Annotated in this window: 50 protein-coding genes and 3 rRNA genes (2 of these 53 cut by a window edge); 42 read left to right on the top strand and 11 right to left on the bottom strand. The window is 36.9% G+C overall.

All coding sequences use genetic code 11. The annotated features are described in order from the left end of the window. Together pgmB and ACVWNY_RS08955 are read right to left on the bottom strand one after the other, a co-directional pair. Positions 1 to 78, bottom strand: the start of a protein-coding gene (gene pgmB, locus ACVWNY_RS08960; protein WP_454071264.1) for a beta-phosphoglucomutase. 573 nt of this gene lie to the left of the window's left edge; only the first 78 of its 651 coding nucleotides appear in the window; its start codon is at positions 76 to 78; its stop codon lies beyond the left edge, outside the window. 9 nt (positions 79 to 87) lie between these two features. Beyond that, the gene (locus ACVWNY_RS08955; RefSeq protein ID WP_454071263.1) at positions 88 to 2,355 is read right to left on the bottom strand and encodes a glycoside hydrolase family 65 protein; all 2,268 of its coding nucleotides are present in this window, start codon (positions 2,353 to 2,355) and stop codon (positions 88 to 90) included. Positions 2,356 to 2,583: 228 nt separating this feature from the next. Between ACVWNY_RS08955 and ACVWNY_RS08950 the strand changes: the two genes are divergently transcribed. From ACVWNY_RS08950 to rrf, 5 genes are all read left to right on the top strand, one after another. Further along, positions 2,584 to 4,773 carry a PTS transporter subunit IIBC gene (locus ACVWNY_RS08950; protein WP_454071262.1) on the top strand — a complete coding sequence of 730 codons (2,190 nt, stop codon included), beginning with the start codon at positions 2,584 to 2,586 and terminating at the stop codon, positions 4,771 to 4,773. A 3-nt stretch (positions 4,774 to 4,776) separates the two neighbouring features. Further along, entirely contained in the window at positions 4,777 to 5,601 is an 825-nt protein-coding gene (locus ACVWNY_RS08945) for an endonuclease/exonuclease/phosphatase family protein (RefSeq protein WP_454071261.1), read from the top strand. A gap of 331 nt (positions 5,602 to 5,932) precedes the next feature. After that, positions 5,933 to 7,492, top strand: a 16S ribosomal RNA gene (locus tag ACVWNY_RS08940). 229 nt (positions 7,493 to 7,721) lie between these two features. Continuing rightward, positions 7,722 to 10,634: ribosomal RNA gene (locus tag ACVWNY_RS08935) — 23S ribosomal RNA — on the top strand. Positions 10,635 to 10,717: 83 nt separating this feature from the next. Beyond that, a 5S ribosomal RNA gene (rrf, locus tag ACVWNY_RS08930) occupies positions 10,718 to 10,833 on the top strand. The 16S, 23S and 5S rRNA genes sit together here, the layout of an rRNA operon. A 98-nt stretch (positions 10,834 to 10,931) precedes the next feature. On the opposite strand, the gene ACVWNY_RS08925 is transcribed toward rrf, so the two are convergent. From ACVWNY_RS08925 to ACVWNY_RS08915, 3 genes are all read right to left on the bottom strand, one after another. After that, entirely contained in the window at positions 10,932 to 11,846 is a 915-nt protein-coding gene (locus ACVWNY_RS08925) for a lactate/malate family dehydrogenase (protein ID WP_454071260.1), read from the bottom strand. 65 nt (positions 11,847 to 11,911) lie between these two features. Continuing rightward, positions 11,912 to 12,364, bottom strand: coding sequence for a class Ib ribonucleoside-diphosphate reductase assembly flavoprotein NrdI (gene nrdI, locus ACVWNY_RS08920; RefSeq protein ID WP_454071259.1), 453 nt, complete (start codon positions 12,362 to 12,364; stop codon positions 11,912 to 11,914). Between the two features lie 455 nt (positions 12,365 to 12,819). Further along, entirely contained in the window at positions 12,820 to 13,971 is a 1,152-nt protein-coding gene (locus tag ACVWNY_RS08915; protein WP_218324834.1) for a hydroxymethylglutaryl-CoA synthase, read from the bottom strand. A 157-nt stretch (positions 13,972 to 14,128) separates the two neighbouring features. Here ACVWNY_RS08915 and ACVWNY_RS08910 point away from each other — a divergent pair, with 157 nt between their 5' ends. Beyond that, positions 14,129 to 16,531: a hydroxymethylglutaryl-CoA reductase, degradative gene (locus tag ACVWNY_RS08910; protein WP_454071258.1), complete on the top strand. Its 2,403-nt coding sequence runs from the start codon at positions 14,129 to 14,131 to the stop codon at positions 16,529 to 16,531. Positions 16,532 to 16,583: 52 nt separating this feature from the next. Further along, positions 16,584 to 17,330, top strand: coding sequence for a DeoR/GlpR family DNA-binding transcription regulator (locus ACVWNY_RS08905; protein WP_454071257.1), 747 nt, complete (start codon positions 16,584 to 16,586; stop codon positions 17,328 to 17,330). A 44-nt stretch (positions 17,331 to 17,374) separates the two neighbouring features. Here the strand turns inward: ACVWNY_RS08905 and ACVWNY_RS08900 are convergent, their stop codons facing one another. The 3 genes from ACVWNY_RS08900 to ACVWNY_RS08890 are packed head-to-tail and all read right to left on the bottom strand — an operon-like array spanning position 17,375 to position 19,581. Then, a complete protein-coding gene (locus tag ACVWNY_RS08900; protein ID WP_218324837.1) occupies positions 17,375 to 18,778 on the bottom strand; it encodes a PTS galactitol transporter subunit IIC in 1,404 nt (467 codons plus the stop codon). Positions 18,779 to 18,797: 19 nt separating this feature from the next. Further along, positions 18,798 to 19,097 carry a PTS sugar transporter subunit IIB gene (locus ACVWNY_RS08895; protein WP_218324838.1) on the bottom strand — a complete coding sequence of 100 codons (300 nt, stop codon included), beginning with the start codon at positions 19,095 to 19,097 and terminating at the stop codon, positions 18,798 to 18,800. Continuing rightward, positions 19,090 to 19,581 (bottom strand): PTS sugar transporter subunit IIA, encoded by a 492-nt coding sequence (locus tag ACVWNY_RS08890; RefSeq protein WP_454071256.1) that lies wholly within the window; start codon positions 19,579 to 19,581, stop codon positions 19,090 to 19,092. Before ACVWNY_RS08890 ends, ACVWNY_RS08895 begins: the two co-directional genes overlap by 8 nt. Before the next feature lie 186 nt (positions 19,582 to 19,767). Between ACVWNY_RS08890 and ACVWNY_RS08885 the strand changes: the two genes are divergently transcribed. Genes ACVWNY_RS08885 through lacD form a run of 5 tightly spaced genes read left to right on the top strand, consistent with a single transcriptional unit; the run spans position 19,768 to position 23,477 of the window. Beyond that, on the top strand, positions 19,768 to 20,559 hold the full coding sequence (locus ACVWNY_RS08885) for a DeoR/GlpR family DNA-binding transcription regulator (protein ID WP_454071255.1): 792 nt from the start codon (positions 19,768 to 19,770) through the stop codon (positions 20,557 to 20,559). A gap of 14 nt (positions 20,560 to 20,573) precedes the next feature. Then, entirely contained in the window at positions 20,574 to 21,002 is a 429-nt protein-coding gene (lacA, locus tag ACVWNY_RS08880) for a galactose-6-phosphate isomerase subunit LacA (RefSeq protein WP_454071254.1), read from the top strand. 23 nt (positions 21,003 to 21,025) lie between these two features. Further along, positions 21,026 to 21,541 (top strand): galactose-6-phosphate isomerase subunit LacB, encoded by a 516-nt coding sequence (gene lacB / locus ACVWNY_RS08875; protein WP_218324842.1) that lies wholly within the window; start codon positions 21,026 to 21,028, stop codon positions 21,539 to 21,541. A gap of 12 nt (positions 21,542 to 21,553) precedes the next feature. Further along, positions 21,554 to 22,480, top strand: a complete 927-nt coding sequence (gene lacC / locus ACVWNY_RS08870) for a tagatose-6-phosphate kinase (RefSeq protein ID WP_454071253.1) — start codon at positions 21,554 to 21,556, stop codon at positions 22,478 to 22,480. A gap of 22 nt (positions 22,481 to 22,502) precedes the next feature. Further along, positions 22,503 to 23,477, top strand: coding sequence for a tagatose-bisphosphate aldolase (gene lacD, locus ACVWNY_RS08865; RefSeq protein ID WP_454071252.1), 975 nt, complete (start codon positions 22,503 to 22,505; stop codon positions 23,475 to 23,477). Positions 23,478 to 23,749: 272 nt separating this feature from the next. Here lacD and ACVWNY_RS08860 read toward each other — a convergent pair whose 3' ends face one another. Beyond that, complete coding sequence (locus ACVWNY_RS08860) at positions 23,750 to 24,844, bottom strand: tyrosine-type recombinase/integrase (RefSeq protein ID WP_454071251.1); 1,095 nt, start codon at positions 24,842 to 24,844, stop codon at positions 23,750 to 23,752. 329 nt (positions 24,845 to 25,173) lie between these two features. On the opposite strand from ACVWNY_RS08860, the gene ACVWNY_RS08855 reads away from it, so the two are divergent. The 4 genes from ACVWNY_RS08855 to ACVWNY_RS08840 all read left to right on the top strand — a co-directional run bounded on the left by ACVWNY_RS08855 (position 25,174) and on the right by ACVWNY_RS08840 (position 30,466). Continuing rightward, positions 25,174 to 25,884 (top strand): helix-turn-helix domain-containing protein, encoded by a 711-nt coding sequence (locus tag ACVWNY_RS08855; protein ID WP_461211728.1) that lies wholly within the window; start codon positions 25,174 to 25,176, stop codon positions 25,882 to 25,884. A 310-nt stretch (positions 25,885 to 26,194) separates the two neighbouring features. Continuing rightward, positions 26,195 to 27,685: an allantoin permease gene (gene allW, locus ACVWNY_RS08850; RefSeq protein ID WP_454071250.1), complete on the top strand. Its 1,491-nt coding sequence runs from the start codon at positions 26,195 to 26,197 to the stop codon at positions 27,683 to 27,685. Next, positions 27,686 to 29,050, top strand: coding sequence for an allantoinase AllB (allB, locus tag ACVWNY_RS08845; RefSeq protein ID WP_438719733.1), 1,365 nt, complete (start codon positions 27,686 to 27,688; stop codon positions 29,048 to 29,050). It abuts the gene before it with no gap. A gap of 153 nt (positions 29,051 to 29,203) precedes the next feature. Beyond that, complete coding sequence (locus ACVWNY_RS08840; protein WP_454071249.1) at positions 29,204 to 30,466, top strand: MFS transporter; 1,263 nt, start codon at positions 29,204 to 29,206, stop codon at positions 30,464 to 30,466. Positions 30,467 to 30,498: 32 nt separating this feature from the next. Here ACVWNY_RS08840 and ACVWNY_RS08835 read toward each other — a convergent pair whose 3' ends face one another. Further along, on the bottom strand, positions 30,499 to 31,296 hold the full coding sequence (locus ACVWNY_RS08835) for an alpha/beta hydrolase (RefSeq protein ID WP_454071248.1): 798 nt from the start codon (positions 31,294 to 31,296) through the stop codon (positions 30,499 to 30,501). A gap of 163 nt (positions 31,297 to 31,459) precedes the next feature. Between ACVWNY_RS08835 and allC the strand changes: the two genes are divergently transcribed. From allC to arcC, 7 genes are read left to right on the top strand one after another with little or no spacing between them, the layout of a single operon-like run. After that, a complete protein-coding gene (allC, locus tag ACVWNY_RS08830; RefSeq protein ID WP_218324851.1) occupies positions 31,460 to 32,683 on the top strand; it encodes an allantoate deiminase in 1,224 nt (407 codons plus the stop codon). Between the two features lie 21 nt (positions 32,684 to 32,704). Next, positions 32,705 to 33,490 (top strand): (S)-ureidoglycine aminohydrolase, encoded by a 786-nt coding sequence (gene allE / locus ACVWNY_RS08825; RefSeq protein ID WP_438719735.1) that lies wholly within the window; start codon positions 32,705 to 32,707, stop codon positions 33,488 to 33,490. A gap of 11 nt (positions 33,491 to 33,501) precedes the next feature. After that, positions 33,502 to 34,563: an ureidoglycolate dehydrogenase gene (gene allD / locus ACVWNY_RS08820; protein WP_454071247.1), complete on the top strand. Its 1,062-nt coding sequence runs from the start codon at positions 33,502 to 33,504 to the stop codon at positions 34,561 to 34,563. A gap of 25 nt (positions 34,564 to 34,588) precedes the next feature. Then, positions 34,589 to 36,349 (top strand): acyl-CoA synthetase FdrA, encoded by a 1,761-nt coding sequence (fdrA, locus tag ACVWNY_RS08815; RefSeq protein WP_438719736.1) that lies wholly within the window; start codon positions 34,589 to 34,591, stop codon positions 36,347 to 36,349. 2 nt (positions 36,350 to 36,351) lie between these two features. Then, the gene (locus tag ACVWNY_RS08810) at positions 36,352 to 37,617 is read left to right on the top strand and encodes a YlbE family protein (RefSeq protein WP_218324855.1); all 1,266 of its coding nucleotides are present in this window, start codon (positions 36,352 to 36,354) and stop codon (positions 37,615 to 37,617) included. 3 nt (positions 37,618 to 37,620) lie between these two features. After that, positions 37,621 to 38,454: an oxamate carbamoyltransferase subunit AllH family protein gene (locus tag ACVWNY_RS08805; RefSeq protein WP_454071246.1), complete on the top strand. Its 834-nt coding sequence runs from the start codon at positions 37,621 to 37,623 to the stop codon at positions 38,452 to 38,454. Next, entirely contained in the window at positions 38,454 to 39,419 is a 966-nt protein-coding gene (gene arcC, locus ACVWNY_RS08800) for a carbamate kinase (protein ID WP_438719739.1), read from the top strand. Before ACVWNY_RS08805 ends, arcC begins: the two co-directional genes overlap by 1 nt. Positions 39,420 to 39,453: 34 nt before the next feature. Here the strand turns inward: arcC and ACVWNY_RS08795 are convergent, their stop codons facing one another. Further along, a complete protein-coding gene (locus ACVWNY_RS08795; protein ID WP_218324858.1) occupies positions 39,454 to 41,079 on the bottom strand; it encodes a PucR family transcriptional regulator in 1,626 nt (541 codons plus the stop codon). A gap of 170 nt (positions 41,080 to 41,249) precedes the next feature. On the opposite strand from ACVWNY_RS08795, the gene ACVWNY_RS08790 reads away from it, so the two are divergent. The 19 genes from ACVWNY_RS08790 to recN all read left to right on the top strand — a co-directional run. Then, positions 41,250 to 42,458 carry a pyridoxal-phosphate-dependent aminotransferase family protein gene (locus ACVWNY_RS08790; RefSeq protein WP_218324859.1) on the top strand — a complete coding sequence of 403 codons (1,209 nt, stop codon included), beginning with the start codon at positions 41,250 to 41,252 and terminating at the stop codon, positions 42,456 to 42,458. A 132-nt stretch (positions 42,459 to 42,590) separates the two neighbouring features. Then, positions 42,591 to 43,862, top strand: coding sequence for an MFS transporter (locus tag ACVWNY_RS08785; protein ID WP_218324860.1), 1,272 nt, complete (start codon positions 42,591 to 42,593; stop codon positions 43,860 to 43,862). 198 nt (positions 43,863 to 44,060) lie between these two features. Further along, positions 44,061 to 44,429: a cupin domain-containing protein gene (locus ACVWNY_RS08780; protein WP_454071245.1), complete on the top strand. Its 369-nt coding sequence runs from the start codon at positions 44,061 to 44,063 to the stop codon at positions 44,427 to 44,429. A 22-nt stretch (positions 44,430 to 44,451) separates the two neighbouring features. Then, on the top strand, positions 44,452 to 45,612 hold the full coding sequence (locus tag ACVWNY_RS08775; protein ID WP_454071244.1) for a pyridoxal-phosphate-dependent aminotransferase family protein: 1,161 nt from the start codon (positions 44,452 to 44,454) through the stop codon (positions 45,610 to 45,612). 107 nt (positions 45,613 to 45,719) lie between these two features. Then, on the top strand, positions 45,720 to 46,916 hold the full coding sequence (locus ACVWNY_RS08770) for an amidohydrolase (protein WP_218324863.1): 1,197 nt from the start codon (positions 45,720 to 45,722) through the stop codon (positions 46,914 to 46,916). 23 nt (positions 46,917 to 46,939) lie between these two features. Further along, positions 46,940 to 48,430: a glycerol kinase GlpK gene (gene glpK / locus ACVWNY_RS08765; protein WP_343214702.1), complete on the top strand. Its 1,491-nt coding sequence runs from the start codon at positions 46,940 to 46,942 to the stop codon at positions 48,428 to 48,430. Positions 48,431 to 48,507: 77 nt separating this feature from the next. Beyond that, entirely contained in the window at positions 48,508 to 48,936 is a 429-nt protein-coding gene (locus ACVWNY_RS08760) for a phosphate-starvation-inducible PsiE family protein (protein ID WP_218324864.1), read from the top strand. Between the two features lie 17 nt (positions 48,937 to 48,953). Continuing rightward, positions 48,954 to 49,190, top strand: a complete 237-nt coding sequence (locus ACVWNY_RS08755) for a GlsB/YeaQ/YmgE family stress response membrane protein (RefSeq protein WP_218324865.1) — start codon at positions 48,954 to 48,956, stop codon at positions 49,188 to 49,190. A gap of 82 nt (positions 49,191 to 49,272) precedes the next feature. Then, positions 49,273 to 50,337, top strand: coding sequence for a M24 family metallopeptidase (locus ACVWNY_RS08750; RefSeq protein ID WP_454071243.1), 1,065 nt, complete (start codon positions 49,273 to 49,275; stop codon positions 50,335 to 50,337). Positions 50,338 to 50,403: 66 nt separating this feature from the next. Continuing rightward, entirely contained in the window at positions 50,404 to 50,961 is a 558-nt protein-coding gene (gene efp, locus ACVWNY_RS08745) for an elongation factor P (RefSeq protein ID WP_218324867.1), read from the top strand. Positions 50,962 to 50,991: 30 nt separating this feature from the next. Then, the gene (locus ACVWNY_RS08740) at positions 50,992 to 51,417 is read left to right on the top strand and encodes an Asp23/Gls24 family envelope stress response protein (RefSeq protein WP_218324868.1); all 426 of its coding nucleotides are present in this window, start codon (positions 50,992 to 50,994) and stop codon (positions 51,415 to 51,417) included. Further along, positions 51,410 to 51,853 (top strand): transcription antitermination factor NusB, encoded by a 444-nt coding sequence (gene nusB / locus ACVWNY_RS08735; protein ID WP_218324869.1) that lies wholly within the window; start codon positions 51,410 to 51,412, stop codon positions 51,851 to 51,853. Before ACVWNY_RS08740 ends, nusB begins: the two co-directional genes overlap by 8 nt. Positions 51,854 to 51,931: 78 nt before the next feature. Beyond that, positions 51,932 to 52,786 (top strand): bifunctional methylenetetrahydrofolate dehydrogenase/methenyltetrahydrofolate cyclohydrolase FolD, encoded by an 855-nt coding sequence (gene folD, locus ACVWNY_RS08730; RefSeq protein WP_218324870.1) that lies wholly within the window; start codon positions 51,932 to 51,934, stop codon positions 52,784 to 52,786. After that, a complete protein-coding gene (xseA, locus tag ACVWNY_RS08725) occupies positions 52,787 to 54,121 on the top strand; it encodes an exodeoxyribonuclease VII large subunit (protein ID WP_454071242.1) in 1,335 nt (444 codons plus the stop codon). Then, positions 54,121 to 54,357 (top strand): exodeoxyribonuclease VII small subunit, encoded by a 237-nt coding sequence (locus ACVWNY_RS08720; protein WP_218324872.1) that lies wholly within the window; start codon positions 54,121 to 54,123, stop codon positions 54,355 to 54,357. Before xseA ends, ACVWNY_RS08720 begins: the two co-directional genes overlap by 1 nt. Next, positions 54,358 to 55,245 carry a polyprenyl synthetase family protein gene (locus ACVWNY_RS08715; RefSeq protein ID WP_454071241.1) on the top strand — a complete coding sequence of 296 codons (888 nt, stop codon included), beginning with the start codon at positions 54,358 to 54,360 and terminating at the stop codon, positions 55,243 to 55,245. It begins immediately after the preceding gene. Continuing rightward, entirely contained in the window at positions 55,246 to 56,058 is an 813-nt protein-coding gene (locus tag ACVWNY_RS08710; RefSeq protein WP_454071240.1) for a TlyA family RNA methyltransferase, read from the top strand. A gap of 10 nt (positions 56,059 to 56,068) precedes the next feature. Next, on the top strand, positions 56,069 to 56,527 hold the full coding sequence (locus ACVWNY_RS08705; RefSeq protein ID WP_218324875.1) for an arginine repressor: 459 nt from the start codon (positions 56,069 to 56,071) through the stop codon (positions 56,525 to 56,527). 8 nt (positions 56,528 to 56,535) lie between these two features. Then, positions 56,536 to 57,671, top strand: partial view of a DNA repair protein RecN gene (gene recN / locus ACVWNY_RS08700; protein WP_454071239.1) — the 5' portion only. It continues 535 nt past the right edge of the window; the window shows 1,136 of its 1,671 coding nt (coding positions 1-1,136); it begins with the start codon at positions 56,536 to 56,538; the stop codon falls past the right edge of the window.

Below are 57,671 nucleotides of genomic sequence, written 5' to 3'. Positions count from 1 at the left end.
TTTCTTCCAAGCCAGATAATGATACTCTGCTGTATCAGTAATCACACCATCTAGATCAAATAATACTCCTTTAAACATCTCATCCTCCTAGTGAATCTGTTTTTTTAAAATATCTGTTAAAGTAAAAGTTTCATTATATAAAGTAATAGATAATGGTTCGCCAGATTCTAGTTTGAAGATTACTTCATTCGCGTTTACAGTAACGGCAATCAAACGACCTCGGTAATTAATATGAAAAGCATAGCTCTGCCAGTTTTTAGGTAAGAATGGGGCAAAACTTAATTGTTCTTGAGAAGTTTTCATTTGCGCAAAACCTTGTACAATTACTAACCAGCTTCCAGTCATTGAGGTAATATGCAATCCATCTTCAGTATCATTATTGTAATTATCTAAATCTAAACGGGCAGTACGCTGGTACATTTCCATCGATTTTTTTTCCATGCCTAATTCGGCTGCTAAAACAGCGTGAACTGATGCAGAAAGTGAACTTTCATGGACTGTCATTGGCTCATAAAAATCAAAGTTTCGTTGCTTTTCTTCTTTAGAGAATTGGTCATTAAAGAAATAAATTCCTTGTAAAACATCTGCTTGCTTAATAAAACAAGAACGTAAAATTTTATCCCAGGACCAATTTTGATTTAATGGTAAATCTTCAGGAGATAAATCCTTTGCAGGCATTAAATCTTTGTCTAAGAAAGTGTCATGTTGAACAAAAATACCTAATTCTTGCTCTTCAGGTAAATACATTAAATCAATAATTTCCTGCCAATGAGCCAGTTCTTCATTTGAAATAGTCACAGTGGTACTTGTTTGATATTTTTGATAAGTCTTTAGCGTATAGTTTAAAATCCAGCGAGCCAAATAATTAGTATACCAGTTATTATTGATGTTATTTTCGTATTCATTTGGACCCGTGACACCGTGAATCATATATTTTCCTTGACGTTTAGAAAAATGGACCCGATCAGCCCAAAAACGGGAAATTTCAGTTAATACTTCTAAACCTTCTTTTTTCAAATAAGCTTCGTCACCAGTATAATTAGCATAGTTATAGATAGCATGGGCAACTGCACCATTTCGATGGATTTCTTCAAAAGTTATTTCCCATTCGTTATGGCATTCGATGCCAGTAAAAGTTACCATTGGATATAATGCGCCTTTTAATCCTTGTTGACGGGCATTATGATGTGCTTGCGGCAATTGATTATGGCGATATTTCAATAAGTTTTTAGTGACTTCTGGTTTAGCCAAAGCCAAATACATCGGTACTGCATAAGCTTCTGTATCCCAATAAGTTGCACCACCATATTTTTCGCCGGTAAAGCCTTTTGGACCAATATTTAGACGTTCATCCTCACCATAATAAGTTGAGAATAGCTGGAAAAGATTAAATCGAATGCCTTGTTGCGCTTCATCATCACCTTCGATTTTTACATCGGCTAATTGCCAACGTTTTTCCCATGCAGCTGTTTGTTCAGCTAATAAGTCTTCAAAGGATAAGTCGTATGCTTCCACTAACTTAACAGCTGTTGGTACTTGCTGATCTTCTGGAATATCACGACTCGTCACAATCACGACTCGTTTTTCCAAACTAGCCGTTTGATTTTCTTTCAAATGGTAATTAAAAGTTTCGCTAACTTCCATCGGTGCTTCAGCAAATGTCCCAGAAACATTGGTATGATGTTTCATTGTTGCTGTAATTGAAAATTGATCAACACCAAATGGATTAGGGATAGTTTCCGCTGTTAGATAACTGATATTTTCTTCACTGCCACGATTTTTTTCTAGCCAAAACATTTCGTCATAATTACTGTCTTCATTATGAACTTGATTATCTAGTTTTGAGATAATTTTCACTTCTGCTTCTCCAGCCAAAATTTCAAAATCTACTTTAATAACAGCCAATTCTAATTTTGTAATACTTAGGAAGCGTTTGAAATTAAAACGAACGGTTGCACCAGCTATCTCAGCAACAAAACTTCTAGTTAGCAGACCATTTCTCATATCCAATGACAAGTCAAATTCAGAAAAATCGATCTTAGCTAAATCCACTTCTATTTGATTCACAAAGATTTTCATCTGTAAAAAGTCAACAGCATTAATGACTTTCCCAAAGTATTCAGGATAGCCGTTTTTCCACCAGCCAACTCGCGTTTTATCTGGGAACCATATACCAGCTAAATAAGTGCCTTGATGATGATCATCACTATAAGTTTCTTCAAAATTTCCTCGCATACCCATATAACCATTTCCAATACTAGTTAAAGATTCTTGCAAGCGGCGATTCTCACGGTTTAATTCATTTGTTTTTATTTTCCAAGGATCGATTGCGAAAAGTCGTTGTATTTTTTGCATGATAAGCCTCCTATTAAATTTCTATAAATTGATAATAGCGCAATCGATTGCGTAAGTCAAACTGAATTACTGAAAAGAATTTAAATCAACATAATTGATATTAAAATCAATGAATAAACGATTTTATCTTTTTTGATTGAAAGAGTTTACAAATAATATTTTTGCGTATATAATGCAATACATCGAAACCGATTGCGTAAATTGGTCGTAAAAAGGAGCGAGCTTTTAATGGAGAAAATCAAACAGGTATTTAGTTTTGCTTTCTGGCAAAAATTTGGGAAAGCGCTGATGGTCGTTATTGCTGTAATGCCGGCAGCTGGATTGATGATTAGTATTGGTACGTCGATTCCGATGATTTCACCAGACTTAGGGTGGTTAGCAACAGTTGGTGGTGTTATTGAAAATGTTGGTTGGGCAATTATTGGGAATCTACACGTCCTATTTGCTTTAGCGATTGGCGGAAGTTGGGCGAAAGAAAAAGCGGGTGGTGCATTTGCTGCAGGGCTATCATTTATTTTAATTAATCGTATCACCGGAGCAATCTTTGGAGTAACTAGTGAGATGCTGGCAAATCCGGAAGCAGTAACTCATACCTTATTTGGTCAAGAAATTGCGGTCAATGGCTATTTTATTAGTGTTTTAGAAGCCCCTGCTTTAAATATGGGGGTTTTCGTGGGGATTATTGCTGGTTTTGTTGGAGCAACTGCTTACAATAAATACTACAACTTCAGAAAATTACCAGAAGTGTTAACTTTTTTTAATGGAAAACGTTTTGTTCCTTTTGTTGTCATTTTCCGGTCAGTTTTAGTTTCATTGATTTTGGCATTAATTTGGCCTGTTGTGCAAACAGGGATCAATAATTTTGGTATCTGGATTGCAAATTCTCAAGATACAGCACCGATTTTGGCTCCGTTCTTATATGGAACGTTAGAACGATTGTTGCTGCCATTTGGCTTGCATCATATGTTGACAATTCCGATGAATTATACACAATTAGGTGGCGTCTATGAGATTATGACAGGGGTTAATGCGGGTCAGCAAGTGTTTGGTCAAGATCCATTATGGTTAGCTTGGGCAACTGATTTAGTTAATTTAAGAAATGCTGGTGATATGGGTCAATATAATGACTTGTTAGCAGGTCTGACGCCGGCCCGTTTTAAGGTTGGACAAATGATCGGTGCCTCAGGAATATTGATGGGATTAACTTTTGCAATGTATCGCAATGTAGATCCTGGCATTCGGAAAAAATATAAATCAATGTATTTATCAGCAGCAGTGGCTGTTTTCCTAACTGGTGTAACTGAACCTTTAGAGTATATGTTTATGTTTGTAGCGGCACCGTTGTATGCTTGTTATGCAGTCATTCAAGGTTTAGCCTTCGCAATGGCGGATATTATAAATTTACGGGTTCATTCATTTGGAAATATTGAATTGTTAACAAGAACGCCGATGGCCATCAGAGCAGGTTTAGGATCTGATTTATTCAATTTTGTATGGGTAACAATCCTATTCGGCATATTTACGTATTTCTTTGCTAGCTTCATGATTAAGAAATTTAATTACGCAACTCCTGGTCGTGCCGGAAATTATGAAATTGACAATGATGATGAAACGACTGGTAAAAATAGTGGTAACGGTTCAGCTGTTGCCGATGATCAAATTGTTAAAATTATTAATCTTTTAGGTGGGAAAGAAAATATTAGCGATGTAGATGCTTGCATGACACGTCTGCGAGTTTCAGTTAAAGATCATGATCAAGTAGGTAGTGAAGAACAATGGAAAAAAGCTGGTGCCATGGGGCTGTTAGTCAAAGACAATGGTGTACAAGCAGTCTATGGTCCGAAAGCCGATATTTTGAAATCAGATATTCAGGATTTATTAGATGCCAATATCGAAATACCTAAAATTGATTTAACTGATCGTAAGGTTGAAACAACAGAAGAAAATAAAAATTTTAAAGGACTAACTGAAAAAATATCGTCCCCAGCAGATGGGCAATTCATTCCTATTGATAAAGTTGAAGATGAAGTTTTCTCGAAAAAAATGATGGGCGAAGGTTTTGCTGTTATTCCGACTGACGGGAATATTGTTAGTCCGGTATCAGGCAAAGTAGTGTCGATTTTCCCAACAAAACACGCCATTGGTTTAGAAACGTCAGAAGGAATTGAAGTATTGGTTCACATGGGTATTGATACTGTGGATTTAAATGGAAAAGGTTTTGAATTATTTGTAACAAGCGAACAAATGGTTCAAGCAGGAGATTTAATTGCTAAAGTTGACCTTGACGTACTGGAGTCGGCCGACAAATTAACAACTATGATTGTTATATTCACTAATGGTGATAAAATTAAAGATTATCGTTACGAGGCAATAGACAATGTTGAAAAAGGACAAGAAATTGGCACGCTAGAAATTTAAGAGGTGAGAGAAATTAATTTTTTAACCTTTAATACCCATAGTTGGCTAGAAAATAACGACCAACAACAAGTAGAAGTTTTAGCACAAAAAATATTAAAAGAAGATATCTCGATAATCGCATTACAGGAAGTCAATCAAAAAACTACCTCTAAAGAGATTCAAGTAGATCATTATTTTCAATTAAATAATGAACAGCAATCTATTCATGAGGACAATTTTGCTTATTGTGTAGTGAATAGATTGCGAGACTTAGGAACAAATTATTACTGGAGTTGGGCATTCAATCATATCGGTTATGACAAATATCATGAAGGTGTGGCAATTTTGTCGAAAACTCCATTTCAAGCTGAAGTGATAAAAATTTCGCTAGAAGATGATCCGGCAGATTATCACACACGAAAAGCGTTGTTGGGGAAAAGTGAATCTTTGTGTTTTTTATCTGGTCATTTTTCCTGGTGGAGTCAGTCTAGTGGATTTGCATATGAATGGAGAAAAGTTGAGGGTCGATTATGGGATGAAAAGTTGCCTCTAATTATAATGGGTGATTTTAATAATCCGGCGAACCAAAGAGACCAAGGCCGAGATTTAGTTTTAGCGAGTCAGCTAAACTTACAAGACAGTTTTGAAGTAGCGACTGAAAAGGTTGGTGAAGGAACAATCCCAGGGGGGATAGACGGTTGGGAAAAAAACGCTCAGTCCCTCAGGATTGACTACATCTTTTTGGCACAAGAATTTCTAGTTGAAAAATATCAAATTGTTTTTGACAATATTAGTGATTTACAAATTAGTGATCATTATGGGGTGCTTATAAAAACTAGTCTGAAATAGGCTAGTTTTTTTCTTTTAAAAAATACTTGACGAAGTCTTAAGAGAATGATAATCTAACTAAGCTGTCAAATGACGAAGGCAAACAATTTGAAATGATTTAAAAAGTTTCGAAAAAAATATTTCAAAAAGTTGTTGACATTCATTCGGTCAGCTGTTATGATATAAAAGTTGCTGATGCAACAGAAATAGACCTTTGAAAACTGAACGAATAAGACGAACCAAATGTGTAGGGCGTTCCTATTAATAGGAACAAACAATACAAAGCAAGCAATATGCTAGCAACAAGTCAATTAATACAATTGAGCTAACAGTCGCAAGACTGTGCAAACTTTTTAATGAGAGTTTGATCCTGGCTCAGGACGAACGCTGGCGGCGTGCCTAATACATGCAAGTCGAACGCTTTTTCTTTCACCGGAGCTTGCTCCACCGAAAGAAAAGGAGTGGCGAACGGGTGAGTAACACGTGGGTAACCTACCCTCCAGCGGGGGATAACACTTGGAAACAGGTGCTAATACCGCATAACAGAGAAAACCGCCTGGTTTTCTTTTGAAAGGCGCAATTGCGTCACTGGAGGATGGACCCGCGGTGCATTAGCTAGTTGGTGAGGTAACGGCTCACCAAGGCAACGATGCATAGCCGACCTGAGAGGGTGATCGGCCACATTGGGACTGAGACACGGCCCAAACTCCTACGGGAGGCAGCAGTAGGGAATCTTCGGCAATGGACGAAAGTCTGACCGAGCAACGCCGCGTGAGTGAAGAAGGTTTTCGGATCGTAAAACTCTGTTGTCAGAGAAGAACAAGGATAAGAGTGGAAAGTTTATCCCTTGACGGTATCTGACCAGAAAGCCACGGCTAACTACGTGCCAGCAGCCGCGGTAATACGTAGGTGGCAAGCGTTGTCCGGATTTATTGGGCGTAAAGCGAGCGCAGGCGGTCTCTTAAGTCTGATGTGAAAGCCCCCGGCTCAACCGGGGAGGGTCATTGGAAACTGGGAGACTTGAGTGCAGAAGAGGAGAGTGGAATTCCATGTGTAGCGGTGAAATGCGTAGATATATGGAGGAACACCAGTGGCGAAGGCGGCTCTCTGGTCTGTAACTGACGCTGAGGCTCGAAAGCGTGGGGAGCAAACAGGATTAGATACCCTGGTAGTCCACGCCGTAAACGATGAGTGCTAAGTGTTGGAGGGTTTCCGCCCTTCAGTGCTGCAGCTAACGCATTAAGCACTCCGCCTGGGGAGTACGACCGCAAGGTTGAAACTCAAAGGAATTGACGGGGGCCCGCACAAGCGGTGGAGCATGTGGTTTAATTCGAAGCAACGCGAAGAACCTTACCAGGTCTTGACATCCTTTGACCACTCTAGAGATAGAGCTTCCCCTTCGGGGGCAAAGTGACAGGTGGTGCATGGTTGTCGTCAGCTCGTGTCGTGAGATGTTGGGTTAAGTCCCGCAACGAGCGCAACCCTTATTGTTAGTTGCCATCATTTAGTTGGGCACTCTAGCGAGACTGCCGGTGACAAACCGGAGGAAGGTGGGGATGACGTCAAATCATCATGCCCCTTATGACCTGGGCTACACACGTGCTACAATGGGAAGTACAACGAGTCGCGAAGTCGCAAGGCTAAGCTAATCTCTTAAAGCTTCTCTCAGTTCGGATTGTAGGCTGCAACTCGCCTACATGAAGCCGGAATCGCTAGTAATCGCGGATCAGCACGCCGCGGTGAATACGTTCCCGGGCCTTGTACACACCGCCCGTCACACCACGAGAGTTTGTAACACCCGAAGTCGGTGAGGTAACCTTTATGGAGCCAGCCGCCTAAGGTGGGATAGATGATTGGGGTGAAGTCGTAACAAGGTAGCCGTATCGGAAGGTGCGGCTGGATCACCTCCTTTCTAAGGAAAATTACGGAGACTACACAAGTTTATCTTTATTCGTTCAGTTTTGAGAGGTCTACTCTCAAATCGTTCATTGAAAACTGGATACAAAAAACAAACCAAAAATTTTTAAAACAAACCGAGAACACCGCGTTGAATGAGTTTTTTAATAGTTCAATTGCTTATTTTTATTTATTGGAACTCTATCGCTAGAGGGAAGATAAAGACCCAACCGTAAGGTTGATAAGGTTAAGTGAATAAGGGCGCACGGTGGATGCCTTGGCACTAGGAGCCGATGAAGGACGGGACTAACACCGATATGCTTCGGGGAGCTGTAAGTAAGCTTTGATCCGGAGATTTCCGAATGGGGAAACCCAGCATCTTTAACAGGATGTTACTGTTCAGTGAATACATAGCTGAATGGAGGTAGACGCAGAGAACTGAAACATCTAAGTACCTGCAGGAAGAGAAAGAAAAATCGATTCCCTGAGTAGCGGCGAGCGAAACGGGAAAAGCCCAAACCAAGAGGCTTGCCTCTTGGGGTTGTAGGACTCCGATATGGTAGTTGATTGAAATAATCGAAGGACCTGGAAAGGTCTGCGAGACAGGGTAAAAGCCCCGTAGATGAAATTTGAATCACACCTAGGAGGATCCTGAGTACGGCGGAACACGAGGAATTCCGTCGGAATCCGGGAGGACCATCTCCCAAGGCTAAATACTCCCTAGTGACCGATAGTGAACCAGTACCGTGAGGGAAAGGTGAAAAGCACCCCGGAAGGGGAGTGAAATAGATCCTGAAACCGTGTGCCTACAACAAGTCAAAGCCCGTTAATGGGTGATGGCGTGCCTTTTGTAGAATGAACCGGCGAGTTACGATCCCATGCGAGGTTAAGTCGAAGAGACGGAGCCGTAGCGAAAGCGAGTCTGAATAGGGCGAATGAGTATGTGGTCGTAGACCCGAAACCATGTGATCTACCCATGTCCAGGTTGAAGGTGCGGTAAAACGCACTGGAGGACCGAACCCACGTACGTTGAAAAGTGCGGGGATGAGGTGTGGGTAGCGGAGAAATTCCAAACGAACTTGGAGATAGCTGGTTCTCTCCGAAATAGCTTTAGGGCTAGCCTCAGAGTAAGAATGATGGAGGTAGAGCACTGTTTGGACTAGGGGCCCATCTCGGGTTACCGAATTCAGATAAACTCCGAATGCCATACATTTATCTCTGGGAGTCAGACTGTGAGTGATAAGATCCATAGTCGAAAGGGAAACAGCCCAGACCACCAGCTAAGGTCCCAAAATATATGTTAAGTGGAAAAGGATGTGGGGTTGCACAGACAACTAGGATGTTGGCTTAGAAGCAGCCACCATTTAAAGAGTGCGTAATAGCTCACTAGTCGAGTGACCCTGCGCCGAAAATGTACCGGGGCTAAACATATTACCGAAGCTGTGGATTACACCTTAGGGTGTAATGGTAGGAGAGCGTTCTAAGGGCGTTGAAGGTAGACCGTGAGGACTGCTGGAGCGCTTAGAAGTGAGAATGCCGGTATGAGTAGCGAAAGACAGGTGAGAATCCTGTCCACCGTATGACTAAGGTTTCCTGGGGAAGGCTCGTCCGCCCAGGGTTAGTCGGGACCTAAGCCGAGGCCGAAAGGCGTAGGCGATGGATAACAGGTTGATATTCCTGTACTCGTTGTTTTTGTTTGAGCAATGGAGGGACGCAGTAGGCTAAGAAATCAGACGATTGGAAATGTCTGTCTAAGCAATGAGTCTTAAGATGAGTCAAATGCTTATCTTTCTAAGGACAAGTTGTGATGGGGAGGGAAATACAAGTACCGAAGTTTCTGATGTCACACTGCCAAGAAAAGCTTCTAGTGAGAAAACAATGACCCGTACCGTAAACCGACACAGGTAGTCGAGGAGAGTATCCTAAGGTGAGCGAGCGAACTCTCGTTAAGGAACTCGGCAAAATGACCCCGTAACTTCGGGAGAAGGGGTGCTGATCTAACGATCAGCCGCAGTGAATAGGCCCAAGCGACTGTTTATCAAAAACACAGGTCTCTGCAAAATCGAAAGATGAAGTATAGGGGCTGACGCCTGCCCGGTGCTGGAAGGTTAAGAGGAGTGCTTAGCGTAAGCGAAGGTACGAATTGAAGCCCCAGTAAACGGCGGCCGTAACTATAACGGTCCTAAGGTAGCGAAATTCCTTGTCGGGTAAGTTCCGACCCGCACGAAAGGCGTAACGATTTGGGCACTGTCTCAACGAGAGACTCGGTGAAATTTTAGTACCTGTGAAGATGCAGGTTACCCGCGACAGGACGGAAAGACCCCATGGAGCTTTACTGCAGTTTGATATTGAGTGTCTGTACCACATGTACAGGATAGGTAGGAGCCGTAGAAGTCGGGACGCTAGTTTCGACGGAGGCAATGGTGGGATACTACCCTTGTGTTATGGCCACTCTAACCCGCATCACTAATCGTGATGGGAGACAGTGTCAGATGGGCAGTTTGACTGGGGCGGTCGCCTCCTAAAGAGTAACGGAGGCGCCCAAAGGTTCCCTCAGAATGGTTGGAAATCATTCGCAGAGTGTAAAGGCACAAGGGAGCTTGACTGCGAGACCTACAAGTCGAGCAGGGACGAAAGTCGGGCTTAGTGATCCGGTGGTTCCGCATGGAAGGGCCATCGCTCAACGGATAAAAGCTACCCTGGGGATAACAGGCTTATCTCCCCCAAGAGTCCACATCGACGGGGAGGTTTGGCACCTCGATGTCGGCTCGTCGCATCCTGGGGCTGTAGTCGGTCCCAAGGGTTGGGCTGTTCGCCCATTAAAGCGGCACGCGAGCTGGGTTCAGAACGTCGTGAGACAGTTCGGTCCCTATCCGTCGCGGGCGTTGGAAATTTGAGAGGATCTGTCCTTAGTACGAGAGGACCGGGATGGACTTACCGCTGGTGTACCAGTTGTCTTGCCAAAGGCATCGCTGGGTAGCTATGTAGGGAAGGGATAAACGCTGAAAGCATCTAAGTGTGAAGCCCACCTCAAGATGAGATTTCCCATTTCTTAAAGAAAGTAAGATCCCTGAGAGAAGATCAGGTAGATAGGTCAGAAGTGGAAGTGCAGTGATGTACGGAGCGGACTGATACTAATCGATCGAGGACTTAACCAAGATAAAATGGACTCGGAAGTTAAAAAAAGATGGAATGTTTTTTGATCCAGTTTTGAGTGAGCGAAGTTTACTCAACTAAATAGTGTGGTGGCGATAGCAAGAAGGATACACCTGTTCCCATGTCGAACACAGAAGTTAAGCTTTTTAGCGCCGATCGTAGTGAGGGGTTGCCCCTTGTGAGAGTAGGACGTCGCCACGCAACTGACCATCTATTTATAGGTGGTTTTTTTATTTTCTAAAGTGTATATAAAAAATCGTCAAGTTTGTAGCTATTACACTATAGACTTGACGATTTTTTTAAATTGAGTTGTACATAAAATGAATTGTTTCAATTGTTTTTTGCCATTTCTGTTTTTCTAATGTATTTAAAGAAAGATCAAAGTCTTTTACAATACCACTACTTGAAATTTGTGCTGGATGGCCAACGTAAGCTTGATTAGTGTCATTATAGTTGCTAACTGGTGCAATCAATTGGCTATCATTTAAGATAGCTTCTACAATAGTTGAGGCAGCGTTCGCAATACCAAACGATGTGTAGCCTTTTCCACTGAAAGTAATCCAACCGCCTTTACGGGCCGCTACTTCTAATTCATCTAATTCTGTTTGGGAAAAACTTTCTTCAATTGGAATACCAGCTATTCGCACACTTGACCAGGCAACAAATTGCGATTCTCCATGTTCGCCGAGAACATACCCTTCGATTGAGGAAGGATGTACATTTAATTTTTGACTGACCGCATGACGCATTCTTGAAGTATCTAAAGTAGTTCCAGTGCCGAAGACTTGATTTTTAGGTAAACCAGTTATTTGTTGAAGATATTGAGTAATCACATCACAAGGATTAGTGATATTGACTAAGATACCTTTGAATCCTGATTCCTTAATTTTTTGTCCCCATTCTTTTGCTACTTTTTTGGTAAAATTAAGTTCGATAAAACGATCTGAGGTACCTTGTAATAAACTAATATCGCCAGCTGAAAAAATAATTATATCGCAATCAGTTAATTCTGCTAACGAGGGTTCTATTAGTTTTGTTTGACTGGAGCGACCGATTTGCCCGTCAATTAAATCATTTATTTCTGCAAAAACAATTTTTTTATGTTGATCGAATAAAACCAACTCATCTACTAAATTTCTTTCAATTAAAGTATGTGCAGTAGTACTGCCAACATTTCCCACACCGATAATAGCTATTTTTCTCAAAAAAATCACTCCTCTATTAACTATTAAGGATGCCTTTTTTATGAGAAAATGTCAATAATATTATGAGGGAAAATCTAATTTTTGCTTTTGTTATTTAGTATAGTGTAGATTCTGGCTAAATCATCATTTGTACCGCGTAATTCGAAATCAGCTATAAATGGAAAATTAAATGCTTCACTATACTGTTTAGCAGTTAAACAATATTGATAGTTAAAGTTTTTATTGCCGCTACCGACTATTCCTAAGCAATAGCGACAATTATCACTATATTCTAAGTAGTCTCTTAAGTTTTCTGTCAGAATTTCTTGATCACCATTATCGAGACCGTTACCTCCCTCAAGGTAAGTTGGTACAAAGGCGAAAAATTCTGTATTTTCACTTTCATAAGGAGTGTTATCTGAGATTTCTTTTATTTCTTCAATTAAGAGATTGTCCTGTGAAATTTTGTTTTGTTCGCGGCTATAAGCCATTAATCTTTTTACAAATGAGCGTGTGTTACCAGATATTGATATATATATAATGCGCATAATTGCTTATCCTCCTTTATGTTGATAAGTATAACATTGTTTAAAAAAAAGATCTGTCAACTTTTATGATAGCGCTTGCAAAAACTTCGTAAATATGGTATAAAATAAGTGTAAGGGGTAGCATCCCTAAGAATTGCGAAGTTGGCAATTGTACAGTGTAACGTCTAAGATTTTGACAAATGCCGAGGGGCAGAAAGGACGTAGGGATATTTTGAGAACTCCTTACTCAAGAGTCAAAGTCTAACGAGGAAAGAGACAAGTGGACAATAAAGAACCAACGACCTCTCACCAAATGGCTAAACTTAAACAAGAGACGGCAGAAAGATGGTTTAAGTTTGTAGAAAATGATTTCGTAAAGAAGGAATCGAAAGTTATCAGCCGTTTAACTCGTTAGACTATTTTTGTGTCTAAAATTAGTAAAGAGGAGTAATCGTTAACTACGATTACTCCTCTTTTTAGTTATTGTAAATTCTAATATCGTGATCAATTCCACGAATTGCAAAGTGTGACTTATCATCAAAAAGATATTGTTTTCCATCAGTTGGAATTTTTTTGCTGAACATCTCTTCATACTCTGGTATAGATAGTTGTGTACGTTTGTCTAATAAGGCAGAATGTTCTTTTTTGACTAAGTGATTTTCAAAACCAGGCATTACTTCTGCAGAAAAGAATTCACTCACTGATCCCGAGCCATAGCTAAAAAGTCCTACTTGATCACCAGCTGTTAATGAACTATTTTCTAGTAGAGAGATAAGTCCCAAATATAAGGATCCGGTATATAAATTCCCTACTCGTCGACTGTAGGTAATCGCCTCATCATATTTTTGCTCCAAACGTTTGGCTTCTTCTTCAGAAATAGTCGGATAAAGCCCCCTTAAAGCTTTACGTCCCATCTTTGTATATGGTAAATGAAAGGTTAAGGCGGCGTAATCTTGGCTATTCTTTTTATTGACTTTTTTATTTTCTTCCCAAACTTTTAAAAAGGAGTCAATATAAATCTCATTAGATAAGTGTCCATCTACTAATGGATAGTCATGTCCAGATGGTCGCCAAAAGTCATAAACATCTTCAGAATAAAAGACGCTATCATTGTTTAATGCTAATATTTTAGGTTGGCTACTAACTAACATAGCTACTGCACCACAACCTTGTGTCGGTTCACCACCAGAGTTTAAGCCGTATTTTGCAATATCTGCAGCAATGACTAGCACTTTACGATCTGGATGTGCAGCTATATAATCTCTTGCCTGTTGTAAGGCTACCGTACCACTGTAGCAAGCCTGTTTAATCTCAAATGATCGTGCATAAGGTTGAATATTGAGTAAATGATGAATGATTACTGCTGCCGATTTAGAGAAATCATTACTTGATTCAGTTCCAACTATTACCATATCAATTTTGTTTTTATCTTCATCAGTAAGAATTTTCTCAGCAGCACAAGCACCTAATGTAATAATATCTTGAGTAAAAGGAAGCATTGCCATTTGATCTTGCCCCAGGCCAATATGAAATTTATTCGGATCAACACCTCTAGCCAGAGCTAAGTCAGTCATATCTAAATAGTAATTCGGTACATGAAAAGCTATTTTATCAATTCCAATTTTCATGATTTCCTCCTTGAAAAATAATACTATGTAATCTATATCCATTAGCCAATATAACATAGAAAAGGTAGTTTTCACCATCAATCATTCTTAAGAATAATTAAAGCTCTATGTGTTATACTGTTTCTGGTAAAAAGACAATTTATTTGGAGGTGCAACCTTGGAAGAAGTAGTGATTTTAAGTGCTGTACGGACACCAATTGGAAAATATAAAGGAACTTTAGCAACTGTTTCGGCTGTTGATTTAGCAGCTATTACAATTACAGAAGCATTCAAACGCAGCAATGTTAAAAATCAAGTGGATCAAGTAATTTTAGGCAATGTCTTACAAGCTGGCAGTGGGCAGAATGTTGCTCGGCAAGCAAGTATAAAAGCTGGATTAGGCAACCAAGTACCAGCAATGACGATTAATGAAGTTTGCGGATCGGGTCTGAAATCAATTATTTTAGCGATGCAGCAAATACAATTGGGGAGAGCTCAGTTAGTTGTTGCAGGTGGTACAGAAAATATGTCACAAGCACCAAAGCTAACAAAATTCGACTTTGAGACTGAATCATATCAAGAACCTATTTCAAGTATGATTTACGATGGTTTAACGGATGCTTTTAGTGGTGAACATATGGGATTGACTGCTGAAAAGGTTTCTGAACGGTTTGGTGTTACACGTCAGATGCAAGATAAATTTGCCTATGACTCTCAGAAAAAAGCTCATACAGCAAATATTTCTGGTAAATTTTCTGAAGAAATTGTACCTGTTCATTTAGCGGATGGAACCGTTATTGAAAAAGACGAAGGTATTAGAGAGAATGCTACACTAGAAAAAATGAGCAGTTTAAAACCGGCTTTTAAAGAAGAGGGGACGGTTACTGCAGCGAATGCGTCGACTTTGAATGATGGTGCATCTGCTTTAGTATTGGCAGCAAAAAGTTATGCGATTGCGAATCAATTGCCCTTTTTAGCAGAAATTGAAGATTATGCGGAAGTGGGCATTGATCCAAGTATTATGGGAGTTGCACCGATTGATGCGATAAACAAATTATTACAACAACGTCAAATGACAACAAAGCAAGTTGATTTATTTGAAATTAATGAAGCTTTTGCGGCTTCTTCAGTGGCTGTCGAAAGAGAGTTGGCGCTTCCTAAAAATAAAGTGAATATTTATGGTGGTGGAATTGCTTTAGGTCACCCGATTGGCGCTAGTGGTGCGCGGATCGTGACGACTTTATTATCTGCACTTAAAGACGAAAATAAAGAACGAGGAATTGCTAGCTTGTGTATCGGTGGTGGTTTAGGTTTAGCAATAATGTTAAAAAAAAATTCTCTTGTAAAAGAAGATAAGTTTTATCGTTTATCAACTGATGAACGAATTAACCAGTTATTAACTGATAACAAAATTCAAGCTAACGATGTTACTGAACTAAAAAAAATGACCTTATCAGAAAAGATAGCCGATAATTTAATTGAGAACCAAATTAGCGAAGTTGAACTACCATTAGGCGTCGCTCAAAATTTTGTTGTGAATGGTGAAAAAAAACTTATTCCGATGGCGACTGAAGAACCATCAGTAATTGCTGCTGCTAGTAATGCTGCTAAGTTAGTCAGTCAAGCAGGTGGTTTCAAGACAAAAGTATTGAGTCGTAAAATGATTGGACAAATTGTCTTTAATCAATTAAGTGATTTTACAATTGTTGAAAAATGGCTTACTGAAAATCGATTAAAGATTTTTGATATAGCTAATCAAGCTTATCCTTCAATTGTCACTCGAGGTGGCGGCTTAACTGATTTAAAATCACGTAGATTTAAAGAAAAATTTTTTTCAATTGATTTAACGGTAGATGTAAAAGATGCAATGGGTGCTAACATGGTTAATACGGTATTGGAGGCTGTAGCTAACGAGATTCAACAGGCTTTTCCTCAAGAAGAACTTTTGTTTAGCATTTTAAGCAACTATGGAACAGAAGCGCTAGTTGAAGCAACCTGTCAAATTCCTTTTGAGGTAGTTTCAGAAGTAACTGCGAAAAAAATTGCTGCAGCAGGTCGTTTTGCGAAGCTAGATCCTTATCGGGCTGCAACCCATAACAAAGGAATAATGAACGGAATTGATGCTGTTGTTTTAGCGACTGGAAATGACACTCGGGCTGTAGCTGCAGCTTGTCATGCTTATGCTAGTCGAAATGGAAGTTATCAAGGATTGACTGATTGGTGGATTGAAGATGACACCCTCAAAGGTCGATTGATTGTACCAATGAATGTTGGCATTGTCGGAGGAGCGACCAAAGTATTGCCTAAAGCTGCTTTAAGCTTGAAATTGCTAGCTGTGGACAGTGCTCAGAACTTGTCAGAAAATATTGTGGCCGTTGGTTTAGCCCAAAATTTAGCTGCAGTTAAAGCTCTAGTAACTAATGGGATTCAAAAAGGCCATATGGCTTTACACAGTCGGACTTTGGCCATCAATGCGGGAGCAAAAGATCATGAAATTGATCGAGTAGTTCAGTTATTAAAGCAAACAAAAGTAAAAAATTTAGAACAAGCAAAAGCTATCCTTGCGAAATTGCGTGAATAAGCTTTTTAAAGTTAGAAGATTTGGTCAGTAATATTTTTAGGAGGTGAAATCAGTGATAAAAGATGAACGATATAAAGAAATTATGCAATTGTTGAGAAAAACTGGAACGGTGAAAGTCAATGATATCATGGATAAACTAGATGTTTCTGATATGACAGTCCGCAGAGATTTAGCCAGTTTGGAAAAGCAAGGATTGCTTAAAAGAGTCCATGGTGGTGCGAAAGTGAATACTTTCAATGAAGAACTGTCCCATAAAGAAAAACGGATTATTCACATTGACGAAAAACGAGCAATCGTTAAAAAAGCGATTGAGTACATTCAAACAGGGGATACAATATTTTTAGGACCTGGAACAACGATTGAATTATTGGCACAATTAATCGATGTAGCTGATGTTAGAATCGTAACCAATTGTTTACCGGTATTTGAAATATTAAATCAAAAAAAAGAGCATCAGAAAATCTATTTAGTTGGCGGAGAAATGCGAAACAATACTCAGTCTTTTTTTGGCGATTTAACCAATAAAATTATTACTGATTTAAAATTTAATAAAGCCTTTTTCAGCTGCAATGCTTTAGTTGGTCAGGAAATTATGACTAGTACATTAGAAGAAGGTCAGACCCAAACATTGGCGCTAAATAATAGTCAAGGACGTTTTTTATTAGCTGATAGTTCGAAGATTGGTAAGACTGATTTTTGTGTTTATTATCGTTTAGATGAAGTAACAGAACTGATAACTAATCAAGATGAAACACACAAATATAAGCAATTAGACAGTTCATCAATCATTTTAGTATAGAAAAATCCCGAAGTGCATCGTGTGCATTTCGGGATTTTTTTTGATTAATTTTTGGCTGCTAAGTAAGCGGCATTTCTTTTTTTCATTTGACGAGCGTACCAGATGAAGATGAGCAAATAGGCAATTAATGCGATAGCTGCATATAAAACAAATTGAATTTGTCCTTGCGATGCATTACCGACCAAATAACCTAAGAATTTTTCAATCGGACCTTCCATTGTTGTATGAGAAATAAGTGCATTCGAGCTCAAACCAGCAGGAAAGGCTCCAACTTTTTTCGCTGTTTCAGTAACAAATGGCGCAATTAGTGTACCTGACCATAAGAATAATGGTAATTCAATCGCGCCAATAACAATCATTCGAATTAATTTACCGCGAGTGACAACTAATAAAGCTGGTGTAACACCCATGGCAATAATTCCGCCTAACGGTAACAATTTATTTCCTGGAAGTACCATAGCTTCTAATAACATGATTGGTGCTAGCACGTTTGCAGCTGCCCAAATTTCGGCACGACCTGCTAGGAAAGGCCAATCTAAACCAATGTTAATCGTACGACCTTTTAATTTAGCTGAAGCGAAATCAGTGATCCCTTGAGATAAAGGTTCAACCGCCGCAATAAACCATGCACCAATTAAAGAGAACAGTTCCAAACAGGTTGCAGCTGTAAAGGCTAAAGCAAAGATCTCAGTTGGGTTTTGTCCAGCCAATAAACCAACAAAAATTCCTAAATAAATACCAATGGCAAATTTTGATCCCCAAAAACCAATTTTACTATTCAATTTGGCTGCATCGAAATCATATTTGTCCAACCACGGGAAGATCTTGTCAAAAATTTTATCAAAGACCATAATGATTGGATTCATCATATAGTTCATATGAGTTGTTGTCATTGGATTTGAATCTGGTGCATCTAATAAATCATTAAAGGTTGGTTTCATTAAATCAGAATTGATAATTTTTAAAATACCGATGAAAATAACTAATAATGTGGCAATAAATAAGTTTGCGCCACAGAAAATGGCAAATAAACCAACGATAGAAAGATGCCAGATATCGAAAATATCAACATCTAAAGTATCTGTCTTTTTCAAGATCAGCATTGCGACATTGACAATCACCATAATTAATAAGAAGTAAAGTGTATAAGGTGATCCCCAAGTAATTGTTGCTAAAGGTGCCCAACCAACATCAGTGATGTTTAAGCTTAGTCCTGTTCGTTCAACAAAGTCGGCCATCGCACCTGAAAAAGCGTTAGTTAAAATTCCAATAATTGCTCCGATCCCGGTTAAAGCAATCCCTAATTTTAAACCGCCTTCTAAAGCACGGCTAGGTTTTACTTTGAAGAAAAGTGCGATAATGGTTAAGACAATTGTCATCAATGGGGCAGCCCCTAAATTAATTAGAGGCTGAAATATGCTGTTGGCTAAATCAATAATTGTACTCATGATATCCGTCCTTTTCTATTTAACTGATTGATTTGATGGCTTCTTCCATTTGATCATAAACTGGTTGAGCCATAGCAGGAATACGATAAAGAATTGCGCCTGCATCTACAACGGGAATATCAATTTTGAAGCCTAAGTTGGTATTGGCAATTTGGGCGAAAATATCATAATGTGATAACATATCTTCATTTACATCTTTGATCATGACAGCATCACAAGAAACTTGATATCCTCTAGCTTTCATTTCTTTTTCTAATGCATCTTTGATTTGGTGGCTTGAATTTACTCCGGCTCCACACGCTGCTAAAATTTTAATCATTTAAATTCTCTCCTTTGAAATTTTTTTCTAAAAATTGATAAATCATTTTTGGATCTTCTTCATTAAAGAAATTAATTAATTCCGTTTGTTCAATCGAGTTAATGAAATCCATAATATCCGCCAATAACCCCGACTGTTCTTCGCCATTTTGATTCAAAATCATAAATAGAAACCGTACATTCATTATTTCATCTGGTTGAATCATATTATGAAATGGAATATCTTTCTTTAATTTGATAGGAACGATTCGAGTCGTATTGACAAATTCACTCTCAGTATGAGGAATGGCAATATTTGGTAGCTCTTGACTGATTGGCGCCAGATCTAAACCTGTTGGATAATTTACTTCTCTTTCTATTAAATTGTCTAGGAAATTTTCAGATACCAATTTTTTTTCTAATAAACTTTGATAGATTTCTTCAAAAACTGCTGTTTGAGAATTTTTTTCTGATACATAAATGGTATCCTCTGAAAAAAGTGACATTTCATAAGTACCTCCTTTTTTTGTTCGAAATAGTTTGTTTGTTGTTTATGACATAATGATAAGCGCTTTCTTAGGATAAGTCAACTAGAAATCGAAAAAAAATAAACTTATTTTTGTTGAAAAATGTTTGTTTTTGGTTTATGATGAATTTGTATCAAGGAAAGTGAACAAGGAGGTGAGCACAATTTGTTGAAAAATGAACGACAGAAAATCATTTTGGATTTATGCGAACGAGACGGGATTGTTACTGTAAAAACAATCCAAGCGACTATTCATGTTTCTGATATGACAATCAGACGGGATTTAACTGAAATGGATCATGAAAAAAAATTGATCCGTATTCATGGTGGGGCCCAAAGTATTGCGTTCAATCAAGAAGATTCAACGGTTGAAAAATCTAGCATAGAAACACCAAAAGAACTTTCACATTTTGAAAAGAAAATGATTAGTACCGATGAAAAAAAATATATTGCGAAAAATGCAGCACAATTAATTAATGATGAACGAGAAACAATTTTTTTGGGACCAGGTACTACTATTGAATTAATGACTGAACATATTACATTAGAACACGTTCGAATCGTAACCAATAGTTTGCCAGTCTTTAACTTATTGAAAGATAAAGGAAAGTACGATCTTTATTTAGTGGGTGGTTCTTATCGGGAGCATACCGGAGCATTTGTTGGTTCGGTTGCTGATGAAGTGATTCAAAAAATAGGGATTACAAAAGCTTTTGTCGGTGTTAATGGAATTCAAGATGGTTGGGTGTCAACCTTTAATGTAGAAGAAGGCAAAATTCAACAATTGGCATTGGATAAAGCCAGCGAAAAATATCTGGTAGCTGATGCTCACAAGTTCAATCATCGTGATTTTTATAATTTTTATAATTTAAAAAAAGTCGATGGTTTGTTCACAGACTATACAATTTCCGAGAGTGTAAAAGAGCAGTATGAACAATACACAAAAATTTTTAATTAAGAGGAGGATTTACAATGCGGGTAGTAATTGGATCAGATCTTGAAGGAATGACATTAAAAGAAACAATCAAAACTTATTTAATAGAAGAAGGTTTTGAGGTAGTTGATAAAAGTGAAGAAGCGGCTGTTGATTTTGTAGAATCAACTTTGGCTGTTGCTCAAGATGTAGTTGCTAACGAAGGCAGTTTAGGAATCGCTTTTGATGGTTATGGCTCAGGCAGCTTTATGACAGCTACTAAAGTAAAAGGCATGGTAGCAGCTGAAGTTTCTGATGAACGTTCAGCTTATATGACGCGCGAACATAATAATTCACGGATGATTACTTTAGGGGCAAAAATCGTTGGTGATGAATTAGCTAAAAATATTGTCAAAGAATTTTTAAGTGCCAACTATGATGGTGGCAGACATCAAGTCAGAGTCGATATGTTAAATAAAATGGCCTAAGCAAATAGAAGGGAAGAAAGAACATGAAAATAGCAATTGGATGCGATCATATTGTAACAGATACTAAAATGGCGGTCTCAGATTTTTTGAAATCAAAAGGATATGAAGTATTAGATGTAGGAACGTATGATTTTACGCGCACACATTATCCAATTTTTGGGAAAAAAGTTGGTGAAGCTGTTGTTAGTGGTGAAGCAGATCTGGGTATCTGTCTTTGCGGTACAGGCGTCGGAATCAATAATGCGGTCAACAAGGTTCCAGGTGTGCGTAGTGCATTAGTACGAGACATGACGACTGCTGTTTACGCGAAAGAACAATTAAATGCGAATGTTGTTGGTTTTGGTGCACGAATTACAGGCGAGTTCTTGATTTGTGATATTGCAGAGGCTTTCATTGAAGCGCAATATCAACCAACAGAAGAAAACAAAAAATTAATTGCAAAGATTGATCATGTTGAAAAAAATCATCCTGAACAAATGGATCCTCACTTCTTTGATGAATTTATTGAAAAATGGGATCGGGGAGAATATCACGACTAAAAGGAGCGAATAATGCTTTTAACTATTACAATGAATCCTTCAATTGATATTTCTTATCCGCTAGAGAAATTTCAGTTGGATACAGTTAATCGGGTAACAGATACACGAAAAACTGCTGGTGGCAAAGGTTTAAATGTCACGAGAGTGTTGAAACAGTTGTCAACAGAGGTGACTGCTAGTGGATTGATCGGTGGTTTTTTAGGAAGACAAATCCAGAGTCAATTAGAAGTTGAAAAAATCAACCACGCTTTCTCTCAAATTGAAGGAGAAACTCGAAATTGTATCGCCATTTTACATGAAGGCAAACAAACAGAAATCTTAGAAAGCGGACCGACTATTTCTCAAGGAGAAGCCCAAAATTTTTTAAATAATTTTACTGAATTGGTTAAACGAAGTAGTATGATTTCATTTTCCGGTAGTTTGCCAGCTGGTTTGCCGACTGATTTTTATCATCAAATGCTGGAAATATGCCAACAACAAAATAAAAAAGTCGTTTTGGACTGTTCCGGAAAAGCTTTGGAAGCCGTTTTAGCTGGTTCTGCTAAACCATTTGTCATTAAACCAAATTTAGAAGAACTTGCTGCAATTTTAAATCGTACAGTTGAAATAGATGATTTAAAAGAAGTTTTGCAAACTGAAAAGTTCTCAGGTATCGAATGGATTGTTGTTTCATTAGGTAGCCAAGGGGCTTTTGCAAAACACGATGAAAAATTTTATCGAATAAATATTCCAAAGATTGAAGTCGTTAATCCAGTTGGTTCTGGCGATGCTACGGTAGCTGGATTGCTTTACGCCTTGGATCAAGAAAAAGACGATCAAGAAGTTTTAAAAATAGCCAATACTTTAGGGATGTTGAATGCACAAGAAAATCTAACAGGTCACGTAAATATGGATAACTTTGAAATGATTAAAAATCAAATAAATGTGGCACCAGTTTAAAACGAAGGGAAGAATTCAACTGATGGAATTAACAGAAAATAAAAGAAATTATTTAAAACAAATAACCAATGAAAAAGGAATCATTGGTGCTTTAGCGATTGATCAACGAGGGGCTTTAAAAAAAATGATCAATAAGTATCAGGAGACTGAAGCAACCGCTGAACAAATTGAACAGTTCAAAGAAATTGTTTCAACTGAATTAACACCATTTGCTTCAGCAATTTTATTAGATCCAGAATATGGTTTGCCTGCTGCTGCAGCGCGGGATAAATCAGCTGGTTTATTATTAGCTTACGAAAAAACTGGGTATGATGCTTCTACTCCAGGACGCTTGCCAGATTTGCTATCGATTTGGTCAGTCAAACGCTTAAAAGAAGCTGGTGCAGATGCTTGTAAATTTTTACTATACTATGATGTTGATGAATCAGCAGAAATTAATCTACAAAAACAAGCCTTTATCGAACGAATTGGTTCTGAATGCCAAGCGGAAGATTTGCCATTCTTTTTAGAATTGGTTTCTTATGATGCAAATGATTCTGACAATAGTACAGCAGCTTATGCCAAAGAAAAACCTCATAAAGTAAATGATATGATGAAGGAATTTTCAAATAAACGTTATGGTGTAGATGTGTTGAAAGTAGAAGTTCCTGTTAATATGAAATTTGTGGAAGGCTTTAGTGAAGACGAAGTTGTTTATACGAAAGCTGAGGCAGCAAAATTCTTTAAAGAACAGTCAGAATCAACTGATTTACCATTTATATTTTTAAGTGCGGGTGTTTCGGCGGAGATGTTCCAAACGACTTTACATTTTGCAAAAGAAGCCGGATCAACTTTTAATGGTGTTCTTTGTGGTAGAGCTACTTGGGCGAATGGGGTGGAACCTTTCATTACTAAAGGCGAAAATTCAGCTGCCGAATGGTTAAGAACTGAAGGACGTAAAAACATTCAAGAACTGAATCAAGTCCTAAATGAAACTGCAACGTCAATTAAACTTTAAAAATAAAAAGATTAACCCTATGAAAAATTGATTTCATAGGGTCATTTTTATGTTTAAAAGTTCAATTATTTTTTCGTAGTTTATATGAAACTATGAAAACTGCTAAATAATAGCTTGATATCAGTCTTTACGATAAGGATTGACGGCTTTTGACGGCTAAAGATATTTTTAGAAAAATTGTTAATTTTAATAAACAATTTTTTTCAGATATTTAGAATCCGCTTACATTTCCTTGGAAAATTTATTGGTTTAAAAATATTAATTTTTAAAAACTAAATACAGCTATCTAAAACTTCCATAACTTTACAGCGTTGTTCAAGTAAATTATCGGCATAAATATCTAGTGTCATTTGAGTTGACGAATGCCCCAATAGTGCACTGACAGATGAAATATCTGCTCGTTTTTCTAAACATCTAGTAGCAAAAGTGTGTCTTAGTTGATGGAAATGGATATTTTTTAAATCTGCTTTTTCCCGAATTTTATGGAAATGATAGGTTAATAATCTTGGTTCACTAGGTTTCTCACCTGTTGAAAACACATATTCTCCTGTGGCTTCTTGTTGATGTTGAAGCAATAACTGTTTAATTTTATCCCCAAAAGGAATGATCCTAATAGAAGAATGTGTCTTTGATTGATGCTTGATTACTTGCGTTTTTGAATCATCTTGATAAGAAGCAACCCGCTGTAGTGTATTTCCCACGTGCATTAAATTATCGATAAAATTTATATCTGACCATTTAAGCGCAGACAATTCTCCAATGCGTAATCCCGCATACAAAGCTAACATGATTGGTAAGCCTTTTTTCTTTTCAGATTTAGCAACAGCTTCAAGTTTTTTTTGCTCCGATTGTTGTAATGCCCTCACTTTTCGCTGATTTTTAGGCATCTTTATTTTATCAAACGGATTTGTTTGAATTAAGCCCTCAAAAATTGCTTGTGATAAACAACTTTTTATAATTTGACAAATGACCTTTACCGTACCGCTGCTTAATTTATCCATCATTTGATTGATAAATTCTTGAATCTTAATATGGTCTAGCTCATTTAATGCGAGATTTCCTAATACTTGAAAAGCATAACGCTTCAACTTATAAGAATAACTATCAAAAGTTGCAGGTTTAATTTTCCCTTTTATATTTGCTAACCATAATTCTACCCAGTATTTAAATATCATAGTGGCTTCCCCATAAATCATACGCAATTGAGTATACTTTTCTTTTAAAGGATATAGTTTTTGGCGAACTTCTTGTTTAGTTTTTCCATAAATATATCCATATTTAATTTTATTATTTTTGTTTCGTCCTTTTTGATACCGACCTTCCCAACGCCCATCTTTTCTTAAGTAAATATTTTCCCCAAGTTTCAATTTGTTCTCCCCATTTCTGACGGCTCATTTGACGGCTGAAAAAACAATAGGAAAAAATCCTAATTTACCAACGCTTATTTAATAAAACTTTTTTGTTGAAAAAATTGAAATTTTTATTATGTTTAAATTGATTATAAATTTTTCATATATTATAATAAAAGTCGTTACAAATAATTAAAATTGACTTATTTTTTCATACGTCATTCATTGTCCTAGTTTCATATAGAACAAGAAAAAATTATAGCAAAAAAATCAACTTTTTTCTATTTTAAAAATAATTTTTTTATAAACAAAAAATAAATACTAGAAAAGGTATGAGGGGTGATTCGGTGTTCTGTATTTTGATATTAACTAATAACATTTCCAACGAAAAAAATTTTTGTGAAAAAATTCAGCAATTAAACTATGAGGTTTTTTGTTCGACACTTATTCTAAATTATTGGCGAGAAAATAATTCTTTGGGAAAATGGGAGGATTATTTTCCAATAGTCATGCTGAGTGAAACGGTGTCTGATTTAGAAGCCAGTGAGTTAGTAAAATCGGTTGCTAGCAAAAGGACTGCTGTTTTCAGAATTGTGGATACATCAGTAGATGAACAAAAAGCCGAAATTTTAAAAAATGAAGGGTTTCAAGAATGGATTACTAAAAATGAATCCTTTAATGAGTTACGGGAATTATTGTTTATATATAGTGCAAAACAAATTAATCAAGAGAAAGAAAATAAAGAAAACAAATCTCCATCAATTTCATCTTGGAAATTATTAAAAATTAAGTTGTCGCCAGTGGAAGAGCGAATCTTAGATGTTTTAATTGAAGCTAAAGCTGCAACAGTTTCAAGAGAAGATTTAGTAAAAATAATCTGGAGGGAGGATCCTAATAATTCTAATTTAAGTCAAGTATCTTATCGAATCAAACGAATTAAGCATAGTATCGAAGAAGTTTTTGACATTCCTGATGGTGTAGTCACTGATTGGAGGAAAGGATATCGTTTAAATGACGAGTTTTATCAAAAAATTTATGAATCTTATGAATTAGCATAAATCTTGAGAATAAACATCCAATGGGATGTTTATTTTTTTGCTGAAAAAAAGTCAACTTACCAAAAAATATTTTGTATATATATTCACTTTTTAAGAAAATCTTTTGTTTGTTTTGAACAAAACTTAATGTACCCTTTAGCAAATTGCAACAATGTAAATTGTGTTAAAACCGCTTACAATTGTCTTAACAAGTAATTCAGATATAATTATTGGATTTTGTAATGACTAGTTGCCATGGCTGAGCATTTTAAGCATTCAATTTTTTTATACAGGAACGAATATTTTTACTACGAAAAGGAGAGTTAAAAACGTGAGTAATAATGACATTCAGTATTCTGAAGAAGAAGTAGCAAAGTTTAAAGCACGTGGGTATAATGATGATTTACTACCCAAGGGTCCTGACAAGAGAAATATGGGCATCAGTAATTATTTTACTTTATGGATGGGATCAATTCACAACATTCCTAATTATACTGCAGTAGGCGGATTTATTTTTCTCGGTCTATCACCTATTAATGTGATGTTGGCGGTTGCTATTAGCGCACTTTTCGTAGCAGCTTTTATGGTTTTCAATGGAATTGCCGGATCAAAATATGGGATTCCCTTCGCAATGCATTTGCGTTCGACTTACGGTGATCTGGGCGCAAAACTACCTGGTTTTCTGAGAGGGTGTGTGGCGGCAATAGCGTGGTTTGGTTTACAAACTTATACAGGTGCATTGGCGTTAGTCATTTTAATTGGCAAGTTTTGGCCAGGATTTTTAGAAATTGGTGGTTCAACTCAATTTTTAGGTATTGGGATTCCCCAATTAATTGCATTCACTTTATTTTGGGTATTAAATGTGTTGATTGGATTTGGTGGTGGCGGTATCTTAAATAAATTTACTGGTATTCTAAGCCCGATGATTTATATAGTGATTATTGGTTTAACGATTTGGGCAATCAATGCTGCAGGTGGGATGGGCCCCATTCTTTCTTACAGTATTTCTGGCGCAACGCGTAATTTGAATCCGATTTTCGCTTACTTTTTAATTATTAATTCCGTCATCGCCGTTTGGGCAGCGCCAGGATCTAGTGTTTCTGACTTTACCCAAAATGCTAAATCCACTAAAGACCAAATGGTCGGACAAACTTTGAGCTTGGTTATTGGATATGCTATCTTCGCATTTTCAAGTGTGGTTATCTTAATTGGTGGCTCGATTCACTTTGGTATTCAAGAATGGAATGTTTTGAATATTATTGATCGATTAGATAGTCTACCAGTTGTCATTTTTTCAATGGCTGTTTTCTTATTAACAACGATTTCGACAAACGCTACTGGCAATATTATTCCAGCGGGATATCAATTGACTGCGTTATTTCCGAAGAAAATTAACTATCGACGAGGCGTTTTAATTGCTAGTATTATTAGTTTCTTGATTATGCCTTGGCGTTTAATGGCAAACTCAGATAGTATTTTTATGTTCTTGAATTCGATTGGGGCAGTTTTAGGACCAGTTGCTGGGGTCATGATTGCCAATTATTACTTTATTCGTAAACAAAATATTGATTTAAATGAGTTGTATATGGATAATACCCGTGATAATAAAAACAATATTTATCATGGTTTGAATCGTCAGGCTTATATTGCAACAATTATTGCCTTAATTATATCTTTAAGTGGTCAATTTATTCCGGCGCTAAGAATGATTTCTGATGTTTCTTGGTTCGTTGGGTTTATTACAGCATTTCTGATTTATCTTGTGTTAAAAAAAGCATCAATCAAAAACGAAGTAACACCAACTTATGAGGAGGAAGCGTAAATGAGTCACGAATTAGTTATTAAAAATGGTTTGGTTATTTTGGAAGATGGAGAAGTGAACACAGATGTTGCCGTTGATAATGGTAAGATTACTGCGATTGGCAATGATTTAACTGGTGAAAAAGTAATTGATGCAGCAGGTTTAATTGTTAGTCCGGGAATGGTCGATGCTCATGTGCATATTACAGATCCTGGTGGTGGCTATCGTGATAATTGGGAAGGTTATGTGACTGGAACGGCTTCATGTGCCAAAGGTGGCGTAACTTCATTCATGGAAATGCCTTTGAACCAAGTTCCTGCTACAGTGGATAAAAAATCATTAGATATTAAATATGCAGCTGGTGAAGATAAATTAAAAGTTGACGTAGCTTCTTTTGGCGGCTTGGTACCATTTAATTTAGAAGGTGGTATTCAAGAATTAAATGATGGCGGCGTAGCAGCTTACAAATGTTTCTTAGGAACTTGTGGCGACCGTACTATTGATGGCGATTTCGAAAACGTCGATGATTACTCTTTATATGAAGGCATGAAGCAAATCGCGAAGACTGGAAAAGTTTTAGCAATTCATGCGGAAAATGCAGAAATTACTGACCGCTTAGGTGAAATTGCCTATGCAAATGGCGAAACAACTTTAGAAGCTTACGTAAATACACGTCCGGTTTTCACCGAAGTTGAAGCGATCGAAAAAGCAATTCTAATGGCTAAAGAAACTGGCTGTCGGATTCATATTTGTCACGTTGCTTGTCAAGAAGGTGTCGAAGCAGTTATTAAAGCCCAACAAGAAGGTGTCGATGTAACTTGTGAGACTTGTACCCATTATTTATACTTTACAACTGATGAATTAGATGCGATTGGGCCAGTCGTGAAATGTTCACCACCAATTCGTGACAAAGCACAAAAAGCAGGTTTATGGGAGCATACTTTAGGCGAAGGCATTAGTTTCGTAACCAGTGACCATTCACCATGTACACCAGATTTGAAAGATAAAGAAAATGCTTTTGAAGCTTGGGGCGGTATCTCAGGTGTACAAAATAATGTAGATGTTTTGTTTGATGAAGGTGTCCAAAAACGTGGCATGTCATTGAAACATTTTGCTGATTTAATTGCGGCAAATCCAGCAGACCGCTACAACTTAGACCAAAAAGGTCGAATTACAATTGGAAAAGACGCTGACTTTGTCTTAATCAAACCAAATGCGCCATACACTTTAAAAGCTGAAGATTTAGAATACAAAAATCAAATCAGTCCTTATATTGGCCGTGAAATTGGTGCTCAAGTAGCTCAAACAATTTTACGCGGACAAACAATTTACAGTCAAGCAGAGGGTGTAACAAGCGAATTCCCTGGAACATTTATCAAAAAATAAGCACGTGGCTAGAGCCAAAATAAGGGAACTTATTTTTGTTCTAGCCTTTTTAAAAGAAAAAAATCTTCAATTTACATAACGTATCAATAGAATACGAAGAATCAGATGAATTTTGTCTTGCAAAATTGACTTGATATGAAAAGGAGTAGAGTGATGGAAACAAACGAAAATACTACCCAGTTTCCCTATTGGAAAAAAATAATTTTTATTCTAACTGCGGGATGGATTGTCATCTGGATTTACCGAACAGTATTGACCCCGATCTATCCAATTATCAGTGATTTTTTTGGTGGTGCGACTGATGCACAATTAGGAAATATTTCTAGTTTTTATTTTTTAGGTTATGTAATTATGCAAATTCCCTCGGGTTTATTGGTGGATCGTTTCGGAAAGAAAACTATCTTAATTCCCGGTTTCTTAATGTTTGGGGTAGGAACTTTGCTGGTTGCGACTGCACCAACTTTGAGTTTCCTATTTGCTGGTAGTGTCTTAGCAGGTCTCGGTTGTGGAACTTTCTACGGAGTGGCTTACTCACTGACGACCGAATATGTACCTGCGGGGAAAAGAAGCTTAGCAACAGCAATTGTAAATAGCGGGACTGCGATTGGTAGTGGCTTAGGTTTGGTTTCTTCTAGCTATCTAGTAGGTGAAGGAATTTTACCTTGGCAAACATTACTATTTGTCACAACTGTTTTAGTCATTTTAATGGTTTTCGTGTTTGCAAAATATATAAAAAAAGAACAACCCAAAGTCGTGACAGCTGAAAAAGTTCAACCAAAAGAAAAAGGCGGCGGTTTAAAAGCTTTATTTAAACCACAAATGATTGCCGCTTATGTGTTGTATTTCTCAACGTTATATACGTATTATTTAATTGATACTTGGTTACCTAATTTTTTGGAAACAGAAAGAGGGTTTCAAGGGACGGCAGTAGGTTTGGCTTCATCTTTAGTATTTTTTGCGGCAATTCCGGGAGCATTGTTTTTTAGTCGGATCGCCGATAAAATTCCTCATCGAAAAGTCGGGATTATCATTGCCTTAGAAATTGTTGCAGCAGGTATGTTGTTGTTTACTGTTCAAACTACGAATCAAATGTTTCTAGTCTTTGGGGTAGTTGGTTATGGCTTCTTTGGTAAACTAGCGGTTGAACCAATCATTATTTCTTGGTTAGGTCAGTTTGCACCTAAGAAAAGTATTGCAACTACCTATGGTGTATTTAACTTCTTCGGAATGTCTGCTTCAGTGATTGTTCCTTCGCTGACAGGTTTAATTTCTGATGCTATGGGTTCCAAAGTTTATGCGTTTTATTTAGCGATTGGAATTATTTTAATCGGTACTACTGTATTCTTTGTGATTAACAAGTTAACTTCTGCGAAAGAATATGCGTCAAAGTTAAAAAGTGAATCAACTCTCTCATAGAAAAAAAGCCGTTGGAATTTTCCAGCGGCTTTTTATATGGCATTGATGATTTGTTGATAAATCTCAAGGTTTCTTTTGGTTACACTGCGATCAAAGTCATGCTCATTTGCTTCAATCGTTATCAATTGATTATTCAAAATTTGTTGACTGGCTTCAACCGAAGACTGATAAGGAACATCAGGATCTTCTGAACAATGAACTAAAATTGTTTTTGGAAATCTTTCCAAGTCCGTTTTTGTTAATGAAAACTGATTTGCTTCTTGGTGATTATTAAGCAACATAGTCTGCCAAGTACCAAATTGGCGAGCTGATAGATAGATAGGAAAACGTTTATCCATTTGGCCAGAAGTTAAAGGTTGTTTTTCTAAGAGATTTTCTACATCTAAAGGTAAAACTCGCGGATATTTATTATAAAAAGCATTAGGATAGTGAAATTCTTGCCAGTCCAAACGATTGTAGCCATAAAAACTGATAAAGGCTTTTGGTTGTTCACCTGAGTTTAAAAGAAGTGATGCAAGATAAGCGCCAGCAGATCTTCCTAGCAAAATATAATCGTTTCCTAGTTTTAAGGTTTGAATTGTCTCCTTTAAAGTACGAAAGATTTGATCTAACTTTGTTTCCGGTGCTAATAGGTAATCAATAGTAATAAAGGAATGGCCAGCTTCAAGGAATAAATCAATGTAAGCTTTTGGTAAATCTTCTCGTTCACCAAACACCAAACCACCACCATGAAGATAAACAATTGGTTCTTTGATGGGTTTCTTTGCTTCGTAGATGGTACCTTTTATCAGTAAGTGATCAAAACTATTTAAAGTGATTGTTTTCGGCATAAGTTTCCTCCTTAGTGATTTTATTTTATAGTAATTGAATTATCTCAAGACATTATGTCATTTACGCACAAAATATGCACGGGTTTTGTCTAAAGTCACCAATGATTGCAAGTTGGCAATCGCTTACAATAAAGATGTAAAATTAGACAGGAGGATTTTAAACATGAACTTAGCTGACGTATTGAAAAAAAGAATTGATGATTTATCTTCGATTGGGAATGATCCAACTGGTGGTATGACTAGACTTTTATACACAGATAGTTGGTTACAAGCGCAAAAATACGTTGAACAACAAGCCAAAGATTTTGATTTAAAGACACATTTTGATGAAGTTGGGAATTTATTCGGTCGCGTAGAAGGATCAGAACTACCCGCTGAAACAATTATGTCAGGTTCTCATATTGATACAGTTGTTAATGGTGGGAATTTAGATGGACAATATGGTGTGATTGCAGCAATGACCGCGATTGAATATTTGTTAGCTGAACACGGACAACCAAAACGTAGTTTGGAATTTATTTCAATGGCGGAAGAAGAAGGTAGTCGTTTTCCAACCGTCTTTTGGGGGAGTAAAAATTTCGTAGGTGAAGCAGATGTGGATGCAGTAAAAGATATCGCTGATTCTGAAGGCGCAAAATTTGTTGATGAAATGCACCGTCAAGGTTTTGACTTTAAAAAAGAACAAACGCGTCGGGACGATATTAAAGCCTTTGTAGAAATTCATATTGAACAAGGAAATGTTTTAGAAAACCAAAAATTACAAGTAGGTGTGGTCAATAATATTGCTGGACAACGCCGTTACAATATTAATTTAAAAGGTGAGGCCAATCATGCTGGAACAACACCGATGAGCTATCGCCATGATACCGTTTATGCTTTTTCTAAAATTTGTTCAGAAGCGATTGATCGGGCGAATGAAGTGGGTGATCCACTAGTATTGACTTTTGGTAAAGTAATTCCAAAACCAAATACAGTCAATGTTGTCCCAGGGGAAGTAGATTTCACAATGGATTGTCGTCATACAGATGCCGAATTCTTAAAAAAATTCACTGGTGAATTAGAAGAACGAATGACTGAAATTGCTAAGAGCATGGGCATCGAAATTACTATTGATCGTTGGATGGATGAAGCACCAGTACCAATGAATACAGCGATTGTAGAAACGATTGAGAAAAAAGCTGATGAAGGCAATTATAAATATCGCGTAATGCACAGTGGCGCTGGTCACGATTCGCAAGTGATTGCGCCACATTATCCAACAGCAATGATTTTCGTACCAAGCATTAATGGTATTAGTCACAATCCGGCTGAAAAAACAGAATTTCCAGATTTATTAGAAGGCGTAAAACTATTAGCTGATACATTATACGAATTGGCTTACAAATAAAAAAGAAGAGGCGATTAATCAATGGGTTACAAAAACGAACGAATGGGCTATCAAAAAGACTTATTAAGCTCACGAGCTGTCATTAAAAAAAATAATTATGCGTTAATTCCACATGATGGATTAGTCAATAATGTTCTTCCAGGCTTTGAAAATTGTGACATGTCTATTTTGGGATCACCAAAATTAGGTGCCGGTTTTGTTGATTACATCATCACTTTCCAAAAAGATGGAAAAAACTTAGCTGGTGTTGGTGGCGATGGTATCCAAACATTGGCTTATGTCATTGAAGGGGCTTTAAAAGTTTCTGATGGAGAAAAAGAATATGAATTGACTGCTGGTGGTTATGCTTATTTTACAGCCGATCAAAAAATGTATCTAGAAAACAACCAAGAGACTGCAACAGAAGTATTTTTATATAAAAAACGTTATGAAGCTATTGATGGTTACGCAGCACATACAGTTGTTGGTAATACAAAAGACATTACACCAATTGAGTATGAAGGAATGAAAGATGTTTTGCTGTGGGATTTATTACCAAAAGATTTAGGCTTTGACATGAATATGCACATTCTTTCTTTTGAGCCTGGTGCTAGCCATGCGTATATTGAAACTCATTATCAAGAACACGGGGCCTATCTGATTAGTGGACAAGGCATGTATAACTTAGATAATAATTGGTACCCAGTTGAAAAAGGCGATTATATTTTTATGAGTGCATATGTACAACAAGCAGCTTATGCAGTGGGACGTAAAGATCCTTTAGCATATGTATATTCAAAAGATTGCAATCGTGAACCTAGAATTTAAGGATGAAAATGATGGAAGAAACTATAAAATTAAAAGCTCCAGAATTATTTGTATTAATTGAAAGAAAATTTAAACAAGCTGGTTTACCAGATGAACAAGCTAAAGAAGCAGCGAACCAGTTAGTTTTTGCCGATGCCTGTGGGATTCATTCCCACGGGGTCGTGCGATTAGATTATTATGCTGAACAAATTACCAAAGGCGGAATTACGATACATCCCGAAACAAAGTTTGAACAGACCGGTCCATCCACAGCAATTTTTCATGGCGACAATGGCATGGGACAATTCATTTGTCGGCAAGCTTTAGAACATGGATTTAAAATGGTTGCTGAATCTGGATTAGCTTTAGTCGGCGTTTCAAAAATGAGTCATAGTGGTGCTTTAGGATATTACCTGAAGAAAGCTGCCGAAAAAGGCTACATTGCTTTATCTATGTGCCAATCAGATCCAATGGTAGTTCCTTTTGGTGGGAGCGAAATTTATTTTGGCACCAACCCAATTGGTATTGGCGCACCTTGTGCTGATCGGCCACCAGTTGTTTTTGATATGGCAACTTCCGTTCAAGCTTGGGGGAAAATTTTAGACGCTCGTTCTAAAAAGCAAAAAATTCCAACTACTTGGGCAGTCGATAAAGATGGTAAACCAACAGATGATCCAATGAAAGTTCAAGGTCTATTACCAATCGCTGGTCCTAAAGGTTATGGCTTGATGATGATGGTGGATATTTTGGCAGGTGTATTGTTAGGATTGCCTTTTGGAAAACATGTGTCATCGATGTACGATGATTTAACGACTGGCAGAAATCTGGGACAAATTTTCTTATTAATCGATCCTAAAAGATTTACTGATCCACATGAATTCAAAATAAAAATCAAACAAATGGTCGATGAATTACACGAAAATAAACCGGCTGATGGTTTTGATCAAGTTTATTACCCAGGCGAATTAAGTCAAATAAAATATGAAACAAGTATTGAAGGCGGTATCGAAATTCCAACTTCAATTTATGAATATTTACAAAGTGAAACTGTCCATTTCAATCAATATAATGGAAAAGATGCTTTTGCGGAATAAAATTTGAAAGAGAGTGATTAATCACATGCTCCATACAATTATTGAAAAAAATAGCTACCAAGATTCCATCGTATTAATGCTATTAACCAATCATTTAGAAGCCATTGACGGTGTTAACAGTGTCTCAGTAATGATGGGTACACCTGCTAATAAAGATATTTTTAAAACAGCGGGACTTTATACTGATGAAGTTGAAACAGCAACACCAAATGACATGGTAGTTGTTGTTGATTTAGAAGATGCCTCAAAAATTGATGAATTATTAGAAACAGCTAAAGACTATCTTGAGGAACAAGGGAAAAAATCTCAAAACGATACCTCTGAAGAACATGTAAAAACGTGGGACAAGGCATTAGAAGTTGGTGCGGATACTTCAGTTGCTATTATCTCTGTTCCAGGTGTTCATGCAGCTGGTGAAATTGAAAAAGCATTAGAAGCTGACAAACATGTATTTTGTTTCAGTGATAATGTGGCAATTGAAGATGAAAAAAGACTAAAAGACCTAGCTCATGAAAAAGGTTTACTATTGATGGGACCTGACTGTGGTACAGGGATTATCAACGGTATTCCGATTGCTTTTGCCAATGTTATTCGTAAGGGAAATATTGGTGTAGTTGGTGCGTCAGGTACTGGAATTCAAGAAGTAACGACAATTATTCATAAATTAGGTGCTGGTGTGACACAAGCCATCGGTACTGGCGGTCGTGACTTAAAATCAGCAATTGATGGTGTTACCTTTAAAGATAGCGTGGCATTGATGGAAAAAGATCCTGATGTAAAAGTAATTGTCGCTATTTCCAAACCACCCGCAAAAGAAGTGCGAGATGATGTTTTAGATTTATTACGGGCAACATCAAAACCAGTTGTGGCAATTTTCTTAGGTGAAAAACCGGAAGCTCATGAAGAAGGTTTGTATCGTGCCCATACCTTAGAAGAAACGGCAGAACTCGCTGTTGAATTATTAAAGGGGAACGAAATTACAACTTATGAAAAAACAGTGGATGTACCAGAAATTAAATTAACTGATCAACAAAAATATATTAAAGGCTATTATTCTGGTGGTACTTTAGCTTATGAAGCAGCTATGTTAATCAATGAAAGCTTAGAATTAGGCGCTGAAAGTGGTGCTGAAGGTTTTATCATGAAAAAAGATGGCTATGAAGTCATTGATTTAGGTGATGATATCTATACACAAGGTCGTCCTCATCCAATGATTGATGCTACAAAACGCAAAGAATTAATGGTTGAAGCCGGTCAAGATGCTGAAACAGCAGCAATCTTATTAGATATTGTTTTAGGCTACGGATCTCATGATGATATGGCTTCAGAATTAGCGCCAGGAATTAAAAAAGTTTTGGCTGATGCGAAAGCGGACAATCGTGAAATCGCAGTGATTGGCACGATTGTTGGAACTGATGAAGATCCTCAAGATATTGAAAAACAAAAAGAAATTTTAACAGAAGCTGGAGCAATCATTTGTGATAGTAATGCCCAAGCTGTACGGACAGCCTTAGCATTAGTTGGCAAACCTGTTTCTGAAGAAGTGAAACCAGTTAAAGCCAAAGCTGATACAGCAAGAACAGTACCAGAAATTCCAACACAACTAAGAGATTTATTGTCAGCTAGACAGTTCTTAAATATTGGTTTGGCAAGCTTTACTAAAGCAATTATGACTCATGGTGGAAAAGCAGTTCAATTTGACTGGCGTCCAGTTGCGGGTGGTAATCCTGAATTGCAAAAGGCATTAGACTTTTTACAAAAAGTTTCATTGAAAGTTGAGGTATAAAAATGGTTTACAAAAATATTGATGAAGCAAATCAAGCAGTTGTTACAAAAATTATCGCAGGAGCACCTTTTTTATTAGATGTTGTACCTGCTAAAAGTGTCATCGATGAATTTAACCATGGCAAAGTTTTATTACATGCTGGACCACCGATTACTTACGATAAAATGGTTGATCCAATTCAAGGTGCTTGTGTTGGAGCGGTTTTATTTGAAGGCTGGGTAGACAATGAAGAAGATGCCCGCAAATTAATGGAAAGCGGCGAAGTGAAATTAATTCCTTGTCATCATGTGGATGCTGTTGGACCAATGGGGGGAATTACTTCAGCAAACATGGCAGTTTTAGTAGTAGAAAATAAAACTGACGGTAATCGCGCCTACTGTACAATGAACGAAGGAATTGGTGCCGTTCTACGTTTTGGCGCTTATTCTAAAGAAGTTATCGATCGTTTGACTTGGATGAAAGATGTCTTGGCGCCAACTTTAAGTAAAGCATTAAAAGTTCGTGAACCATTAAATGTTAATGTTCTTGTCGCAAAAGCGATTGCTATGGGAGATGAATTTCATCAAAGAAACATTGCTGCTTCATTGGCTTTCTTAAAAGAAGTTGCTCCAAGTATTGTTTCTCTAACAAATGTTGATCAAAAAGAAAAAGAAGAAGTTATTCAGTTCTTAGCAGATACCGATCAATTTTTCTTGAATATAATGATGGCTTCCGCAAAATCTGTGATGGATGGCGCTCGAATGATCCAAGAAGGAACAGTCGTTACTGCAATGTGTCGAAATGGATATGAATTTGGTATTCGAATTGCCGGCATGGGAGACGAATGGTTTACTGGACCGGTGAATACGCCGCAAGGATTATATTTCTCTGGTTTTTCAGAAGCAGATGCAGCGCCTGATATGGGCGATAGCGCCATTACCGAAACTTTTGGTGTCGGTGGTATGGCGATGATTGCAGCACCAGCTGTGACGCGTTTTGTTGGCTCAGGTGGATTTGAAGATGCATTGAAAACTAGTGAAGAAATGACTGAAATTACTTTAGATCATAATCCTAACTTTGCAATCCCAACATGGGATTTTCAGGGAATTACTATCGGAATTGATGCTAGAAAAGTTGTTGAAACTGGAATTTTACCAGTGATTAATACTGGGATTGCCAATAAAAAAGCTGGAAAAGGACAGATTGGTGCCGGAACAGTAACACCGCCAATTGATTGTTTTGAAAAAGCAGTCTTGGCTTATGCAAAAAAATTAGGATTTGAGGCTTAAAAAATGAAACGGATAGCTGCAACCAGTGACCAAAGTTTTCCAAGGAAAGCAACAGACTGGGTAGTTCATAGTACTTTTGATAAAACTTTTAATTTAACGGATTTAAAGCAGCCAAAAATGTTGGCTTTAATGGCAACTGGTGAAAAAATTGTGCCTGGTGGTATCTATTTATCACAAAAAGATTTCCGCGAAATCCAACAAGCTTTGCCAAAAGTTGAATCCATTAAAAGTACAGAAAATCAATTATTTATTGAAACAGTCGGTGCCGATTGGGAAATTGCTATTTCTCCGAGTGAACAAACCATCTTATCGGTGAAGGGAATAAAATCTGTGCAAGCTGAAAAATTGCTGGCAGCAGGTCAGAAAATTTCTGCAGTGACTGGCTTTAGCTATCCTTTAGCTTCATTTGGTGATCCACAAAACAATCCATATTTTCAAATGATGCAAGAATTTAATCAAGGAAATGAGCTTCAAAAAGTTGTAGATTATTTAATCGGTAGAGGTCGTGGACTAACACCGGCAGGTGATGATTTTTTATTGGGCTGGCTTTTTGTTGATTGGTTGAATAATCAATCAACTACCTTGACTAAAGCAGTTTATAACAGAGTAGCAAATAATCAATTTACCACAGATGTGAGTCGTAATTTTTTAACTAGAGCAATTAATGGTGAATTTAGTCAACCTTTGTTGGCGGTCGCTGATTTTTTAACAGAAACGGAAAATACATATGATCTTGCAGAACTTATTCAAGCGGTCGTCGACTATGGCAGCACGTCTGGTCTCGATACTTTAGCAGGAATATTATCAGGATTATTACTAATAAGAGGAGTGAAATAATGGCAAAAAGAGTCGTAATGGCAATTGGCGGAAATGCAATTTTACAGCCAGGTCAAACCCCAACTTTCGATAATCAATTAAAAAATACTCAAACTTGTGCCAATCAAATTGCACGAGTAGAATCTTTAGACTATGAAGTAGTTTTAACTCATGGAAATGGTCCACAAGTAGGAAATATCTTACGTCAAAATGAATTGGCTGAAGAAGTTGTCCCAGCAGCACCATTAGATGCTTGTAATGCTGAATCACAAGGATTTATCGGTTACATGCTAGAACAAAGCATTAAAAATGCTTTAGAACAAAAACATTCCACAGCTAATGTGGTGACTTTGTTGACACAAACAGAAGTTGATAAAAATGATGCAGCTTTTAAAGCACCAGATAAACCAATTGGTATTTTTTATTCTGAAGAAGATGCTAAAAAAATGACTGAAACAAAAGGCTGGGAAATGGTGGAAGATGCTGGCCGTGGTTATCGTCGAGTTGTACCTTCACCTTATCCACAATCAATTCATGGTGTAGAATCGATTACTCATTTGTTAAATCAAAATATCATCGTGATTGCTGGCGGTGGTGGGGGCATTCCTGTTTACCGAAATAATGCTGGCTTATTAGAGGGCATTGAAGCGGTTATAGATAAAGATCGTACTGGTAAAAAATTAGCAGAGCAGTTAGATGCGGATATCTTTATGATGTTAACTGACGTAAGCAACGTGTATATCAATTATGGTAAAGAAAACCAGCAAAAATTAACGGATATCAGTGTTTCAGAGGTTGAAAAACACATCGCTGATGGACAATTTGCCGCTGGTAGTATGGGGCCGAAAATTGAAGCTGCTGTAGATTTTGCTAAATCTGGAAGAACAGCGATTATTTGTGCTTTAGATGAAGCTGATTTAGCTTTGCAAGGGAAAGCTGGAACAAGAATTTCTCTAGCAGCTGTTCCACAAGGCGCAGTTAGTTAATAAAAAGGAGTGCTGAAATTCAGCACTCCTTTTTTTAGTTCTCAGATAACTCTAAAGCAACTCGTAAAATAAGATTGCTTTCAGGATCGGTAATTGATAAATCTAATAATTCTTCACATTGATTGATGCGATATTTAATCGTATTACGGTGTAGAAACAAGACTTTGGCGGTTTTAGTGATTTCGCAGTTGAAATCCAAAAAGGTTTTTAAGGTTTTACGCAATTCTTGGAAAGTTGGTTCGACTGGATAAGCCAATTCTTTCAGATTTTTTTCACAGAAGTAATGAACATCCTTATCACCAATTTTTTTCAATAATCCTGCTAAGCCTTTTGGTTGAAAGTGCTGAACCAAAGGTGCATCGACTAACTGGTCACAGTTTTCCAAAGTTTGGGATGCTTCGATATAGGAATTGGTCAGCTCATCTAAAGTCTGGTAAGCATTTCCTAAAGCAAATTTAATTTGAATAGGTAAAAGTGTGTGTAATTCTTGTGAGAGATCCTCTAAGACTTGCGTGATGCCTTCATGTTCATTTTGAAAAATCAAGACACTTTCGTTACGGTTTTTTAATTTGAAAAGTGCGACATCCCGCATTTTTAAGGGAAGATTTTCTTTTAACCAATTTAAAATGATTTGAGCTTCTTCTTGTTGATAACGCTCACGAGTTTGAGTAGTTTGGTCAGTTGTAAAATAAACGATGGCAATCTGATAGTAATTATTGCCCACTAATCCATAGTTCTTACCTAAATCCAACCAGTTTTGTTGTTCGGTAGAGGTTCGTTGATAAGCATCCAACATTTGATTAAGAAAGTCGGTCTTGAGATTATCATAAGACTCTTCAACTTTTTGATTTTTATAGAGAATAAAAGTTAAGACTAACAAGGCTTGTTCTATAGCAAATTCAGAGATTGGATAGGGCATTTTTTCTGGCTCAAGAATGATTAAATAATAAGGAAAATAATTGTTAACATGAATCGGCATAGCCGAGATTTGCAACGGTTTGCCGTCAATGTCCTGAATGACTAGCGCCTGTTCTTCTTGATCAATTCGCTTGAAATTTTTTTGTGATAATTGGTCGACATAAAAGGATGCTGGTTTTTGTGTGCCGGAAAAATGTTTAGAATGAGCAATTACTTTGTGCCAAGGGTTCAGTAAAATAATGGGTGTATTTAAAATTTTACCGAACTCAGCGATAAAACGAGCATTATTAACATCATGGGTCAATAAGTAAGAAAATCTTTTTTGAACATCAAAGGCGAAGGCCATCTGCTGAGTTTTTGAATCCCATAAATAACTCAGCATTTGGTGAAGTAAGCCACCTAAAGGCTGTGTACTAGGAATCTTAATCAAAGGTAAATTGACTTCAGAAGCATAGGCAATAACTTCAGGATGAATTTCCTCAATAAAGCGACCGACTTTAATTCCTAAAGCAACACATTTAATTGGAATTAAAGAGTCGATTAATTTTTTTATTTTTAACTGATCATCACGATAGATCATGGCAGTTGTTAAAACAATGGCATTTTCAGGAATAAAATTGGCAACGTCTGGTGTTTCCGTAATTTCAACAGTTTCCAATGGACGATTCAAATCTTTATGGGTGGATAAAACTTCTAAATCTGAAAATCTAGGCAAAGTTAACAGATCATTAAGCGTTTTCAAAATAATAACCTCCATTCTATCTACTATTATATAGAATAATTCATCTTGACACAAAAATTATTTATACAAAACAGATAAAAAAAGCGTTTGAATAGTGCAAAGTGACTAATGAAAGTAAAACGATTTCATTGGATAATAAAGATGAAAAAAACGAAATGAGGGATATTAATATGTATCAACAACCAGTATTTACTAAAAGAACAATCATGACGCCTGGACCGGTCGAAGCACATCCGTCAGTTTTAAGACAAATGGGACAAACAATCTTAGGTCAATTTGATCCAGAATTTTTACAAATCATGGACGAAGTCAAAGAAATGCTAAGAGTACCTTTCCAAACGAAAAATGAACAAGCTTTCGCTATCGATGGAACTTCTCGTTCTGGATTAGAAACAGGCTTGTTTGCCTTAATCGAGCCAGGAGACAAAGTATTGGTTCCTTGTTATGGTCGTTTTGCTTATCTATTAGGCGAAATTTGCGAACGGGCACATGCCGATGTTGTTTACTTAGAAAAAGATTGGGAAGCGCCTTTTGCTGAAGCAGATGTGATTGCTGCAATCAAAGAACATCAACCCAAAATTGTTGCCATGGTCCATGGAGAAACAGCCAATGCCCAAATGCAACCATTAGCTGAAATCGGTCAATTTTGCCGTGAAAATGATATTTTCTTCGTTGTTGATATGGTGGCAACATTCGGTGGTACTGAAACAAAAGTTGATGAATGGCAAATTGATTTAGCTGTAGCAGGCACACAAAAATGTTTGAGTGTTCCTTCTGGTTTATCTTTAATTACTTACAATGATCGTGTACAAAAATATGTAGCTGGTCGTTACCAAAAAGAATTGGGTTTAGGTGCTGATGCTAGAAATGACCGCCATATCCAAAGTAATTATTTAGATCTATCACAATTGGAAAAATATTGGGGACCTGAACGTTTAAACCATCATACAGAAGCAACTACTATGATTTATGGTTTACATGAAGGTTTACGTTTGTTATTACAAGAAGGTATCGAAAATGCTTATGCTCGCCATCAAGAAAATAACCGAATCTTAACTGAAGGTATGCAAAAAATGGGCTTGAAAATGTTTGGGAATGAAGGAACAAAAACACCAACTGTTATCCCAGTATTAATTCCTGAAGGTATTGATGGCGAAAAAGTTCGTGCTTTATTGTTAGATCACTATAAGATTGAAATTGCTTCATCGTTTGGTGATTTAAAAGGAAAAATCTGGCGTGTTGGTAACATGGGTTATAGCAGCCGTAAAGAAAACGTATTGTCATTCTTAAGTGCTTTTGAAACAGTTTTAAAAAATCAAGGTTATCAATTTGAAGTTGGGGCTGGCAGTAGCTATGCCTTGTCAGAATACGCAAAATAAATTTTTAAAGGATTGTTTCGTAAAAAAAAAAATTATGAGACAGTCCTGATTTTTAGGAAATGATTTATCCAAAATGAATGGTTTAAGTGTTGGATAATAATTTCTTGCAGTGAAATTAGGAGGAAAAAGGAAATGGAAGAAAAGGCGACAACGAGTACGACTTTTGCTTATTGGAAAAAGATTGTTATTCTATTATGTTTAGGCTGGGTCACTATTTGGATTTACCGGTCAGCATTATCACCTGTTTACCCACAAATTCGTGAATCTTTAGGTGGAAATGTTTCAGATACAGCATTAGGCTCAATCTCAAGTTTTTATTTTTTAGGCTATGTAATTATGCAAATTCCCGCTGGTTTTTTAGTTGATAAAATTGGCAAGAAAAAAGTGTTACTTCCCGGTTTTATTGTTTTTGGGTTAGCGGCGTTATTAATTTCACAAGCTAGTTCAATTGCAGTTATTTATGCAGGTAGTTTACTTGCTGGTTTGGGTTGTGGTTCATTTTACGGATCGGCCTATTCATTGACTTCTCAAAATATTCCAAAAGACAAAAAAAGTTTTTCTACAGCAATTGTTAACAGCGGTTCAGCTGTAGGGTCTGGTTTAGGTTTAATTCTTTCTAGCTACTTAGTTGCCCAAAAAGGATTGCCTTGGCAAACAATGATGTATATTACAGCCTTTATGGTAGTTTGTATGCTGGTTGCTTTTACAGTTATCGTGCGGAACCATAAAGACGATATGCGGGCTCTTCAAATCGCTGAAGAAGCTGAAGCTAAAGCAGAAAAAGTTGAAAGTGAACCAGTTACTAAACAAAAAGTTTCATTTTCAAAATTATTCTCGTTAAAAATGATTAGTGTTTATATTTTATATTTTGCAACTTGTTATGGCTATTATATGACAGTTACTTGGTTACCAAATTTCTTAGGAACTGAACGTGGTTTCCAAGGTGCAGCAATTGGTTTTTCTGCTTCATTAGTAGCGTTTGCATCTATTCCAGGAGCATTATTCTTTAGCCGTTTAGCGGATAAATTTATGCACCGTAAAGTTCAGTTTATTATCGTATTAGAAGTTTTAGCTGCTTTAATGCTGTTATTTACAGTTCAAGCAACCAATGCGACTTTCCTATTGATTGCATTAATTTTATACGGATTTTTAGGGAAACTAGCTGTTGAACCAATTATCATTGCGTGGCTTGGGGAAAATGCGCCGCAAATTGGTATCGGTACAACCTTAGGTGTATTTAATTTCTTTGGCATGATGTCTTCAGTAATTGCTCCAGCATTGACTGGTGGGATTTCTGATGTCACTGGTTCAAAAGTAATGGGCTTTTACATCGCGGTCATTTTATTAGTCGTAGGGGCTGTTGCCTTCATGCTAGTGAACATTAAAAATAAAGCAAAAGCTTAAAATCTAAGAAATATGGAGTGCTTATTTGAGAGAAATTCTCGGATAAGCATTCTTTTTTTCATTTTAAAAATAATATTGTGATGTTTATCACATTTGTACAAAAAGAAAAAGAGAATTGTTTAGTAGCGCTAAAGTAATCGTTTTCTTTATTGGTTATTCTATAGTCAAGCAATCAGTAATTAAAGGAGATGGATAAAAATGTCACAAGCAAAGCTAGAGGGAAGAATTTTTAAATTAGATGAAATTGCTAAGTTTGATGAAGCGGCTGCTAAAAAGAATTTTTTCTATGAGACAGAAAGGACAGCCGGAGCCATTTGGTGTTTACATCCGGGTCAAGAATTAGTTGAACATTCCCACAAGGCAGCTGATGATTTATGGATTTGTTTAAGAGGAAAAGGCACTTTTTATCCTGGTGATGATGCTGAAGTTGAGATTTCAGCCGGAGACATGATTATTTCAAAACCAGGTGATCATCATGGGGTGAAAAATACTGGTGATGAACCTTTTATGTTTATCGGCGTTGCAGGACCAAATCCTTTAGATTTTATCCCAAATAAACCACAATAATAAAATAATTGGAGGCATAAAAATGGAAAAAGATGTATTAGTAATGATCCCAGGACCAACACCGGTGGTTCGTTCAATTCAAAATGAAATGGCTAGAGATGTCCAAGCTTTTGGTGATCCTCGCTTTGTAAAAGACTATAAAGAATTAATTGATGATTTAGGTGAATTATTTAATTGCTCTGGTCAAACATTCCCCCTAGCAGGTACAGGGACTTTAGGAATGGAAATGGCGATTGCTAATGTAACGAAACCCGGTGATAATGTTTTAGTTGTTTCCAATGGATTCTTCGGAGATCGCTTTATTGAAATTTGCCAACGTCGCCAGTTAAATGTTGATGTATTAGCAGCTGATTGGGGCACTGTGATTACACCAGAACAAATTGATGCGCAATTAGCTAAAAAAGATTACACGGCTATCACTGTTAGTCATGTGGATACGTCAACTGCTGTGGTAGCACCAATTGCTGAAATCGGAGAAGTCCTAAAAAAATATCCAGAAACAATTTATATCGTTGATGGTGTGGCTGCAACAGGTGCAGAATATGCTGATGTAGATGGCATGAATATTGATATTATGTTTACTGGTTCGCAAAAAGCTTTTGGTGTTAGTCCTGGAATGTTTGTTTTATGGGCTAGTCAAAAAGCTTTAGTTAAACGTCAATCTTTAGGAACGATTCCAGATTATTATATTGATTTTGAAAAATGGTTGCCAATCATGCAAGACCCAGGAAAATACTTCGCAACTCCTGCTGTAAATTTAGTTTGGGCAATGAAAGAAGCGACGGCGATTATCAAAGAAGAAGGTGTCTTAGCACGCAGTAAACGTCATGAACAAAATGCTGCCGCTGTTCGAGCTGCGCTGACTTCGATTGGTTGTAGAATTTTAGCTACTGAAGGTCGCCAAGCTTCTAGTTTAAGTAATGTCATCTATCCTGAAGGAATGAATGATATTGAATTTAGAAATACAATGTATGGCAATGGCGTTATTGTAGCAGGTGCATTAGGTACTTATGCTGGTAAAGCTTTTAGATTAGGTCATATGGGAAATATTACGGAGCAAGATATGGTGAAAGTTTTAGGCGTTTTAGAAAAATCTTTCAATGCTTGCGGCTTAAAGGTTCAACCAGGAGCAGCAGTCGGAAAATATATGGCAGAAATGTCTCACGCAGTTGTAGCTGTCTAAAAAAAATAATTATCAAGAGAGGTAGAAAATAATTTCTATCTCTCTTTCTTTGCATTTTTCATTGAGAACGGTATCATAAATATATTAGAAAACAAAGGAGAATTGCGATGAAAAGCTTAAACAATGTGCGGGTTGAAACAAAGTATTTAGAAAATGCTGGCTTTACTTATGGGACGGCAACGGAATTAATGGATATAAAAATTGATGATGGAAAAATTATTGCGTTTGAAAAAGCAAAGAATCAACCTATCTCTGCAGAAGACATCGATGGTAACGGGCAATTATTGTTACCGAGTATACGTGAAATGCATTGTCATTTTGATAAAAGTAAATTAGGCGTCCCTTGGGAACCCATTAAGTCAGCAAATTCAATTGTTGAACGGTTTACGCAAGAATTGATTGATTTAGAAAATTTGGAGTTGTCGTTTGCTGAACGAATGGATAATTTAATCAAATTAGAATTAGCGAACGGTGTGACTTTTTTCCGTTCTCACATTGATGTCCATCCTAAAATTGGCCAAAAATATTTACAGCAGACACTAGAATCATTGGAAAAATATCATGGTAAGTTCGGTTATGAGTTGGTAGCTTTTCCGCAACATGGTCTATTATTATCTAATGCCTATGAAGAAATGAAGACAGCTTTACAAAACGGCGCTACAATCGTCGGCGGGGTCGACCCAGCTTCATTAGATGGAAATTTTGAAAAATCATTGCACCAGACTTTTGAATTGGCAACTCGTTTTGATGTGCCAATTGATATTCATATTCATGACCGTAATCAAGCAGGATATGATACCTTTAAAGAATTGTTGCGCCTAACAAAACAAAGTGGTTGGCAAAATCGTGTGACAATCTCTCATGGTTTTGGTTTACGAGATATACCAAAAGATCAAAAAACAGCATTTTTTACTGAACTTGCACAGACAGGTATTTCTGTTTTTTCTAGTGTACCTTTAGATGGTGTCATTCCACCATTAGCAGAATTACGGCAAGCAGGGGTCAATATTGCATTAGGCTGTGATAATGTTTACGACTCATGGTCTCCTTTTGGTGATGGCAATGTTTTAGAAAAATTGAATCGCTACAATGAAATCTTTAAACAAACGAGCCAACAACAATTAAGCGATAGTTTAGAATTAGTGACTGGCAAACAAACATTTGGTGAAAATAGTTGGTTAAAAGTTGGAGCCCCAGCAGATTTCGTATTAACTGATAGTAGCTGCAGTGCTGAATTTGTCGCTAGAAAAATACCGGTTAATTTGAGCTTGTATCGTGGAAATGTTACATTTAGCAAAGAATAGTTTTGTTTCGAGGGGGAAATCAAGTGGAAAAATACGTCATGGCAATCGACCAAGGAACCACCAGTTCGCGGGCAATTATTTTTAATCAACAAGGTAAGAATGTGGCTTCTTCTCAAAAAGAATTTACTCAATATTTTCCCGAAGATGGTTGGGTAGAGCACGATGCAAATGAAATTTGGAATTCAGTACAATCGGTGATTGCTGGCGCTTTTATCGAATCAGATATTAAACCTTTTCAGATTGTTAGTATTGGTATCACGAATCAGCGCGAGACGACAGTTGTATGGGAAAAAGACACTGGTCGTCCAATTTATAATGCGGTAGTTTGGCAGTCTCGACAGTCAGCAGAAATAGCCGATCAATTAAAAGTTGCAGGCTACGAAAAATATTTTCATCAAAAAACGGGGTTAGTGATTGATGCTTATTTTTCAGCGACAAAAATTCGTTGGATTTTAGATCATGTTCCTGGCGCCCAAGAAAGAGCTGAAAACGGAGATTTGTTGTTTGGTACAATCGATACTTGGTTGTTGTGGAAATTAACTGGCGGACAAGCCCATGTGACTGATTATTCAAATGCAAGCCGAACGATGTTGTTTAACATTAATCAATTACAATGGGACCAAGAAATTTTAGAATTGTTGAACATTCCTCAAATTATGCTACCTAGAGTGGCAACTAATTCAGAAGTATATGGAATGACTCAAAGTTATCATTTTTATGGTGGTGAAGTACCAATTGCTGGCATGGCAGGTGACCAGCAAGCCGCTTTATTTGGTCAATTAGCTTTTGATGCTGGTATGGTAAAAAATACTTACGGCACAGGCTCATTTATTGTCATGAATACTGGTGAAACGCCACAGCTATCTAAAAATAATTTATTGACTACTATTGGTTATGGTATTAATGGAAAAGTCTATTATGCATTAGAAGGAAGTATTTTTGTGGCGGGTTCTTCCATCCAATGGCTGCGTGATGGTCTAAAAATGTTAGAAAAGGCCAGTGATTCAGAAAAATTTGCAGAGGCTTCCACGAATGACAATGAAGTGTATGTTGTTCCGGCCTTTGTAGGATTGGGTGCGCCTTATTGGGATCAAGAAGCTAGAGGTGCGATGTTTGGCTTAACCCGCAGTACAACCCGAGAAGATATTGTGAAAGCCACTTTACAATCCATTGCCTACCAAGTTCGAGATATCATAGACACGATGGAAGAAGATACGGGAATTGAAATTCCTGTATTAAAGGTTGATGGTGGAGCGGCTGATAATAAATATTTAATGCAATTTCAATCTGATATTTTAAATCTACCTATACGGCGGGCAAATAATTTAGAGACCACTGCTTTAGGTGCTGCATTATTAGCGGGATTAGCTGTTGGTTTTTGGCGGGATTTGAATGAAATTAAAAAACTAGATCAAGGTGGTAACATGTTTGAACCAAAGATGGCTGAGGTTACAAGAGAGAAACTTTATCTCGGCTGGAAAAAAGCCGTTTCAGCAACACAAGCCTTTGACTAATCCATTCAGCAAAAAAAGCGAATATTTTAACGATTTATGCTCCTCTTTGCTATAATTAAGTGAAAGGGGAGTTTTTAATGGGAAAAGAATTTAAGCTGTTTGAAAAAATAGTTAGCACGATTATTGATGTTGTGCTGGCAATATTAGTTCTCGTTGTCCTAGTAGTCATGGTGGAGGCAGTTTATACGATTGTGCGCCATGTTATTCCTTTAGAGTCTATTTCTGAATTATCAATCTTAATTGAAGAAGTAGCGACTTTATTTATTTTGTTAGAAATTATTTTAATGCTGATGCGTTACGTTAAAGAAGGACATCATATTCCAGTGCGCTATTTAATTTTAATTAGTATTACAGCAATTTTACGGGAATTATTATTAGCTCACGGTAGTGGTGTGGAAACTTTATTTTTATCCATGGCCATTTTAGTTTTAGTTTTAGTATTATTTGTTTTAGAAAAAGTCAAAGCTTTCCATTCTGCAGCAGACGATGGAGATACTTTTGACTAAAAATTTGGAGGTAAAAAATGTTATTACGTTTAATTGTTGGAGCAATCATCGGTGCAATTGGTGGTGCAATTGCTGGTAGAGAAAATAAAGCTGGTTGTGTTTTTAATATTATTGCTGGCTTAGCCGGCTCTTATATAGGTGAAATGATTTTTGGCCATTGGGGTCCGCATATAGCTGGGATGGCCTTAGTTCCTTCCATTTTAGGAGCAGTAATTATTGTGGCAGTTGTATCATTTATAACGAGTCGTTACTGATAACAAATAAGTTATCAGTTTTTTTGTGAACTCTTAAGATTGTTTCCAATAACTTTGGTATAATGGTGAATGGGTGATGAAGATGATTAAAAGAACAGAAAAGCTAAGAGAATTAATGAAAAAAGAAGTCGTTGATAGTTATTTAGTAACCAGTCCAGCAAATCTTAGATATTTAACTAACTTTACTGGGACAGCTGGGATGGCATTAATTACTTTGGAAGAAGCTTATTTTATTACTGATTTTCGTTACATGGAACAAGCGGCTGAGCAAGTGGCAGATTTCACTATTTTACAGCATAGTGGAAATATTGTTGAGATAATTATAGACATTATTGAAAAAAATCAATTGCAAGTCCTAGCTTTTGAAGATACCCAAATGACCTTTGCTGATTACACCGTTTTTGAAGAAAGTTTAGCGATTGAATTATCTCCAGCTAGCGGTCTGATTGAAAGTTTGAGAGAAATTAAAGATGATGACGAAGTAGCTATTATAAAAAAAGCGTGCACGATTGCTGATGCAGCGTATGAATATATTTTAAAAACAATTCGACCTGGTATGACGGAGATTGAAGTTGCTAATCAAATAGATTTTTATATGCGGTCTTTAGGTGCAACAGGTGTTTCTTTTGATACAATCGTGGCTAGTGGCATTCGTTCTGCATTACCTCATGGTGTAGCGAGTGAAAAAGTTATTACGCCGGGAGATATGATTACTTTAGATTTTGGTTGTGTTTATCAAGGCTATGTTTCTGATATTACTCGCACTTTTGCAATTGATGATCCTGGTGAAGAACTAAGGAAAATTTATCAAATTGTACTTGATGCTCAGTTGGCGGTTTTAGATGCTGCACAGGCTGGTGTAAGTGGTGCACAATTAGATGGTGTAGCACGAGATATCATTACAACTGCTGGTTATGGTGAAAATTTTGGACATTCGACCGGTCACGGTATTGGACTAGAAATTCATGAAGGACCACTCTTATCTCGCCGAAATGACCAACTAGTAAAAGTGGGAAATGTTGTAACTAATGAACCAGGCATTTATATTCCAAATCTTGGTGGCGTTCGGATTGAAGATGACTTATTAATTCTGGCAGAAGGCAATCAAATTTTAACTGAGAGTTCAAAAGAGTTAATCATTCTCTAGTAGTAGCAAGAAAATAAAAGAAATGATAAACTAGGAAGATAGCAACACAGGGAGGAAACACGAAGAATGATTTCAGTAAATGATTTTAAAACAGGCTTAACAATTGAATTTGATGGAGATATATGGCGTGTCGTTGATTTTCAACACGTGAAACCTGGTAAAGGTGCGGCTTTTGTTCGTTCAAAATTAAAGAATTTACGCACTGGTGGGGTACAAGAAAAAACCTTTCGTGCCGGGGAAAAAGTTGCGAAAGCACAAATCGATAATCGTAAGATGCAATATCTTTATGACGATGGGACCAACCATGTGTTTATGGACGTAAATAGTTACGATCAAATTGAAATTCCTCATCAACAAATTGAAGCAGAAATGCAGTATGTTTTGGAAAACACTGAAGTCAATGTGATTATGTATGGTTCAGAAATTTTAGGTGTGGATTTACCAAACACCGTGATATTAACAGTTGCAGAAACAGAACCGAACATTAAAGGGGATACCTCATCAGGCGGTGGAAAACCAGCTGTTTTAGAAACTGGACTAACTGTAAACGTCCCATTTTTTATTAACCAAGGAGACAAATTAGTGATTAATACCACTGATGGCAGTTACGTCTCACGAGCTTAAAAATTTTGACAGATTATAGGAGCGATAAATATGGCAGAAGAAGAAAAATTAATTTTAGGTCAACCACAAGAACTTGGTGAAATTATTATTGCCCCAGAAGTGATTGAAGTAATCATAGGGATTGCTGCTGCAAAAGTTGAGGGTGTTTATGCAATGCGAGGCACTTTAGCTAGCAATGTGAATCAATTATTAGGTAAAAACACTCACGGTAAAGGCGTTTATTTAACTAATGATGAAGATGGCTTAAAAGTTGATTTATATACTTATTTAGAATATGGGACTTCTGTTCCTAAAGTTGCAATGGCTATGCAAGAACGAGTGAAACAACAAGTTTTATTCATGACTGATGTAGCTTTACAAGAAGTCAATATCCATGTTGTTGGCGTAGTTGCTGAAAAAATGGAGCAACCGACGTTACAAGAATTATTTAATGATGAAGAGGAAGAAAATGAGTAAAGAACTATCTCGCCACGAGATTCGGGAAAAAGCATTACAAGCTTTATTTCCTTTAGATTTTAATCAAGAACTAACTAAAAAAGATGCGATTAACCATGCTTTGAGTTTGGATCAAATGGATTTTGTTGCTGAGGATGAAGAAGATTTTATCCCAGTATATTTAGATGAATTAGTGGGTGGTGTTGTGGCCCATCAAACTGAAATTGATGAAATCATCAAAAAGCATTTACGTACCAACTGGTCAATCAATCGAATTGCCAAGATGGATTTAATTATTTTACGGTTGGCGATCTATGAGATGCTTTATAATGAGGCGGTTCCTAATAAAGTCGTACTAAATGAAGCGATTGAACTAGCAAAAACTTTCAGTGATGAGACTTCACGAAAATTTGTGAATGGTACATTATCAAAAATTATGAACGAGCTAGACAAATAAGCAATTACTGGAGCTGAGATGAGTCTTTTTTAAGAATTTATCTGAGCTCCATTGCTATAATTATGAGGAAGTGAAGGTATGTCAGTGTTAATTAACGGGAAAGAATTAGCAGATAAATTACAAGAACAAACAAAAAGAGAAGTACGTGAGCTGGAAAAACAAAAAATACGTCCAGGATTGGTTGTTTTAATTGTAGGGGACAATCCAGCAAGTCAAATTTACGTAAAAAATAAATCATTGGCAGCCGAACGAATTGGGATTTATTCAAAAGAGCAGCATTATTCAGCTGACATTACTGAAGATGAATTAATTAAAGAAATTCAAATTTTCAACCAAAACGATGATTTTCATGGGATTTTAGTTCAATTACCATTACCTGAGCATATTAATGCAGATCGAGTGTTATTAGAAATTAATCCGATTAAAGATGTTGATGGTTTTCACCCAATGAATTTAGGTCGATTATTGGCTGGGGTACCCCATACAATTCCTTGTACGCCTTATGGCATAATGAAGATGTTTGAAGCCTATAATATTGATTTAACGGGTAAACGTGCGGTTATTTTAGGACGTAGTAATATTGTTGGTAAACCAATGGGTATTTTGATGTTAGCAAAAGATGCCACAGTCACTTATGCCCACTCTAAAACAGAAAATTTGATTGAAGTTTGCCGGGAGGCAGATATTTTAGTTGTAGCCATTGGGCAGGGACATTTTGTGACTAAGGAATTTATTAAACCGGGTGCGGTTGTAATTGATGTAGGCATGAATCGAAATGAGTCTGGGAAATTGATTGGTGATGTAAAATTTGACGAAGTGGAACCTTTGACAAGTTATATTACTCCTGTTCCACGAGGGGTTGGTCCAATGACAATAACGATGCTGATGCAGCAAACAGTTGAAGCTTGTCGTCGTCAGAAATTTGGTGAGTAAATGGCACAAGAATATCTAACAGTAACTGCTTTAACAAAATATATTAAACGTAAATTTGATGCTGATCCTTATTTAGAACGGGTTTATTTAACTGGGGAAATTTCCAATTTTAGAAATCGTCCCAACAGCCATCAATATTTCAGTTTGAAAGATGATCGGGCTAAGATCTCAGCTATGATGTTTAAAGGCGCTTTTCAAAAATTGAAATTTGCCCCTAAAGAAGGAATGAAGGTTTTAGTCGTTGGACGGATTGCTTTATATGAAGCAAGTGGGGCTTATCAAATCTATGTTGAACACATGGAACCAGATGGTGTGGGTGCACTATATCAAGCATTAGCAGAACTGCGAGAAAAATTAAGCAAGGAAGGCTTATTTAATTTGCCCAAAAAAACCTTGCCGCGTTTTCCTAAAAAAATTGCAGTTCTGACAAGTCCTAGTGGGGCAGTGATCCGGGATATTATTACGACTGTCAAACGACGTTATCCGATAGCACAGTTAATTTTGCTGCCAACTGTTGTACAAGGTGATCGAGCAGCTGCCGATATTGTTAAAAATATTCAGCGGGCTGAGCAGCTTGACGTGGATACCATGATTATTGGACGTGGTGGCGGATCGATTGAGGATTTGTGGCCATTTAATGAAGAAATAGTTGCTCGAGCAATTGCAGCAAGCCCTATTCCGATTATTTCGTCAGTTGGTCATGAAACTGATACAACTATTGCCGACTTAGTAGCAGATGTTCGTGCGGCTACACCAACAGCAGCTGCTGAATTAGCAGTGCCTGTTTTAAATGAAGAGGTCTTAAAAATCAAAGATAAGCAAACTCGTTTGGAACAAGCTTTTTTAAATCAGTTAGCACGCAAGAAAGAACGTTATGATCGGTTGATGGATTCTTATATATTCCGGCAGCCAAATCGCTTATATGAAAATCAAAGCATTCAGTTAGATCGGTTAAATCAAAGCTTAAAACAGAATATGCGTAATCTTTTAAATACTTCAGAAAAGGCCTGGTTGGAGCTACATAATCAATTAGAGAAAAATACGCCTATTAATCGCGTCAATCAAAATCAGCAAAACTTGCGCTTTTTGCAACAACGTTTAAATCAATCATTTAGCCAACTGATGAATCAAAAAGAACAAGCGCTGAAAAATGCAATGGTTGCATTAGATTTACTCAGTCCTTTAAAAACAATGAGTCGTGGATTTACTTATACAACTAAGGAAAATCAATTCATTAAATCTGTCAGTCAATTAACACCTCAAGACCAAATAAAGATTCATTTTAGCGATGGAGAAGTGTTAGCAGAAATCAAGAAAATCAAGGAGGAAAAATAGTGGCGAAAGCAGCAGATAAAGAAGTCAGCTTTGAAGCATCATTAGCAGAACTAGAAACAATTGTAACAAAATTAGAGTCAGGTGACGTACCTTTAGAAGAGGCTCTAACAGTTTTTCAAAGAGGGATGGTTTTAAGTAAGCAGTGCCAAGATACCTTAACAAAAGCGGAAGAAACACTAACTAAAATGATGACCGAAAATGATCAACTGGTACCTTTTGAAGGTGAGGAACAATAAATGCTGACTGATTTTTCAGAAAAAAATCTCCCTCAAGTGGAAAAAGAGATGCTCGAATACATCGAAAAGAATACATTAAGCAATTCACTAAAAGAAAGTATGAGCTATTCTGTGACAGCAGGAGGAAAAAGACTACGTCCACTAATTGTTTTAGCAGTAGCTGATGCTTTCCAGCAAAAATTAACCACTCCTTTTTATCAAGTTGCGGCGAGTTTGGAAATGGTTCACACATATTCATTGATTCATGATGATCTGCCGGCGATGGATAATGATGATTTGCGTCGCGGTAAGCCGACCAATCATAAAATTTATGGAGAAGCATTGGCAATTTTAGCCGGCGATGGTTTACTAACTCTAGCTTTCCAATTGTTAAGTGAAGTCAATTTAGCATCAATGGAAAAATTATTATTGCTACAATTATTAACTAAGGCTAGTGGTACAAGCGGTATGGTATCTGGACAAGTGGGTGATACTGAAGCTGAAGGTAAAGTTGTTTCATTAGCAGAATTGCAACAAATTCATAGTGAAAAAACCGGAGCTCTTTTAACCTATGCCTTTATGGCTGGTGGCATTTTAGCACAGCAAACTCCAGAAGTGTTAGATATTTTACAAAGACTAGGAGAACATATTGGTTTAGCCTTTCAAATTCGAGATGATTTGTTAGATGTGATTGGAACGACTGAAGATTTAGGCAAGAATGTTCATCAAGATCAGAAACTGGCGAAAAGTACATATCCAAATCTTTTAGGCTTAAATGGTGCAAAAGAGGCTTTGAAAAATGAACTAAAAGCCGCTGAAAAAGTCATTCAAACATTAGCTAGTGAACCGAATTTTAATGGATCTGTTTTAAATGAAATTGTTGCTTTGTTGAAACTGGAGGAAGTCTAAATGAAAAAAGAACGAGTCGATGTTTTGGCTTTTAATCAAGGACTTTTTGAAACCCGTGAAAAAGCGAAACGAGGAGTAATGGCCGGTTTAGTTTACAATCAAAACAATGAACGCTTGGATAAAGCTGGAGAAAAAATTCCAGTGGATACTCTGCTACAACTTAAGGGGCAAAAGCTACCTTATGTTTCACGGGGTGGTTTAAAGCTAGAAAAAGCTTTAAAAGTTTTTGATCTTTCGATTGCTGAAAAAAACGTTTTGGATATTGGCGCTTCAACTGGTGGATTTACTGATGTTGCCTTACAAAATGGGGCAACAATGAGTTATGCACTAGACGTAGGTTATAATCAGCTGGCTTGGAAAATTCGCCAAGATGAACGAGTTGAAGTGATGGAACGAGTCAATTTTCGTTATTCAAAACCAGCTGACTTTACCAAGGGACAACCAGATTTTGCAACGATTGATGTCTCATTTATTTCGTTAAAATTAATTTTACCGCCTCTTCATGAAATTATAAAAAAAGGCGGAGACGTCGTCGCATTAATTAAGCCACAGTTTGAAGCTGGAAGAGACGCAGTTGGTAAAAAAGGGATTATTAAAGATCCGAAAACTCATCTACAAGTCGTTGAAGAAATTACCAATTTTGCATTAAATGCAGGTTATGATTTAGCTGGTTTAACGTATTCACCGATTACTGGTGGAGAAGGCAATATCGAATTTTTAGCGCATTTAGTTGCAAGTGAGACAACTGGTGAGATTGCAGCAGGAATTGACTTAACTGCAGTAGTAAATGATGCGCACCAACAATTGGATTAGAGGTGAAAAAATGCGAAAAAAAGACCGCCATCAAATGATTACACAGTTATTAAATGATCACGACATCAAAAAACAAGAAGACTTTGTTGCTTTGTTAAATCAAAAAGGTGTTGAGGTGACGCAAGCAACCATTTCACGTGATATTAAAGAAATGAAATTAGTAAAAGTTCCTGCGCAAAATGGTGGATATCGTTATAGTATGCCACGAAAAGCCGATGAAAATATTAACGAAAAATTGTCAGACTTATTAAAAGAGGCGATCATTCAGGTTGATCAAATGGAAAAATTTGTTCATTTAAAAACCTACCCGGGAAACGCTTCAGCAGTAGCTAATTTATTGGAACGTCAATTCAGCAATGAGTTATTTGCTATTTTAGATGATGATGATAGTGTTTTGATGATTATGCGTACCGAGGCGTATGCCAATAAAATTCAGCAGGATATCACTATTCGCATTCAAAGAAATTAGGTGAAAAAATGTTACAAGAATTAACAATTGAAAATTTTGCCATCATTTCTAAACTTCACTTACCATTTTCAAAAGGAATGACCGCTTTAACTGGAGAAACTGGAGCCGGGAAATCCATTATTATTGATGCGGTAAGTTTATTGGCTGGCGCACGTTCTTCGATTGAGTTTATTCGTCAAGGTGCTGAGAAATGCCTGTTGGAAGGACTATTTGATGTGCCTGAGCAACCAGAGTTTATAAGTGTGGTTGATGAGTTGGGCATTGAAGTTTCAGACAATCAGTTAATTATTCAACGTGATTTGAATATTTCTGGAAAAAGTGTCTGTCGGGTAAATGGCCGAATTGTTACTTTAGCTAATTTACGTCGGATTGGCCACTTTTTAGTGGATATCCAAGGGCAAAATGATCACCAAGAATTGATGAATCCAGAAGCCCATCTGAAATTGCTAGATGGTTTTGGTTTGGAAAAATTTCAAAGTAAAAAAAGAACCTATGAAGAAAAATATCAAGCGTATAAAACTTTAGCCAACCAAGTTAATAAATACAAAAAAAATGAGCAATCCTTTGCTCAGAGAATTGACATGTTAACCTTTCAACAAGAAGAAATTGGGCAAGCAGAATTAACGGTCGGAGAAGAAGAACGATTAGTTGAAGAGCGAGATAAATTGATAAACTACCAAAAAATTGTTGATAGTTTAAAAAATGGTTATCAAACATTATCAAATGAAGATTTTTCTGCAATTGATGCTGTTGGTGCAGCTAGTTCTGAAATTTTGAGTATTGCAAATTTGGATAGGGAATTCCAAACAATATCGGATAATATGCATTCGGCTTTATATTTATTGCAAGAAGCAGCTAGTGAAATTGGTCGGCAATTAGATAGTTTAGAATTGGATGAAGAACGTTTGGAGTTAGTCAATGAGCGTTTGGAATTAATCCATCAATTAAAACGTAAATACGGAGAATCGATTGAAGATGTTTTAACTTACTACCAAAAAATTAGTCAAGAATTATTGGATTCAGATTTTTCAGGTAGTAAGTTAGAAGATTTAGAAAAAGAATTGGCTAAACAAGAACTGGCTTTATTAAAACAAGCAGAAGAGCTTAGTCAATTAAGAAAAAAAATGGCTGAACAATTGGAAAC

This window comes from Enterococcus sp. JNUCC 77, from assembly GCF_054819945.1.
The sequence above is the reverse complement of the archived record's forward strand: the minus strand, read 5'-3'. Positions and strand labels throughout refer to the sequence as shown.

Bases quoted from the DNA above. Each gene is read 5' to 3' on its own strand.
- allE (WP_438719735.1), top strand. From the start codon at position 32,705: ATGGGTTACAAAAACGAACGAATGGGCTATCAAAAAGACTTATTAAGC.
- arcC (WP_438719739.1), top strand. From the start codon at position 38,454: ATGGCAAAAAGAGTCGTAATGGCAATTGGCGGAAATGCAATTTTACAG.
- allB (WP_438719733.1), top strand. From the start codon at position 27,686: ATGAGTCACGAATTAGTTATTAAAAATGGTTTGGTTATTTTGGAAGAT.
- ACVWNY_RS08785 (WP_218324860.1), top strand. From the start codon at position 42,591: ATGGAAGAAAAGGCGACAACGAGTACGACTTTTGCTTATTGGAAAAAG.
- nusB (WP_218324869.1), top strand. From the start codon at position 51,410: ATGAGTAAAGAACTATCTCGCCACGAGATTCGGGAAAAAGCATTACAA.
- ACVWNY_RS08835 (WP_454071248.1), bottom strand. From the start codon at position 31,296: ATGCCGAAAACAATCACTTTAAATAGTTTTGATCACTTACTGATAAAA.
- ACVWNY_RS08740 (WP_218324868.1), top strand. From the start codon at position 50,992: ATGGCAGAAGAAGAAAAATTAATTTTAGGTCAACCACAAGAACTTGGT.
- ACVWNY_RS08915 (WP_218324834.1), bottom strand. From the start codon at position 13,971: ATGAAAATTGGAATTGATAAAATAGCTTTTCATGTACCGAATTACTAT.
- allC (WP_218324851.1), top strand. From the start codon at position 31,460: ATGAACTTAGCTGACGTATTGAAAAAAAGAATTGATGATTTATCTTCG.
- ACVWNY_RS08775 (WP_454071244.1), top strand. From the start codon at position 44,452: ATGGAAAAAGATGTATTAGTAATGATCCCAGGACCAACACCGGTGGTT.
- ACVWNY_RS08770 (WP_218324863.1), top strand. From the start codon at position 45,720: ATGAAAAGCTTAAACAATGTGCGGGTTGAAACAAAGTATTTAGAAAAT.
- efp (WP_218324867.1), top strand. From the start codon at position 50,404: ATGATTTCAGTAAATGATTTTAAAACAGGCTTAACAATTGAATTTGAT.
- ACVWNY_RS08760 (WP_218324864.1), top strand. From the start codon at position 48,508: ATGGGAAAAGAATTTAAGCTGTTTGAAAAAATAGTTAGCACGATTATT.
- folD (WP_218324870.1), top strand. From the start codon at position 51,932: ATGTCAGTGTTAATTAACGGGAAAGAATTAGCAGATAAATTACAAGAA.
- ACVWNY_RS08780 (WP_454071245.1), top strand. From the start codon at position 44,061: ATGTCACAAGCAAAGCTAGAGGGAAGAATTTTTAAATTAGATGAAATT.
- allD (WP_454071247.1), top strand. From the start codon at position 33,502: ATGGAAGAAACTATAAAATTAAAAGCTCCAGAATTATTTGTATTAATT.
- fdrA (WP_438719736.1), top strand. From the start codon at position 34,589: ATGCTCCATACAATTATTGAAAAAAATAGCTACCAAGATTCCATCGTA.
- xseA (WP_454071242.1), top strand. From the start codon at position 52,787: ATGGCACAAGAATATCTAACAGTAACTGCTTTAACAAAATATATTAAA.
- ACVWNY_RS08890 (WP_454071256.1), bottom strand. From the start codon at position 19,581: ATGTCACTTTTTTCAGAGGATACCATTTATGTATCAGAAAAAAATTCT.
- ACVWNY_RS08950 (WP_454071262.1), top strand. From the start codon at position 2,584: ATGGAGAAAATCAAACAGGTATTTAGTTTTGCTTTCTGGCAAAAATTT.
- ACVWNY_RS08895 (WP_218324838.1), bottom strand. From the start codon at position 19,097: ATGATTAAAATTTTAGCAGCGTGTGGAGCCGGAGTAAATTCAAGCCAC.
- ACVWNY_RS08750 (WP_454071243.1), top strand. From the start codon at position 49,273: ATGATTAAAAGAACAGAAAAGCTAAGAGAATTAATGAAAAAAGAAGTC.
- lacA (WP_454071254.1), top strand. From the start codon at position 20,574: ATGCGGGTAGTAATTGGATCAGATCTTGAAGGAATGACATTAAAAGAA.
- lacB (WP_218324842.1), top strand. From the start codon at position 21,026: ATGAAAATAGCAATTGGATGCGATCATATTGTAACAGATACTAAAATG.
- ACVWNY_RS08840 (WP_454071249.1), top strand. From the start codon at position 29,204: ATGGAAACAAACGAAAATACTACCCAGTTTCCCTATTGGAAAAAAATA.
- nrdI (WP_454071259.1), bottom strand. From the start codon at position 12,364: ATGCGCATTATATATATATCAATATCTGGTAACACACGCTCATTTGTA.
- ACVWNY_RS08810 (WP_218324855.1), top strand. From the start codon at position 36,352: ATGGTTTACAAAAATATTGATGAAGCAAATCAAGCAGTTGTTACAAAA.
- ACVWNY_RS08790 (WP_218324859.1), top strand. From the start codon at position 41,250: ATGTATCAACAACCAGTATTTACTAAAAGAACAATCATGACGCCTGGA.
- ACVWNY_RS08755 (WP_218324865.1), top strand. From the start codon at position 48,954: ATGTTATTACGTTTAATTGTTGGAGCAATCATCGGTGCAATTGGTGGT.
- ACVWNY_RS08805 (WP_454071246.1), top strand. From the start codon at position 37,621: ATGAAACGGATAGCTGCAACCAGTGACCAAAGTTTTCCAAGGAAAGCA.
- ACVWNY_RS08705 (WP_218324875.1), top strand. From the start codon at position 56,069: ATGCGAAAAAAAGACCGCCATCAAATGATTACACAGTTATTAAATGAT.
- ACVWNY_RS08715 (WP_454071241.1), top strand. From the start codon at position 54,358: ATGCTGACTGATTTTTCAGAAAAAAATCTCCCTCAAGTGGAAAAAGAG.
- ACVWNY_RS08900 (WP_218324837.1), bottom strand. From the start codon at position 18,778: ATGAGTACAATTATTGATTTAGCCAACAGCATATTTCAGCCTCTAATT.
- lacC (WP_454071253.1), top strand. From the start codon at position 21,554: ATGCTTTTAACTATTACAATGAATCCTTCAATTGATATTTCTTATCCG.
- lacD (WP_454071252.1), top strand. From the start codon at position 22,503: ATGGAATTAACAGAAAATAAAAGAAATTATTTAAAACAAATAACCAAT.
- ACVWNY_RS08955 (WP_454071263.1), bottom strand. From the start codon at position 2,355: ATGCAAAAAATACAACGACTTTTCGCAATCGATCCTTGGAAAATAAAA.
- ACVWNY_RS08710 (WP_454071240.1), top strand. From the start codon at position 55,246: ATGAAAAAAGAACGAGTCGATGTTTTGGCTTTTAATCAAGGACTTTTT.